A 53,695-nucleotide genomic window follows, 5' to 3' on the forward strand; every position below is an offset into this window, starting at 1 on the left:
ACCCGGCCTCGGTGTTGGGAAGCAGCGTGATGCGCTGTCCCACGTCCAGCAGGCGCGCGGCGGTTTCGGCACGTTCCAGATGGCGGCCCATCCAGAACAGGTTCGAGGCGGTGCGGCTGAGCATCGTGTTACGTCCCCTCATTCCGACAACACCCAGGTGTCCTTGACACCCCCGCCCTGGGACGAGTTCACCACCAGCGACCCTTCGCGCAGTGCGACACGCGTCAGCCCGCCCGGTACCAGCTCGATCCGGTCGCCGCACAGGCAATAGGGGCGCAGGTCCACGTGGCGCGGCGCGATGCCCTCGTCCACGAAGGTCGGGCAGGTCGACAGTGCCAGCGTGGGCTGGGCGATGTAGTTCGACGGATTGGCCTGGATCTTGGCACGGAACGCCTCGATCTCCTCCCTGGTCGACTTGGGGCCGACCAGCATGCCGTAGCCGCCCGATCCGTGGACCTCCTTGACGACCAGTTCGGGCAGATGCTCCATCACATAGCGGTAGTCGTCGTCCTTCCACAGCGTCCAGGTCTGGACGTTGTTCAGGATCGGCTCCTCTCCCAGATAAAAGCGCACCATCTCGGGGACGAAGGTGTAGATCGCCTTGTCATCGGCCACGCCCGCGCCGGGTGCCGAACAGATCGACACGCCGCCAGACCGGTACACATCCATCAGTCCCGGAATGCCCAGCATCGAATCGGGGCGGAAGCACAGCGGGTCCAGATAGGGGTCATCAATCCGGCGATAGATCACGTCCACGCGCTTGGGCCCGGTGGTCGTGCGCATATAGCAGAATTCGCCATCCACGAACAGATCCTGCCCCTCGACCAGCTCGACCCCCATCAGGTTGGCGAGGAAGCTGTGTTCGTAATAGGCGCTGTTGTAATGGCCCGGCGTCAGGATCACGCAGGTCGGCCGGTCGCTGCATTTCGCGGGCGCCACCGATTCCAGCGTGCGGCGCAGAAGGTCGGGATACTGGTCGACGGGTTCGATGCGGTTGCCGCGGAACAGGGCCGGGAACATGCGCATCATGATCTCGCGGTTCTCCAGCATGTAGCTGACACCCGACGGCGTGCGGCAGTTGTCCTCCAGGACATAGAACTCGTCCTTGGCGGTGCGGACCAGGTCAATGCCGATGATGTGGGAATAGACGCCGCGCGGGGGCACGAACCCCACCACCGACTTCTCGAACGCCTCGTTCTGATAGACCAGGCGGGCGGGGATGCGTCCGGCGCGGATGATCTCTCCGCGGCCATAGACGTCGCGCAGGAAAGCGTTCAGCGCACGGGCGCGCTGCTTGATGCCGCGTTCCAGGCGGCGCCACTCAGCCTGCTCGAACACGCGGGGCATCATGTCGAAGGGGATCAGCCGGTCCGGGTCGCCCCCCTCGCCATAGACGGCGAAGGTGATGCCGATGCGGCGGAACAGCGCCTCCGCCTCGGCCTGCTTCATCTGGCGGAAATCGTCGGGCATGGTCTCGACCCATTCCCGCAGGCGGGCATAGGGGTCGCGGACGCTGTCGCCCTCGTACATCTCGTTATAGTAACTCATCACTCCCCCACTGGCTGACGCAACGCTTCCGGGTCTTTCCTTGGATCGATGATCCGCGCCCGGTTCCGGTAAGTCCACAGCAGAACCGCCGGATTTGCCCATTGGTTCCGCAGCTTGGCGCCGTGGCGGGGGCGCCGCTGCCGGCGCCCGGGGCAGCCTGCCGGTTTGGCAGGCAGATCAGCACAGTTCGACCGCCAGCGCGGTTCCCTCGCCGCCGCCGATGCAGATCGCGGCCACGCCCCGGCGCAGCCCTCGCGCCTGCAGCGCATGGATCAGCGTGACAATGATCCGCGCCCCCGACGCGCCGATCGGATGGCCCAGGGCGCATGCTCCGCCATGCACGTTCACGCGGTCATGGGACAGGCCCATCCGCGCCATGAAGGCCATCGGCACGACGGCAAAGGCCTCGTTCACCTCCCACAGAGCGACGCTGTCGCTGTCCCATCCGATCCGCGCCAGCAGCTTTTCGGCGGCGGGCACGGGCGCGGTGGGGAACTGGCCGGGGGCTTGGGCGTGGCTGGCATGGCCGACGATGCGCGCGACGGCGCCCTCCGCCCGACCGCCCAGCACCAGCGCCGCCGCCCCGTCCGAGATGGACGAGCTGTTGGCCGCCGTCACGGTGCCCCCGTCGCGGAACGCGGGTTTCAGCAGCGGGATCTTGTCGGGGCGGGCCTGGCCGGGCTGTTCGTCGGTGTCGACCACGGTGACCTTGCCGCGACCCGGCACGGTGACGGGTGCGATCTCGGTCGCGAACGCGCCGCCGGCGATGGCATCCTGTGCGCGCGTCAGGCTGGCCAGGGCGTAGTCGTCCTGCGCCTGGCGGGAAAAGGCGAACTCCGCGGCGCAATCCTCGGCAAACGTGCCCATCAGGCGGCCCTTGTCATAGGCATCCTCCAGCCCGTCCAGGAACATGTGGTCCAACGCCTGTGCATGCCCCAGGCGCGCCCCGGCGCGCATTTTGGGCAGCAGGTAGGGGGCGTTCGACATGCTCTCCATGCCGCCCGCGACGACGATGCCGGCGCTGCCGGCGCGGATGGCATCGGACGCCATCATCACGGCCTGCATCCCCGATCCGCACATCTTGTTCAGCGTCGTTGCCGGCACCTCCTGTCCCAGCCCCCCGGCAAAGCCCGCCTGCCGCGCCGGGGCCTGGCCCTGGCCCGCGGGCAGGACGCAGCCCATGAACAGCGCATCGACCGCGGGCCCGCCCGCGCGCGCCAGTGCCGCGGCGATGGCCGCCCCACCCAGATCGGCCGCGGACACCCCCGACAGCGCGCCCATCAGCCCGCCCATCGGCGTGCGCGCCGCCCCCAGCACGTAGATGTCCTGAATTGTCATGATCTTTCCCCCCGATCTGTCCTCGCGCTTACCGGATCGTAACCTTTGGGGTCTAGTCAAGGATGCAGATGCGCAAGGAAGGCCCGGAATCATGCAGTTCATCGTCGAAGACGCCGAATCCCATCTGAACATCACGGTGACGGAACCCCGTATCGACGCGGCGATTGCGACCCTGTTCAAGGACAAGCTGCGCGAGATCGTGGTCAAGAACCGCAAGCCGGTGCACATGGACATGGCGGCGGTGGACTTCATGGACAGCTCTGGCCTGGGGGCGATGATCGCCGTCCGCAAGAGCCTGCCCGAGAACCTGGCGCTGGTGCTGTTCGCGCTGACGCCCAATGTCGAACGCGTGTTCCGCCTGACGCGGATGGACAGCGTGTTCGACATCCAGCCCCGCACCGCTCAGCCCCGCACCGCTCAGAAGGAGCAACGAGAATGACACCCAGTGAACGCTCCAATCCGGGCATCGGAAACCGTGCATCCGCACTGACGCAGCCGATGTTCCACCGCGTCCTGAACGCCCATCCGATGATCGTGCGCGACACCCTGCAGGACGTCCGCCAGCGTTTCCGCGGAGAGGTGGGCGACGACACTCTGGGCCGGCTGGAACTGGTCCTGGCCGAGGTGATGAACAACGTCGCCGAACACGCCCCGCTGGGCCAGGCGGAACAGGCGCGGCTGCCGGTGATCCACCTGTGCATCGTGCGCCACAGTTCGGGCCTGGCCTGCGCGCTGACCGATGACGGGATCTCGCTGCCTGACGACTGCCTGCTGCCGCGCAGCCTGCCGCCGATGGTCGCGGACGATCTGCCCGAAGGCGGCTTCGGCTGGTTCCTGATCCAGGACCTGACGCAGGCCCTGTGCTATTACCGCGAGGAAAGCCGGAACTATCTGGCCTTCAGCATCCCCTTTGCCCAGATGGAGGTCGACGCCTAGTTGACCGGTCCCGCCAGGAAATAGCGGCCGTCCTGAAAGGCGCTGAACATGTCCCCGACCTCGGGGTGGTCCAGCGGTTCGCCCGACACGTCCAGTTCAAGGTTCTGTTCGGATACATAGGCCACGTAATAGGTCGCCTCGGTCTCGGCGAACAGGTGATAGAACGGCTGGTCACGGTCGGGGCGCGAATCCTCGGGGATGGATTCGTACCATTCCTCGGTATTGGCGAATTCGGGATCGACGTCGAAGATCACGCCCCGGAACGGCCGCGAACGGTGCCGGACGACCTGTCCCAGGCTGTATTTCGCGTGGCGGCTTTGGGCCTGCATCCGGGCGGTATCCATCGTTCGTGTCAGGGATCAACAAAAGTCAGCGCGCCTTCTAGCGCGCCGCGACGGTCCTGTCCACCGGCAGGCGATCAGGGGGCGATGTCGTCCGCCGTCAGGGGCACGGTCGCCATCGACATCTTGGCCGACCCTTCGCTGACCTGGTTGGCATGGGCCAGATAGACCAGCACGCGGTTGTCGGCGTCGTAGATGCGCTGCACACGCAGCGACTTGAACACCAGCGAACGCCCCTCGCTGAACACGTTTTCTCCCTCGCCGGGGGTCAGGGCGCTGACGTCGATGGGCCCGGTGCGGGTGCACTGGATCGCGCTGTTGGACGGATCCTCGAACCAGTTGCCCTGGCTCAGCCGGTCCAGGACCGAGCGGCTGAAATAGGCCAGGTGGCAGGTCACGCCCGGCACCTCGGGGTCCTTGATCGCCTCGATGACGACATCGTTGCCGACCCAGTCCACGCCGACGCGGCCGACCTCCTCGGCCTGCAACGACAGGGGGGCAAGGGTCAGGGCAAGGGTCAGGGCAAGGCGCATGGTCTACTCCGGCAACAGGGGCTGGCGGCCCGATTCGGTCAGCAGGTGCACGGCACCCGGTTCGATGACGGCGGCGGACAGCGGCCGGCCATAGGCGGCGCCCCCGTCCAGGTTCAGGCGGTTTGCGTACAGGGCAGGGGCCTCCAGCGCGGTGTGCCCGTGCACGACCAGCGGCCCGAAATCAACGTCGCTGTCCAGGAACCCCTGGCGGATCCAGACCAGGTCGCCCTCTGCCTGGTCCTGCAGGTCGATGCCCGGGCGGATGCCCGCATGCACGACCAGCGCCAGCGGATGAAGATACCACAGCGGCAGTGCCGCAAGGAACCGCGCGTGATCCGCAGGAACCGCCGCCCGCGCATCGCGCAGCAGCGCCTCGCGCGGCTGATCCGGGTCCACGCCATAGGACCGCAGCGTCGCGGCCGCGCCCAGACCCGGATGGTCCACCCAATGCTGTCCGGACGACAGGCCCGGGTCGATCCAGTCAGGCTGGTTCAGAAACGCGGGCAGAAAGCGGTCGTGATTGCCGCGGGTGACGATCCAGGGCCGCCCCGCCTGCTGGCCGCGCAACAGGTGGTCCACCACGCCACGCGAATCGGGGCCGCGGTCGATCAGGTCGCCCACATGGGCGATGACCGCATCAGGCCCGCCGTCGTCGAAGATCCGCTGATGCGCGGCCTTCAGCAGGTCCAGCTGTCCGTGAATGTCGCCAATCGCATAAAGTCGCATCTGTCACCTGGCCGTGGCGCGCGGCAGGGAGGGTCCGCACGCCCCTTGGGTAAGGGCGTGCGGGGCCGAGGTCAAACCTCGAACTGCAGCCGGCGGGCCTGCAGGAACTTGCCGGTGTTCTGCAGCGTGGCCAGGGCCTCGTCGCTGATCGCCTCGTCCAGGTACAGGATCGCGATGGCATCCGCCCCGTTGGCGGCCCGCCCCAGGGTAAAGTTCGCGATGTTCACGCCCAGATCGCCCAGGGTCATCCCAAGCGCGCCGATGACGCCGGGAACGTCCTTGTTGCGGGTGTACAGCATGTGGCTTCCCACCTCGGCGTCCACGTTGATCCCGCGGATCTGGATGAAGCGCGGCTTGCCATCGCTGAACACCGTGCCCGCGATGGACCGCTCGCGCGTCTCGGTCACGCAGGTGACCTTGACATAACCCTCATAGGCGCCGGCCTTGTCCTGCTTGGTGGTGGACACCTGCACGCCGCGATCCTTGGCCATGACCGGGGCCGACACCATGTTCACGTCCGGGTTCGACGCCTTCATCACGCCCGCGATCACCGCCGCGTTCAGCGCGTTCAGGTTCATCTCGGACACGACGCCGTCATACAGCACGTTGATCGCCTTGATCGGCTCGTCGGTCATCTGGCCCACGAAGGCGCCCAGATGCGCGGCCAGCTTGATCCAGGGGCCCATCACCGCGGCCTCCTCGGCGGTGACCGAGGGCATGTTCAGCGCGTTCTGCACCGCGCCCGTCAGCAGATAGTCCGACATCTGCTCGGCGACCTGCAGGGCGACGTTCTCCTGCGCCTCGGTCGTGGCGGCGCCCAGATGGGGCGTGACGACGACGTTGGGCAGGTTGAACAGCGGGCTTTCCGTCGCGGGCTCGACGGCAAAGACGTCGAATGCGGCACCCGCCACGCGCCCGTCCTTCAACGCCTCGGCCAGCGCCTCCTCGTCGACCAGGCCGCCGCGGGCGCAGTTGATGATGCGCACGCCCTTCTTCAGCTTGGCGATGGCCTCGCGCGACAGGATGTTGCGGGTCTTGTCGGTCAGCGGCACGTGGAAGGTGATGAAGTCGGACTTGCCCAGCAGGTCGTCCAGCTCGACCTTGGTCACGCCCAGTTCCTTGGCGCGATCCTCGGACAGGAAGGGGTCATAGGCCAGCACCTTCATGTGCAGCCCCAGGGCGCGGTCGATCACGATGCCGCCGATATTGCCCGCCCCGATCACGCCAAGGGTCTTGTTGAACAGCTCGACCCCCATGAAGCGGTTCTTCTCCCACTTGCCGGCATGGGTGCTGACGCTGGCCTCGGGCAGCTGGCGCGCGACCGCGAACATCATCGCGATGGCATGCTCGGCAGTGGTCACGCTGTTGCCGAAAGGCGTGTTCATCACGATCACGCCCTTCTTGCTGGCGGCCGGGATGTCGACATTGTCGACCCCGATGCCGGCGCGGCCGATGACCTTCAGGTTGGTCGCGCCTTCCAGCAGCTTGTCGGTGACCTTTGTCGCCGACCGGATGGCCAGCCCGTCATACTGCCCGATCACCTCGGCCAGCTTTTCCTTGTCCTTGCCCAGATCGGGCAGGTAATCCACCTCGACGCCGCGATCGCGAAAGATCTGGACGGCGGTTTCCGACAGCTTGTCCGAGACGAGAACCTTCGGCATGTCATTCATCCTTGCAGGGGCATCGGGGCCAGGCCTCGCCGACGCCATGTTTCTTCGTTGGAGAAATACCAGGGTGGGTCCGGGGGACTGGCCCCCGGTCCGCTTGGCTTATTGCGCGGCCAGTTCGGCGCGGTACGCCCATTCGATCCACGGCATCAGTGCCGCGACATCGGCGGTCTCGACCGTCGATCCGCACCAGATGCGCAGGCCCGCAGGCGCGTCGCGATAGGCGCCGGCGTCCAGCGCCACGCCATCCTTCTCCAGGCGCTTGGCCACGGCCTTGGCAAAGGCCGCGCCGTCCTTGATCGTCGGATCGGTGAACTTCAGGCAGACGCTGGTCGTCGATGCGGTGGCCGGATCCTCGGCCAGATCGGCGATCCAGTCCTTGTCCGCGATGAAATCGCGCACCGCGCCCGCATTGGCATCCGCCCGCGCGATCAGCGCCGTGAGGCCGCCCAGGGATTGCGCCCATTTCAGCGCGACCAGGTAATCTTCGACCGCCAGCATCGAGGGCGTGTTGATCGTCTCTCCCTTGAAGATGCCCTCGATCAGCTTGCCGCCCTTGGTCATGCGAAAGATCTTGGGCAGCGGCCAGGCAGGGGTATAGGTCTCCAGCCGTTCGACGGCGCGCGGCGACAGGATCAGGACGCCATGCGCGCCCTCTCCGCCCAGCACCTTCTGCCAGCTGAAGGTCACCACATCCAGCTTGTCCCAGGGCAGGTCCATGGCGAAGGCCGCGCTGGTCGCGTCGCAGATGGTCAGGCCCGCGCGGTCGGCGGGGATCGCATCGCCGTTCGGCACGCGCACGCCGCTGGTGGTGCCGTTCCAGGTGAAGACGACGTCCTTGTCGAAATCGACCTCTGCCAGATCGACGATCTTGCCGTAATCGGCCTTGCGGACCGTGGCGTCCAGCTTCAGCTGCTTCACGGCATCCGTGACCCAGCCTTCGCCAAAGCTTTCCCAGGCCAGCATCTCGACGGGGCGGGCGCCCAGCAGGGTCCACATCGCCATCTCGACCGCGCCGGTGTCGGAACCGGGGACGATGCCGATGCGGTAATCGGCCGGCACGCCCAGGACCGCACGGGTCAGCTCGATGGCCTCGGCCAGCTTGGACTTGCCGACGGCGGCGCGATGCGACCGGCCCAGGGGCGCGTCCGACAGCATGTCCAGCGAATAATGGGGGATCTTGGCGCAGGGGCCCGAAGAAAAGCGCGGGTTTTCCGGCCGCGCAGCCGGGATCGCATGATCGGTCATGTGGCTAGCCTTCCAGCTAAAAAGCCCCTCGTTGGGGAGGGGTGTCCCACCGACCGACCTAAGGCCCCTCCCGCTCTGGCGCAAGAAAAAACTTTGTCCTACACCCGCAGGCAACCGCACAAGGACCGCGCCCATGTTCACCGTCTCGCTGATCGCAGCCCCTGCCGCAGCCAATCTGGATGATGCCCTGCCCGGCGGTCTGGCCGACCGGTGGGGCGGCGACGTGACGCGCTGGCTGTCGCCGGGCGTGGCCGCCGAATTCGACATCGCGGTGCTTCCGGGCGATTCGGATCAGGTCTGGTCCGACCTGCAGGCCATCGGCATCGACCTGGCGATCCAGCCCGCGGGCGGGCGGCGCAAGCGCATCCTGATCGCCGACATGGATTCGACCATGATCGATCAGGAATGCATCGACGAACTGGCCGACATGGCGGGCTTTGGCCCCCGCGTGGCCCAGATCACCGCCCGCGCCATGAACGGAGAGCTGGACTTCAACGCTGCGCTGACCGAACGCGTGGCCTTGCTGGCGAACCTGCCGGAGGCGGTCATCACCCAGGTCCTGGCCGAACGCATCACCTATGCCGCGGGCGGGGCCGTGCTGGTCGCGACCATGCGCGCGCACGGGGCCTATACCGCGCTGGTCTCGGGGGGCTTCACCAGCTTCACCCGGGCCGTGGCCCAGACCCTGGGCTTTGACGAACATCGCGCCAACACGCTGCTGGCGCAGGACGGCGTGCTGACCGGACAGGTCGCCCTGCCCATCCTGGGCCGCGAGGCCAAGGTCGATGCCCTGACCCAGATCGCCGCCCGCCTCGGCACCACGCCCCAGAACGCGATCGCGGTGGGCGACGGCGCCAACGACCTTGGCATGATCCAACTGGCCGGTGCCGGCGTGGCGCTGCACGCGAAACCCGCGGTCGCCGCCCAGGCCCAGATCCGCATCAACCACGGCGACCTGACCGCGCTCTTGTACCTGCAGGGCTTCGCGGAGGAGGATTTCGTCACCCCCTGATTTCTCCTTTGTCCAAATACCCCTGCGACGATTGCCCCACCGAAAGTCCCGATGATGTTCGAACTGACCGCCGACCTGGTGATGCTGCTGATGATGGCGGCCTTTGCCGCAGGCTTCGTCGATGCCATCGCCGGCGGGGGCGGGCTGATCACGCTGCCCATCCTGATGCTGGCGGGACTGTCGCCCGCGCAGGCGCTGGCCACGAACAAGGTGCAGGGCGTCTTCGGCGCGGGGACGGCCGCGCTCAGCTATGCGGCGCGGGGTCTGGTCGATCTGCGCAGCCAGTGGAAATCCGCGCTGATCGCGGGGGCGGCGGGGGCCGCGGGGGCGGTGCTGGTCAGCGCGATCCCCACCGACGGGTTGCGGCTGATCCTGCCGGTCATCCTGATCGGCATCGCGTTGTTCTTTGCGCTGAAACCCGGACTGAACGACCTGGACCGCACGCGCCGCCTGACGCCCCTGGTCTTTGCGGCGACGGTGGTGCCGTTCGTGGGCTTCTATGACGGGCTGATCGGGCCGGGGGCGGGGGCGTTCTACATGATCGGGTTTGTCACGCTGGCCGGATACGGGGTTCTGAAGGCTACGGCCCATACCAAGCTGCTGAACTTCGCCTCGAACCTGGGCGGGCTGGGGGCCTTCGCGCTGGTCGGCCAGCCGCTGTGGCTTTTGGGCATGGCGATGGGGGCGGCGCAGATCGCGGGGGCGATGCTGGGCGCGCGGCTGGCCTCGCGCATCGGCGCGCGGCTGATCAAGCCGCTGCTGGTCGTGACCTCGACCCTGTTGGCGGGTCGGCTGATCTGGCAGATGATCTGAGACCGCGCATCCGGCGCCCGCTCTGCCAAGGGGCGTCTAGAGTCGATATATCATATAATACAATTGGTTAGGTGCACCGTACCACCTACATATACCACCTACCCTTACCCTATTTTTTTCCGTATGTTTTCGCTGCTGCTCGACGTTCTTTCCTGTTGCATGGCAGCCTAGTAGGGCGAACTTCGATATTATTAGTAAAAGAAAAGTCTTCAACATTATCCATATCAGCTATTTGTTCGCACTCTAAAAATGAGCTTCCGTTAACATGTAATTGCTGGGCGCTGCCGTTGAACACGGTATCAAAACCTTGGAATGAGACATAACTAATCTCTACGTTGGAGTTGGGTCCAAATGTGATGCGCGGCCTTATTCGTTTAATTATCATCAGCTTGACCTATTTCGCTGCACATCAACGTCTTTGGCTTCATCGCCCTCGTAAATAACTTGGCCGGGAAGATAGTTATCATGTATTTTTATATTTCCAGCCTTTCTAATCTTAATAGCAGGCGAAAAATGATGATCTTGCTGCTGCCCTGAAAGAGTGTGTTCGCCACCGGGGGAAGGTTCAAGGTTTTGGACTTCATTGAGTTTGGGTGTTGTATGCCATGCCGAATACACGGCCAACAGTATGCCAAGCACCATGAGCGCTATACCGGCAAAGAAAATAATCTCGTGAGAGTCTCTGAAAATTTCAGGCGCGACTTGTGATGCGAACGTGCCACCTAAACCAATGAGAGCGAGAGAAATTCCTATTATAAGCTGCCGTCTTTCCACTTAAGGCCTCCAATTCAAAAAATTGTTCTTATCCGTTACGCTAAGTCATTGCAAAACCACTGTATAGTCGCATCTGTTTCGCCTACAGATTTTTTTGTATTTATGGGATCACTGGCCAGGGGTAATTTCACTACAGCAGGCAAAGTCTCAGTTTATGTTGGCAATAAGTGGCGTTACCCACAACGAATCGGGGTGCCTAGGTTGAACGGATGGGGGACCCTAGCGAATCAGTAAGCAGAGTCTCCACTAAGGGAATCCCCACCTACGAAATTACAGGGTAGTCAAAGCTAAATCATTCAAGAAAGCGATAAACTGAGGCGCGACTAATCCCGACAGTCTCAGCTATCGTGTTGGGTTTCATTCCTTCACTGTGTAGCTGCCTCACCTTGTCAGCCTGACGCATGGCAGTAGGGGCGCGACCCTTGTACTTGCCCTCAGCCTTGGCCTTGGCAATGCCTTCTCTCTGACGCTCTAGCATGATGCTTCTTTCGAACTCAGCTACACCACCCATGATGTTCAGCATCAGCTTGCCAGTTGGGGTAGAGGTATCAATACCCATATCCAGTATCTTGAGTGCAGCACCCTTAGCTTGGATCATGGACAGCAGTTCGTGCAGGTGGGCTACAGAGCGGGCCAGACGATCAAGCTTAGTGACTATCAGCGTGTCACCTTCCCTGATGAACTCTAGTGCCTCATTAAGCTTCTGACGGGCTGTCACATCTACAGACGATACTTGCTCTACGAACAGCTTCTCACAACCTGCTTGGTGTAGGTCACGCTCTTGAGCGGCAAGTCCTGCGGTCTGGTCCAGGGTAGAGGTCCGGGCATATCCAACGAGCATGGTCTTAGTCTCCAATTGGGGAATCAGTCTCACTAGATTCTAAGATGTTATGTCCTGACCGTCTCAAAAAGTAAACACCATTTCAGTGAGACAGGATTCATGAGGCTATCGTCTCACAGGGGCTATCTCACACCAGCTTGCTTCATTGAGACCGGATGGGAGTAGGCCGGAGAAGCAGAAACATAGTTCACGTACGCCCTAGCTAATTTGGCCTTGTGCGGCTTCTACTGAGCGTAAGCAGAATGGGAGCAAACACGTGCAAGCGGACTCAACCAAAGCAGCAAGTGATGATCTGAACGCCTCCACCAACGCAGAGCGGGCGTATGACGTTGGGTCCTTCATGGTCAAGGCAACTGCGGGTGTCCTTGCACCTGTAGGCGGGGGCGTACTGGCGGCGGCATTTGATCTGATCGTGACAGACCCTGCGATAAGGCGACGAGACAAGTTCCTAACGGATGTGAATGAGCGTCTGACTGAGATGGAACAGTCCGGGGTAATTAGAGCAAAAGACTTGGAGGACAGTGAGGAAATATCGTCCTTACTCCTGAAAGCGGTACAGACTGCTACACGGTCATCAGGTAAGCAAAAGCTTGAAGCCCTCAAAGAGATCGTAGTTAAAGGTATTACTGCAAAGGAAGCTGCCAGCGCTTCGCAGGCCCAGGTGATGCTCGCGCTTGTGGACCGTATAACTGAGTATCATATCATCGCCTTGAACTGGCGATCTGCGCCTCGCCGTCAATATTCACTAGGTCAGATAAGAGACAATATTCCAGAAGGCGCTAGGCAAAGCCTGCATTATGGGCAACCAGTCTTCACAGACAAACAATCCTTACAAGAACCAGTAATAGTGTATCAGTACGGAGTCTCTGATTTTGTTTTGTATGTGGAGAAAGCAAGTAAGACGGCATTTGACGTAGCGGAAGCTGATCTCATAGCTCTCGGTCTCACAAAACCTATTTATCAGATGGAGGAGTACCTAGAAGGTAGGAAGAGAGAGAAAAGACAAACAAACACTATTATCGGGGCCGAAATATCCGAACTTGGTAAACACCTTTTACGATATATAGGACTTATGCAAAAAGAACAGAAAACCATCCGTCATGTAGTCGGCACGATGCCGGTGAAATAACAAATAATTATCTAATAACAGCGCTTTTCCCAATGATGCTTTCTATAAGTTTCTGTGAGTGTGAGGCTATTGCATGACTGTTTCTTAACGAGTGCAAGTTAAACTTTCTAACCATGGCCGAATCTACCTCGCATAGTTTCGGGACCCTACCAAACGCATCACGTACCAGCACCATGCAGTACTTCGGTGAAATAGGCATCCATAACTCAACATTCTCGTTTGCAAGACCGCTAGGTCCCCCGTTACCTATCATGTAGCAATATCTACTAGATAAAACGAATGAGTGCTTGCCTTTGCATATCCCCCATCTCACTGAAAATTCCTCGAGTGTTTTGTTTACATTCTTTAACGGCCTAATTCGGCCGCGGGCAAAGACCTCACGCTTAAATTTCTCAATGTAGGCCGGATTCTCTAGATCACGCCTAAATGCCTGTAGAACGTCTTCTGGAAAGTCCTGGGCAGGGGGTTCATTCAGTACCCTTTGTACCACACTATCCAATTCCAGCCCCTCGAATGCGTTTGGAGTTCGCTTCATCATCTCCACGACAACCAACCGCATACTACGCTCGGATTCATCAGAAAACACGGGCAACGCACCATCATCTAAGGCGGAAATTATTTGAGGGATAATTAAGCCAAGATGATTGTCCAAAGGACCATAGAACGCCCTCTCAATAACATCGCTCGGGGTGCTGTCATAGTTCACGGTGTAAAGGTTCTTCTCCTGAAACGTAGAGTCAATATTTCTAATCTCCGGCGCCATAAATAAACCTGTTCTAGAGCATCTCTCCGAATACCATATCCTGTCCTTCTCCCCTTCAATCACGAATGCGCGTTGAACGGTCTTTGGAATATAATGATGCCTGGTGCTACGTCGAGATTTTGCCATATTCTAAACCTAACGATAAATAATGGTTTGTAGAAGTCCATACATCTAGCATGCGCGTTATCAAGCGATATTTCACTGCTGCCGGAGAGCGACACGGTAAGCATTTTCCACCAAGTACGAACAATATACATATTAGAACTAAAGTAGAGCATAGTACTGAAATAGCGGAATAATCTCAACGATACATCACTACTTTTGCGGCATGTAAGCTATTGTTATCTAACTACCGTATTACAGCTTTAGATAAGGGAAATATGACGAGCGCCAGCGGATCAGCTATAACACTTACAGTGTTCTATCTGTCACTCTTTGCAGAGTGAAAATCCTTGGACTCCTGTCGGGACAATCTACAAAGATTAGCTACAAAATAAAACAGGTAACAAGTAGTCTAATTCGTATCTTCTATTTGATCATAGCCTATCAAGGCTGACCGATAGGTTTAGTAATTACCATATAGTGCCTAGCTACTGTAGTTCTTTAGCTTATGTCTTGATGACTGGACTTGTCAGTCTCAGCCTGTAGGCTAATTAATTAATAGGAGATAAGTACGTAACTACAGTTATACCCTTCTTACCTTATATTGTAGGGATTAATCATAGAAGGATGAAGCAACACGAGTCCAAGGAGTTCGCTACGTAGTAGTGACTGATAGGGCAGCGTAAGCTGTCATATCTGATCCGCTGGTGCTCGTTACTGCGATAGTTTTTAACACGTCTGTCTTACTAGTTTTATTCTAAGGGTCAGGCTAAATTTCCCTTTATTTTCCAAGGGTTAAGACCCCCAGTTGGGCACATTCCGCCCAACCCTGTAATAATTGACTGGCCAATCAATAATAAATCAGCCTCAATAGGCCACTGAAATAGCGCCATTCCCCCAACTTTATTTTCGCGAGTGACATGGTTTACACTGCAAAAATCAGTCAGGGTGCTTATATTACTAGTACGAGAAAAGCATCAAACTATTAGCAAGAATTATGCCGATAATTGATTAATAAATGTTTACTGCTACTTGAAATTTCGACCAATCGTACCTATATTAGATAGGTGAAAAGATTAGCACGTCTGCTGTCTACGTGTTGAGCAACCTACCGTCATTCGTTGCTAATAGACAGTTTCCTGGTTGTAAAGCCGAACTTAGCCCTATGGCAGACCTGTTGAGTGGGTCTAGCTGTAGGGCACCTCTTTTAATTTGAACCATCCAACATCATAATTGTGCAGTAACTCTTGGCGGAGAAACAAGAGCACAAGTCATACTCTGGTTACGACAGGGTATAAGCCGTAGATTCCCTCGCCGCCACGAGGTAGAGTCTGCGGTTTTTTCTATTCTTAGGCTAATTCCATGAAAACAATTCAAGTACTCGATGCCTTGCCTGGCACAGGTAAGTCTACTGCTATCTTCAACATGATGAAGAAGAACCAAGACAGTAAGTATATCTACGTATCACCACTACTTAGCGAAGTAGAAGAACGTATCCAAGCCGAACTACCAGAAATGCAGTTCAAGGCTCCAAGTGGCGACAGCGATACCAAGACAACAGATGCCTTAAAGCTACTCTTAGACGGTGAGAACATCGCCACCACTCACTCACTCTTTGCACTAATGAACCAGCGCCACTGGCAGGTTATCCGATCTCAGGGATACACACTGATCCTAGACGAAGAGATTAACGTAGTAGAAGAGTTTGCTTGTAAGTCCCGTGACGTCTCAATGATGGTAGAACAGGACAGTGCAGAGATTACTTGTCCCTACAATCAGGTCATTCTGAAAAAGCCTGTTTCCTATTTTGTAGGTGGCTCATTCGAGAACATCGCCAAGGAAGCAAGTAAGGGAAATCTCTATACCACCAAGACAAACACATTCCTAGTTACACAAATCCCCATCGAACTATTCAAAGCTGCTGAACAGACAATCATCATCACCTACATGTTTGAGGGTTGCGTACTCGAAAGGTTTCTCAGGCTTCATGGCATTGAATGGAAGTACCTGGAAATCCCTCTCTATAGATCAAATGACGATGTAATCAAAACACTACGGAACAACATCAAGTTTGTTCATATTCCAACTATGGACCCTGTGAAACGTATTAGCCTTTCATCAACTTGGTATAAGAGAACTGCTACACCTACACAGCTACAGCTAATCGGGAAGATTGTACGAGGGGTTAGGACCCATGCAGATAATGACGACAATAGGATCATGGCAGCACTGCCTAAGCTAAACGCCAGCAGAGGTCATAAGTATGTAGGTCGCCCAAAAGATCGGCCAGTGTCCAATGTCTATCTATCAGCCATGTCTAGAGCCACCAATGACCACTCGCATAAAGACGTGGTTCTACATTGCTATGATCGTTATCCCCATGTTTCCGTAAGCGCTTATTTCCAGTCACACGGTCTACCAATTGACAGTGACCAGTTTGCATTAAGTGAAATGATTCAATTTGTCTTTCGTAGTGCAGTACGTAACGGAAAGCCTATCTCGCTATTTGTAGCATCTACCAGAATGAAGAAACTCCTAGAAGATTGGCTCAACCAGCAAGAAGAAGAACTACTAGACTTAGCTATTTGAAAGAAAAATTATGATTACCTTATTTTACAAAATACGCGCCTTTGAGACATTGCCAGAAGATGAACTTGACAAGAAATCTAAGTTTGCAATCTACCTAAACGATAAATTTATAGGCTTGGTAAACAGCCCCTCATATGATGGCGCTAGGCTATTGCTCAAGATGGGGTTCGATCATGATACCCCTATGACTACTCAAGCACAGGATAGTGCACATCCTTCTTGGAGGCCTCAACCCTTATGGAAGTGGGCTAAGTGGACAACCGAAGAACAGTATGACCGTGCAGTACGTGTTAAATCGTTCTGGGAGTGGGAACGGGTAGGTGTTTTAGAGGGCGTAAAGCCTAACCAGGTCCCGACCTACCAGAACAGTACTAATACCGTTCCCCGCTACACTCGTCCCGACTGTGAGGCAGTAGCATGAACGTCAATCAAATCTCACAGAACAGACAAGAAACCAGTCATCACCCTTGGCATGTTCCATACTCACCAGAATGTATCTGTGTTGGCTGTAAGACCAAACCCTACTTTGACGGTGAAATCTATTTCAGTTGCTGTCTGAAATGCCTTGAGAAAAAGTCTCTAGGTCCATTTAGGAAAAGGCACTTCAAGGAAAATAGTTACTCAACACTATTCTGGTTGACCGACTATGAACGCGATAATTCAGGGAAAAAATTGAATGATTAAATTAAAGACAAACTGGTCTATCCTATCTCAAGATCAAGCTACAACCAAGAAGGTACAGGAACTTAAATATTACCTAGATAACCGATTATCTGTAGTCAAAGAGGCTGCACAGGATGATCTAGACCGTGTTCTCGTAAGCTTCCTAGCCTACGGCTCCAACGAGTACCAAATCAGTATGGACTCCATTCCAGATCAGGACAAAGAAGTCGTCTCGGTATGCAGGGATACACTCACAGGGAAGCTGCTACAGCGCACAAAAGGCCGGAATGGGTACAGGGTCAGGGAAGTTCAATTAGGGCCGTACAGCGTCACCACAACAGGTACAGAGAGCAAATTTAGGGTACTCACCAAGTACGGTTCTGTGATCCTGGACGATAGTTACCATGATATTACCCTAGATCAGCTTAAGACACTAAATTACTACCCTGTCTCGTCTATTACCGTAATTAAGCCCCATCTACAGACAAGTTGGTGTGTCACTAGTGAAGGTCCAGCGCTACGGTGGCAAGGTGTAGAATGTGATGAACTACCCGAAACAGGTCTATTCGCACAGATCAGGGACAGGGCAGTAGCTGACAACTGGATGACACTAGCCCCTTACGGAGAAGATACCATTCTCTGTGTCGATGCCAATCAGGCTTGTGTTGCCTTGAGAGCCGCTACAGCAAGAGTAACTGGACAACTTTTCAACTACTCTGTCTCATTCAAAGATCAGTTTGGACGGAAAGGTGTGACTTGGGGTAGCAAAGGCTAAGTTCCGCAATCATCAAATAAATATATCCCTACGGCATTAAATAGCTGTAGGGACTTTTTCTATCTTAAAGGAATGAATCAATGATCTTTAGTTTTCTTTACATAGCATCAGCACTAGCAGTAACCGTATCAGCTATGAATAATTCCTACACATTCGATAACTATAGTTAGTGACTACAGCAATCTTTTTTATTCATGACTGAATGATGATTAATCTAATCTGTAGCGTGATTACTATGGTATTGCGATCCTCTGCGGAAATATAGGACTTAACCCTACCCGTTCAAGGGTCTATCATGTCACTACATCAAATAAAGTTTGGAGCGTACAGCGGCGATAGTACTGTCAGCTGGGGTAGTTTACCTAGATGGTGTTCCGCCGCTTTACGGTGCCTTCTAGGGCTTCTGTGGCACTACTCAGGTGCTATTCCAGCAACCTCTGCCAAGATCATCTCCTTGACCTCATTGGGCATAGGGCCTTTTTTCTTGAAATTGTAGGTGCCGCCATTACTTAGCGGAAATTCCTTTTTAGGGTTCTTCGTCTTGTATTCTTTGATAATCTTTTCATCCCCTGAAAGAACCTTATTATTTTGTTTATTGTCTGCCCGTTGTCTTATCTTAAAATGTCTAATTACTTCTTCTTTCGTTATCCCAAGAAGATCAAACTTAGAGATGCCTGACAGAGACGATATGCTGTTAATTTTTTCTTTTATAGACTCGGCTTCACCTACAGCACTTGCCTTGATTTTCTCTCTAATCTTAGCTTGTTGTTCATCGTGTTCTTTGAGTTGTGCAAGCAGATCATCAATGTTTTCTTCTTTTGCCATTTCTAATTCCAATCTAGTGTGTTGATTGCTTCTTGTAGCTTAGGGAAAGGGGTATTGCCGCTTGAGTACCTGCCATATGACATAGTGGTGATCTTGTGTCCAAGCAATCTTGCAGCGATCAATTCATCTATGCCAGCAGCTTCAAGTTGGCTAGCTACGGATTTTCTGAAAGAGTGGAATACTAGGTCAGGACCGTACCCGCAGTTAGTTTTGATCCTACCAAACCGTTTTCCAATAGCGTTTGACCTGTCCCCGTACTTGTTTTCAGTCAGACCGGACAGAACGTACCCATCTACAGAACCCTTCACCAGTGAGGCTACAAGGCTCGCAATGTCTTTGTGTATGGGGATGGTTCTCAGGCCAGATTTAGTCTTTGCGTCTTGAATGACTAGTCTATCTTTCTTTACGTCACTAGTCTTGAGTGAGCAAATTTCCTCTAATCTACAGCCTGTGTATGCTGCAAGTTGGATCAAAGCGATCATTTGAGGGTCTTTCGTGGCTGCTATCAGCTTCTTGTAGTCGTCTACCTCAAAGTGTTTGCGGCTTTCTGCATTGATCTTCTTTTGAGTAGTCAACCTAGCAGGCACTACATCATCAAAGGGGTCAGGTAGGTTCAGGTCTTTCTTGTCCTGTAGGTACTTCCAGTACTGACGTGCATTGGAAACAATCTTCCTACAACTAAGCAGAGACAAGCCTTGTTCAGCAATCAGGTTAATCTCTACCCAATCCTTAACAGCCTTCTTTGTGGCATCCTTGGCGTACTTGAACTGTTTAGCGAAGCGTTTGACGTCAGATATGCGAATATCCTTAGTCTTTTCTTCTATGTAGGTCAGTGATTTATCGTAATCAGCAATGAACTGCTTGAGAAGGACAGTCTTACCCTTAGCAATCTCGTCTATCTCTGTCTTTTCCGTATCTGACAGTGCTGACGCAGGACCTACAACATTCATGATGTGCTGAATCATTTCAGTGGTCAGCTTGGGGGGGTCATCCTTCTTACGGGAATCCTTCTGCACCTTCACCAGAAAGGCCAAATCAGTCTCTGAAAGGTTGTTCCGCGCTGCTTCAATCTCTGCTTTCCAGCGTAAGACGAGAGCGTGTTTTCGTACCTCAGCTACCTTGAGCGAGTCAGTCTGCAATGACTGCTTGAACCGGACCTTGCCTAGCTTCGCACGTAGGCTCTTGGGCACCTCTAGTGTGGCGTAGTACCCGTTACGTTGCTTGACCAGATATTGTGCCATATTGACAACTACCACCTACGATTCCCACCTACACCAACCACAACAACCTGTTGTAGATCAATATATTTTCAGGAGTCCATAGGCTTAAGACGCATCCGGCGCCCGCTCTGCCAAGGGGCGCCGGTTCGGGGCACGGGAACGGGACGGGGGCATCCCGTGCCGCACAGTAAAGCACGGCTCCATGTCGGGGCTGTGACGGCCCTCAGGCGGGAAAGCCCGGCGCGCGGCGCAGGTTGCCCGTGACCATGCCGCGACAGTTCAGGATCGGTCCGTCCAGAAGCGCCTGCGCCGCCGGATGGGCCGCATCCAGCACGCCTAGGTGGATCAGCAGCGCGGTGATCGCGGCCTCGCTGGCGCGGGTGCCGCCATCGGTGATCTTCAGCGCGACGCCCAGGCCCTGGTCGGGCAGGATCGCCACGAACACCGCCTCGGCCCCGGTCTTGATCGCCGCGACGCCCCCCATCGCGCGCATCAGCTCGGTGCAGGACCGACCCTCGCCCGCGACCATCTCGGGGTGGCTGCGCATCGCGTCCACCAGCCGCCGCATGGCCTGGCCGCGCCGGTCGGTGCCGGGATTGGCGAACCGCGCCATTGCGCGGGCCAGCCCCTCGACCGTGCAGGCCCAGTTCGGGGCCGAACAGCCGTCGATGCCGAAACCGGGGCTCTCCTCGTCGGTGACTGCCTCGAAGGCCTCCTTGACGGCGCGCTGGACCGGGTGGTCGGGCTCGACATAATCCGGCCCGCCCTTCAGGTGGCGGTTCAGCGTCAGAAAGCCCGCATGCTTGCCCGAACAGTTGTTGTGCAGCTGGCAGGGCGCGGTGTCCGAACAGGTCAGGCGGCGGTTCTCCTCCGGGTCGCGGGGCATGTGACTGCCGCAGCGCAGGTCGGACTCGCCCAGGCCCAGCCCGGTCAGCCAGCCGTCCACGGCCGCGACATGCATCGCCGCCCCCGAATGGCTGGCGCAGGCCAGGGCCAGCTGGCGGTCGGTCAGACCCGCCGCATCGGCGGCACCGCTTTCCATCAGCGGCAGCGCCTGGATCATCTTGCACGACGACCGCGGATAGATCACCTGCCCGGGTCGCCCCCAGGCCTCGACCACGCCATGAGCGTCGCAGATCACGGCATGGCCGGCATGCAGGCTTTCGCGCATGTCGCCGCGCCACAGTTCGATCATTTCTGCGGACCGCATGTTTTCTCCCTGACAATTGCGCGATTGTGCTTGCGCAGCCTTTAACGGGCGGCGATTTTCGCTATCCTGACGACAGATGGTTGAAAAGACCACAGCAATCAGGAAGAACGCCGGGCGAAGCGGCGAATTGAATTGGCAGGAGGCCAGAGCATGATTACCACCACCCTGCGCGGCATGGGCGCCAGCCTTGTCCTGATCGCCGGACTGGGCACGGCGGTTGCGCAAGAATCCAGCAACGTCGTGGCGACCGAAGGGGACTGGACAGTCTTCGCGGCCGACAACCCGCGCGAATGCTGGGCAGTCTCGCCCCCGAAATCCACGCTGAACACCCGCGACGGTCAGCCGACCGAGGTGACGCGCGGCGACATCCGCCTGTACGTCGCCTACCGTCCCGGCCAGAACGGAGAGGTCAGCTTCAGCGGCGGCTATCCCTTCGCCCCGGATTCGACGGTCGAGGTCGATGTGGGCGGCCGCACGTTCAACCTGTTCACCGAGGGCGAGAGCGCCTGGACCGGCAGCCCGTCCGACGACGAGGCGATGATCGCGGCCCTGCGCGGCGGCTCGTCGGCGGTCGTGACCGGCCGTTCGGCACGCGGCACCACGACCAAGGACACGTTCAGCCTGTCGGGCATCACCGCCGCGACCAACAGCGCACGCGAGCGCTGCCAGTAACCGCAAGGTTGCAGTCCTGACGGAACCAAGGGGGCGGGCCGGTTGATTTCGGGCCCGCTTTCGCATATGTGGCTGTCTTTCGCCCCTTGGGCCGTTCCAACACCGGTGATCTTCATGACCGATCAGACCCCGTCTGCGCCGATCACGCAGGACGTGATGACGCTTCCGCGCAAGCTGCCCCAGGGCGGGCTGACGAACATCGTCGGCCTGACGCGTGCGCAGCTGCTGGACGCCCTGGTCGCGGCGGGCACGCCCGAGCGTCAGGCCAAGATGCGCGTGGGCCAGGTCTGGCAGTGGGTCTATCACTGGGGCGTGCGCGATTTCGCGCAGATGACCAACCTGGCCAAGGATTACCGCGCCCTGCTGGCGGCCAATTTCGAGATCACCCTGCCCGAGATGGTGACCCGTCAGGTCAGCAGCGACGGCACGCGCAAGTACCTAGTCCGCATCGCCGGCGGCCACGAGGTCGAGGTCGTCTACATCCCCGAGGAGGGCCGCGGCACGCTCTGCGTCAGCAGCCAGGTGGGCTGCACGCTGACCTGTTCGTTCTGCCATACCGGCACGCAGAAGCTGGTGCGCAACCTGACGCCCGGGGAAATCGTCGGTCAGCTGATGCTGGCGCGCGACGATTTGGGCGAATGGCCCGTCCAGGGCGCCCCCAAGGACGAGACGCGGCTGATCAGCAACATCGTCCTGATGGGCATGGGCGAGCCGCTGTACAATTTCGAGAACGTCCGCGACGCGATGAAGGTCGTGATGGACAACGAGGGCCTGTCCCTGTCGCGCCGCCGCATCACCCTGTCGACCAGCGGCGTCGTCCCCGAGATCGCGCGCACCGCGCAGGAGATCGGCTGCCTGCTGGCGGTCAGCTTCCACGCGACGACGGACGAGGTCCGCGACCGGCTGGTGCCAATCAACAAGCGCTGGAACATCGAGACGCTGCTGGCCGCGCTGCGGGACTATCCCCGCCTGACCAACAGCGAGCGGATCACCTTTGAATACGTGATGCTGGCGGGCGTCAACGACAGCGACGAGGACGCGCACCGCCTGGTCAAGCTGATCGAGGGCATCCCGGCCAAGATCAACCTGATCCCGTTCAACGAATGGCCCGGCGCCCCCTACAAGCGGTCCAGCAACAACCGCATCCATGCCTTCGCGAACATCATCCACAATGCGGGCTATGCCAGCCCGATCCGCACCCCGCGCGGAGAGGACATCATGGCCGCCTGCGGCCAGCTGAAATCCGCGACAGAACGCGGCCGCAAGTCCCGCGCCCAGATCGCGGCGGAAACCGCCTAGAACAGCCCGTCTGAACCTGCCGCGGGCCCGGTCACGGCACCTGCCACCGGCAGGCTGCTCGACGGCACCCTCCTGTGCGGATGGCACGCTCTACAGTGCGTTTGACGGTGATCGCCGCCGCGGCGTCACGGGAGTTTTTGCCTGTCGTCCGGTCCAAAGGCCTGTCTGCGATGCGTTTGGCCTCGCCGCGCACAAACAGTTTTGGCGCGTGACCCTTGGCCCTGTTCGTCGCATTTTCAGTGTGGCTTCATTGGCGACCTGTACCATCGTGATGCAGGTTGCGGCCTATGTGCTTGGCTGTTCGACGACGTTTGCAGCAGCAGGGGATACCCAAACCGGGAAACGTCCGCCAAGGGACGACCCTCCCACAACTCGTTTGGCACAATTGCGGGAGCAATGACCGTCAGCGCCGCCTGCCGCCGCGGGGCAGGGTGGTCCGGTTGCCGCGGGGCCCGGTCTGGACGGGGGTGTTGTCGCGGTTCTCGTCGTGCAGCTTGCGCCAGCGTTCCAGGCGGTTCGCGTCCAGCGTGCCGGCGCGCACGGCCGCCTGCACCGCGCAGCCCGGTTCATGCGCATGGGTGCAGTCGCGGAACCGGCAATGGGGGGCCAGTTCGGTGATCTCGGCGAACAGCATCTCGATGCCCACGGCGACATCGGCCACGTGCAGCGTGCGCATGCCGGGCGTGTCGATGACCCAGCCCCCGCCCGCCACCGGATGCAGCGACCGCGCGGTGGTGGTGTGCCGCCCCTTGGCGTCCGATTCGCGGATCTCGCCTGTCGCCTGGGCATCGCGGCCCGACAGCGTGTTCAGCAGCGTCGATTTGCCCACCCCGGACGAACCCACCAGCGCGACCGTCCGCCCCGGTCCGCACCAGGGCGCCAGCACCGCGGCCGCATCGGGCGACTTGGCGTTCAGCGCCACGACCTGCAACCCGCGCTGCAGGGTGCGGGCGCGGTCGATCCAGTCCGACGGGTCGTCGACCTTGTCGATCTTGGTCAGCACGATCACCGGGTCCGTCCCGGCTTCGTTCGCCAGGGCCAGATAGCGTTCCAGCCGCGCCGGGTTGAAATCATCGTTGCACGACGTGACCACGAACAGCGTGTCCACGTTGGCGGCGATCAGCTGGCGGGCATCCGCCCCCTCGGTCCGGCGGCGCAGCAGGGCGCGGCGGTCCAGCAGGCGGGCCACCACGCGCGTGTCGCCCTTGGCCAGCACCCAGTCGCCCACCGCATAGTCTGCGGTCGTGGCATGCAGCGGCAGGTCCAGCCGGACCTGGCCCGCCCCGGTTTCGGCCATCAGCCGCGACCGGTGCACCGCGGCGATGCGCATGGGCACCAGCCCCGCATCGTCATCGGTGACCTGATCGGCAAAGAAGGGCCCCCAGCCCAGATCGTCCAGCGCGCGTGTCATGCGATCTGCATGATCGGGCCACGGGCGCGATGCAAGCGTTTCATTCCGGCGACCAGGCGTCGATGATCGCCACGGCCTCGTCCGCGGTCTCGACATAGCGGATCAGGTCCAGGTCGGATGCGCTGATCGTGCCGGCGCGGGCCAGGGCCTGCCAGTTGATGATGCCGTCCCAGAACTCGGCCCCGAACAGCACGACCGGGATGCGGGCCATGCGGCCGGTCTGGATCAGGGTCAGCGCCTCGAACAGCTCGTCCAGGGTGCCGAAGCCGCCGGGGAAGACCGTGATCGCGCGGGCGCGCATCAGGAAATGCATCTTGCGGATCGCGAAATAGTGGAAGTTGAAGCACAGGTCCGGCGTGACATAGGGGTTGGGCGCCTGCTCGTGCGGCAGCACGATGCCCAGGCCGATCGACTGGCCGCCGACCTCCTGCGCGCCCAGGTTGCCCGCCTCCATGACGCCGGGGCCGCCGCCGGTGCAGATGACCAGTTCCTTGCCGCCCTGCGCCAGGCTGCGTTCGGTCATCAGGCGGGCGAACAGGCGCGCCTCGGTATAGTATTTCGACAGTTCGGCCAAGGCCGGGCTGCGGGCGTCGCGGGCCGCGCCGTCGGGCGCCGGGATGCGCGCGCCGCCGAACATCACCACGGTGGATTCGATGCCGTGTTCGTCCATGATCATCTGGGGCTTCAGCAGCTCCAGCTGCAGGCGGACGGGGCGCAGCTCCTCGCGCAGCAGAAAGTCGCGGTCGCTGAAGGCCAGCTGATAGGACGGCGCACGGGTCTGGGGCGTGTCGGGCACGTGCCGGGCGCGGGCCGCGTCGCGGCTGCTGGCGGGCAGGGTGTGGGCGCGGTCCTGTTCGGTCGTATCGGTCATCAAGGCCTCGGGGTGGGGGATGCGCGGATTGCGCGGGCATTGGTTGATGCTTATAGCCCACAGGCAACAGTTTCCACCCGGACGCGACAGCAGCAAGAGGCCAAGATGACCCAAGACCTGGAACAAGCCATCGAAACCGCGTGGGAGGCCCGCGCCGAGATCACCCCCGACACGCAGGGCGCCGCCCGCGAGGCCGTGCGCGAGACCCTGCACCAGCTGGACAGCGGTGCCCTGCGCGTGGCCGAAAAGCGCGGCGCCGACTGGCACGTGAACCAGTGGGCGAAAAAGGCGGTGCTGCTGTCCTTCCGCCTGAACGACATGGAGGAGATGGCCGGCGGTCCGCAGGGCACCTCGTGGTGGGACAAGGTTCCGTCCAAGTTCCACGGCTGGACCCAGGACGACTGGCGCCGCGCGGGGTTCCGCGCCGTGCCGGGCGCGATCGTGCGGCGATCGGCGTTCGTCGGCAAGGGCGCGGTTCTGATGCCGTCCTTCGTCAACCTGGGCGCCCATGTGGGCGAGGGCGCGATGATCGACACCTGGGCCACCGTCGGGTCCTGCGCGCAGATCGGCCGTAACGTCCACCTGTCGGGCGGCGTGGGCATCGGCGGCGTGCTGGAGCCGCTGCAGGCGGGGCCGACGATCATCGAGGACGACTGCTTCATCGGCGCGCGTTCGGAGGTGGTCGAGGGCTGCATCGTGCGCGAGGGATCGGTCCTGGGGATGGGCGTCTATATCGGCCAGTCGACCAAGATCGTCGACCGCGAGACCGGCAGCGTGACCTATGGCGAGGTTCCGGCGGGGTCTGTCGTGGTGTCTGGCACGATGCCGTCCAAGAACGGTGTGAACCTGTACTGTGCGGTGATCGTCAAGCGGGTCGACGCGCAGACGCGGTCCAAGACCTCGATCAACGAGCTGCTGCGCGACTGATGACCACGCTGTTCATCGATGCGGATGCCTGCCCGGTCAAGGCCGAGGCCGAGCGGGTGACCGTCCGCATGGGTGTGCCCATGGTGCTGGTCTGCAACGGGGGCCTCAGGATGCCCACGCATCCGCTGGTCCGGCTGCAGATCGTGTCCGCGGGCCCCGACGAGGCCGACAAGTGGATCGCCGACAGCTGCGGTCCCGGCGACGTGGTGGTGACGGGTGACCTGCCGCTGGCGGATCGCTGCATCAAGGGGGGGGCGGCGGTGCTGACACATGCCGGAGAGGTGCTGGACGTGCGCAACATCGGCCCACGGCTGGCCACGCGCGACCTGATGGCCGACATCCGCGCGGCGGACCCGTTCCACAAGGGCGGCGGGGCGGGGTTCGGCAAGGCCGACCGGGCACGGTTCCTGCAGTCGCTGGACCGGTTGCTGACCGCCGCACGCCGCGCGGGCTGAGCGCGGACCCCGCGACGCGTCCATGCGTTGCACCCCCGACAAGCAGGAGAATGCGATGAGCGATGACACCGTCATCACCGATCTGGTCGGCCGCGTGCGCAAGGGGGCCGAGGGCGACAAGGTCAGCGTCGGACAGATCGCCGAGGCCCTGGGCCAGGATTCGCTGCCCCCCAACCTGATGATCCCGGCCTTTGCGGTGGCGTCGCCCCTGTCGGGCGTGCCGCTGTTCTCCAGCATCTGCGGCCTGCTGATCGCGCTGGTGTCGGCGCAGATGCTGATCGGTCGCGATCACGTCTGGCTGCCGGGCTTCCTGATGCGGCGGCAGGTGTCCGGCGACCGGTTGCGCAAGGCGCTTGACTGGATGGAGAAGCCCGCGCGGTTCCTGGACCGGGTCAGCCACGAGCGGCTGACCCCGCTGGTGCGCCGGCCCATGCGCTGGATCGTGCAGGGAATCTGCCTGTGCTGCGGGCTGGTGATGCCGCTGCTGGAATTCATTCCGTTCACCTCGTCGCTGATGGGCGTGGTGGTCAGCCTGCTGGCGTTCGGCCTGCTGGCGCGGGACGGTGTCTTCGTGCTGCTGGGGTTCCTGGCGATCGGCGGGGTGGTCACGCTGGTCCTGACCCTGATGCCCTGAGCGAGGAGCGGTTGGCCGGGGCATCGAGCCCCGACCGACCGCTGCCGCGGCACGGGCCCAAGGCACGCGACGCGACATGGCGCCCCCGTCAGGCGGGCTTGATCTTGTCCGCGGTGCCGCCGGCGAAGGCCGCCAGCCTGTCGCGGGCCGCAGCCTGGGTGTTCACGACGCCGGCCACGGCGGCCTCAGCATAGGCTGCGTCCAGCGCGCTCATGTTCTGCATGTGGCTGATGGCCGAGCAGATGGCAAAGTTCGACAGCGGCGGGTTCTGTGCCGCCTTGCGCGCGATCTGCAGCGCATGGGCGGCCGGGTCGGCGACCATGTATTGGCACAGCCCCACCGACACGGCCTCGTCCCCGCGATAGAGGCGCCCGGACAGCATCATGTCGATCATCCGCGCCTTGCCGATTAGGTCGGCCACGCGGATCGTGGCGCCGCCGCCCGTGAACAGGCCGCGCTGCCCCTCGGGCAGGCCGAAATAGGTGCCGGGCCCCGCCACGCGGATATGCGCGGCGCTGGCCAGTTCCAGCCCGCCGCCCACGACCGCCCCCTGCAGGACGGCGATGACCGGCACGCCGCCATATTCCATGCGGTTGAACGCGTCGTGCCAGCGCAGGCAGACCTGCATGAAATCGGCGGCGCTGCGATCCTCGCGGTGGTGTTCCACCAGGTCCAGCCCGGCGCAGAAATGATCGCCCGCCGCGTCCAGGATCGCGGCGCGCACGCCCGCCCGCGGCAGGGTGGTGAAGATGTCGATCAGCTCCTCGATGGTGGCCAGGTCCAGCGCGTTGCGCTTGGCCGGGCGGTTCAGGGTGACGCGGGCGATGCCCTCGTCGTCCACCGCCAGCAGGATGTTCGACAGCCTCAGATCCGCGATGTCGCGCATGTCCGGTTCCCTCCCTTGAACGTGCGCGTCCGGGGATAGCCCGCCCCGCCGCCTGCGTCGAGGCGAAGTTCGCCGTTGGCAAACGCGTGCGAAAGGATCACCCTTGGACCATCCATCCAGGGAGGGATGCACCATGAAGGACCTGACCGACGCCGCGACCAACGCGGCAACCGCCGCCCGCCGCCGCGCCGCCATGGCCCGCGGCGTGGGCGTGATGACCGACCATTTCGCGGCCCATGCCGAAAACGCCACCGTCACCGACATCGAGGGCAACCGCCTGATCGATTTCGCCGCCGGCATCGCGGTGGTGAACACCGGCCACCGCCACCCCCGCGTGATCGAGGCCGTGCGCGCGCAGCTGGACGCCTTCACCCATACCTGCCACCAGGTCCTGCCCTATGAGAACTATGTCCGCCTGGCCGAGCGTCTGAACGACGCCACCCCCGGCGATTTCGCCAAGAAGACGATCTTTGTCACCACCGGGGCTGAGGCCTGCGAGAACGCGGTCAAGATCGCCCGCGCGGCCACGAAACGCGATGCGGTCATCGCCTTCACCGGCGCGTTTCACGGGCGGACCTTCATGGGGATGACGCTGACCGGCAAGGTGGTGCCCTACAAGAAGGGCTTCGGCGGCATGATGCCCGACGTCTTTCACGCGCCCTTCCCCTGCCCGCTGCACGGGGTCACGACCGAGGACAGCCTGGCCGCCATCGACAAGCTGTTCAAGGCCGACCTGGACCCCGCCCGCGTCGCCGCCATCGTGTTCGAGCCGGTGCAGGGCGAGGGGGGCTTCTATCCCGCGCCCACCGATTTCGTCGTGGCGATCCGCGCGCTGTGCGACCGGCATGGCATCGTGATGATCGCCGACGAGGTGCAGACCGGGTTCGCCCGCACCGGCCGCCTGTTCGCGATGGAGCATCACGGCGTCGCCGCCGATCTGGTGACTATGGCCAAGGGTCTGGGCGGCGGGCTGCCCATCGCCGCGGTCACGGGCCGGGCGGAGATCATGGACGCGGCCGAGCCGGGGGGCTTGGGCGGCACCTATGGCGGCAACCCACTGGGAATCGCGGCGGGCCTGGCGGTGCTGGACGTGATCGAGGAGGAGGGCCTGTGCGAACGCGCCGACAGTCTGGGCGCGGCGCTGAAGGCGCGGCTGGAGGCGATCCAGCCCCGCATGCCGGAACTGGCCGACATCCGCGGCCCGGGCTTCATGGTCGCGGCCGAGTTCATCGGGCCGGACGGGCCCGATGCAGGCCTGACCGCGCGGGTGCGCGAACAGGCGCTGGCGCGGGGGCTACTGCTGCTGACCTGCGGGGTGCATGGCAACGTGATCCGCTTCCTGGCGCCGCTGACCATCCCGGACGACCAGTTCGCGCAGGCGCTGGACATCCTGGAGGAGGCGATGCTGGCCGCGCGCGCCTAGGCGCCGATCAGCACCATCAGCGCGGGGATGGTCAGGATGCTGGCCGCGGTCGAGATCAGGATCGCGGTCGACACCCGCTGCTGCGCCAGCCCGAAATGCTGGGCCAGGATATAGACGTTGCCCGCGACCGGCAGGCCCGCCGCGACCACCATGACTCCCGCCGACACGGGATCGACCCCGAAGGCCCAGGCCGCCAGACCCACCGCGGCCGGGTGCAGGACCAGCTTGGCCCCCGACAGCCAGGCCGACGGGGCCAGCCGCGCCAGGCTGCGCCCCGCCAGGCTGGCGCCGATGGCGAACAGCGCGCCCGGCGTGGCGGCTGCCCCCAGGATCGACAGGAATTCGTCCAGGGGGGCAGGCATGGGCAGGCCCAGCCCGCCCCAGGACAGGCCCGCGACCATCGCCAGGATCATCGGGTTGGCCGCGATCCCCCGCAGCACCGGCACAATCGCGGCGACGCCGACCCCGCCATTGCGCGAGGCATGCACGATCAGCGTGATCAGCGTGGAAAAGACCAGCATGTCGATGATCAGCACCATCAGCACCGGCCCGATCGCCGCCGGGCCCAGCAGCACGACCAGCATCGGCACGCCCAGAAAGCCGGTGTTGCCGATCATGCAGCACTGCGCCTCCATCGCGGCCTCGGCCAGGCCCAGGCCGCGGGCGCGCGCGACCCACAGGCCCACCGCCCAGACCGCCGTGGAGCCTGCCAGATAGCCCAGCACGAAGCGCAGATCGAACAGCCGACCCAGATCGACCCCCGCGGCAAAGCGGAACAGCATCGCCGACAGCGCGAAATAGAACACGAACTTCGTCAGCCAGGCCGCGCCCTGGGCAGGAAAGAACCGCGTGGCGGCGGCGACCCAACCCAGCCCGATCAGGGCGAAGAAGGGCAGGGTCTTGAGCAGGATCTCGGTCATCTGGCCCCCGGGGCGGGGGCCGTCAGCCCGATCCGATCAGCACCCCCACGGCCAGCACCAGACCACCGCCCACGACGACTTGCAAGACGGCCCGCCAGAAGGGCGTCTGCATCCAGCGGTTCTGGATCCAGGCGATGGCCCACAGCTCGACAAAGACCACCAGGATGGCGATGGTGGTCGCAGTCCAGAAATCCGGGATCAGATAGGGCAGGGCGTGCCCCATCCCGCCCACGGTGGTCATCACCCCCGACGACAGCCCGCGCTTCAGTGGTGATCCGCGCCCCGACACCACGCCGTCATCGGACGCGGCCTCGGTAAAGCCCATGCTGATGCCCGCGCCGATGCTGGCGGCGGCGCCCACCAGGAAGGTCGTCCAGGGGTCCTGCGTGGCGAAGGCCACCGCAAAGATCGGCGCCAGGGTCGAGACGCTGCCATCCATCAGCCCCGCCAGGCCCGGCTGCACCCAGGTCAGGACGAAGTCGCGATGGGCGACGGCATCCTCCTCGGCGCGGGCATCGGCGGACAGCAGCGCCTCGGACAGCTCGTGGGCGCGGTTCTCATGGCCGCGTTCGGCGGCGGCCAGATCACCCAGCAGCTTGCGCGTGCCGGCGTCCTGGCTGACCTGGGCGGCATGGGCATAGAACTCCGCCGCGTCGCGTTCCATGCCCGCGGCCTCGGCGCGGATGCGGTCCAGCGACAGGTTCTCGATCATCCAGGCGGGGCGGCGGGTGACATAGCCCGCGACATGTTCGCGGCGGATCACGGCGATGGCGTCACCCCACCGGCGCTGGTGCATGTCCAGCAGCAGGCGGCGGTGGCCGTCCTCCTCGGCGCTCATGGCGTCGAACACGGCGGCACTGGCGGGATAGTCCTTGCGCAGGAACGCCGCCCAGTTGCGATAGATGCGCGCGTCATCCTCCTCGGAGGCGATGGCCAGGGCCACGATCTCTTGCTCCGTCAACTCCGACAGGCGCTTGCGGGAGGGCAGGAAGGGCATGGTCATCGTCGGTGCTCAACTCTCTTCGGGGGCAGGATCGGCTGCCTGTCCGGTCGCGGGGCCGCGCCTGACCGTGAATTCCATGACGCCGTCGCCCAGATCGCGCATCCCGATCATGGCATGCCCGGCCTGCCCGCAGAAATGCGGCACATCGACCATCGCCATGCCGTCCGTCGCGATCAGCCGTATGGTCGCCCCCGCAGGCATCGCCAGCAGCGCCTTGCGCAGGCGCAGCACCGGCAGGGGACACAGCAGCCCCCGCGCGTCCAGGTCCGTCACGACGCCGCCGCGAATCGGTCCAGGCACCAGGACCGCAGCTGGTCGGGCCGGATTTGCACCGCCAGATCGCCCGCGAAATCCAGGAACGCCGCCTGCTGCTGGCGCGGCACATAGAGGATCACCGGCTGCCCGTCGGCCACCGCCTGGCCGATCAGGTCACGAAAGCCGCGGCCCATCGCCTCCTGCCGGCCGAACTTGGGGATCACCACCAGGCCCGCGCCGGCCAGGTGGGGCGCGGTGCGCGCCACCGCCTCCTCCAGCGCGCCGGTATCCAGCCTGCAGCCCTGCGCTCCCGGCCCAAGCGACTGAGAGATGCGGACCGGATCGCCGGGATCGCCCAGCACGATCATCTCCATGTCGCAGGCGCAGTCGGGGCCCAGGTCCAGGTTGCGCTGCACCGCCCCCGCCACGGGCAGTCCGCGCGCGCGCAGGTCCGCCGCCAGCGCCTCCAGCGCCAGGTCGGCCGCGCCGGGCGTCGTGTCGGTGTCGTTCGTGAACCAAGCCAGCATGCCGACCCCCTATACGCCGCTGTCCAGCGCGAATTTCATCAAGCCGTTGATCCCGTCCACGCCCAGCTTCTTCTTGAGCGCCGACGAGGTGTTGGCCGCGGTCTTGTAGCTGACGCCCAGCTGATCCGCGATGGCCTGCAGCGCATGCCCCTGTCCAATCAGGGCCAGGACCTGGCGTTCGCGGTCCGACAGCGCGCCCAGGGGGTCGCCCGCGGCGCCCGCGCGCAGCGTGGCCAGCGCCATCGCCTGCTTGGGGGCCAGATAGAACTCTCCGGCCTCCAGCGTGCGCACGGCGTCGCGGAAATCGGACGGCGGGGCGTTCTTGGACAGGAACCCCTGCGCGCCCGCCTGCAGGGCACGGGCGGCAAAGCCTGTCTGGTCGTTCATCGAAAAGACCAGGATGCGCGCGTCGGGTGCGGCGGCCAGCAGCGGGGCGACCAGGTCCAGGCCACCCGCGCCGGGCAGGCTGATGTCCAGGACGATCAGGTCGGGGGCGGGGTCGCGGGTCAGCTGGTCCAGCGCCTCCTCTCCGGACATGGCCTGGCCCACCGGGTCATAGCCCAGATCGCGCAGCAGGCGGCTGGCGCCCAGATGGGTGATCGGGTGGTCGTCGATGACCAAGGCGCGTTTCGTCACGGGGTTGTCCTGTCCTCAGTGCTGGCGGTCGTCAGGGCTGTCCGGCCTGCCGGGGCAGGTCCGCGATCAGGCGCGTGCCGGGCGACCCGGCCTCAAGGCGCAGGGTGCCGCCCAGCAGGGTGATGCGTTCGCGCATGCCCGTCAGGCCGGTCCCCTCGCGCCGGTCGGGGGCCATGCCCACGCCGTCATCGGCCAGCACCATGCGCCAATGCGCCGGATCGGTCCAGAGCCGGATGTCCACCCGGTCCGCCCGGGCATGGCGCAGGGCGTTCGTTGTGCCCTCCTGCAGGATGCGGAACAGGGTCAGGGCGGTGGCCTCGTCGGGCTCGGGCAGGCCCGCGGCCATGTCCAGGGCAAAGCGGGTGCCCGGAAAGCGGCGGTTCAGATCGGCCACGTAATCCGCCAGCACCGTGGCCAAAGGCAGCTGTCCCACCGCCATCGGGCGCAGATCGTCCAGCAGGGTGCGGTTCACGCGGGCGATCTGTTCCGCGATCGCCGCGATCTGGTCGGCCGACGCGGCGGTCGCGGGGTCGGGCGCCGCCTCGCGCAGCGCATCGGCCTCGACTCGCAGGCCGAACAGGCACGGGCCCATCTCGTCGTGCAGGTCGCGGGCGATGGCCTTTCGTTCGGCGTCCGCGCGGGCGATCACCTGGTGCTGCAGGCGGGTGCGGTCGGTGCGGGCCTGTTCCAGCGCTTGCGCCAGCCGGTCGGCATGGGTGGCCAGCGCCGCCAGGTCGGGATGGGGCAGCGGGCCGATGCGGCTGTCCAGGTCGCCCCGCGTCATGTCGGACAGGCGCGCGGCGATGGTGGCGACCGGGCGCAGCCCCTGCGCCAATGCCCCGGCGATCAGCGCCGCCTGCAGGACGGCTGCCGCCGCCGCCAGCGCCATCAGGTCGCGGATGTCGCGCCAGGCGCGGGCGATCTCCTCGGCCGGGTCGCCGGTGATCAGCACATAGCCGCGCGGGCGGCCGTCGATCACCACCGGCAGGCGGGTCTCCTGCGGGTCGGGGGCGACCAGGGCCGCGAACCAGCCGGGCGCGCGCAGCGCCGGGTCGGGCGGACCCGCGGGCTGGCGCAGCGTGCCGTCCAGCGCGTTCAGGATGCCGATGCGGGCGTGGCGGGGTTCGGTCAGCCGTTCGGGCAGCCGCGCCATGATGCGGTCGGGCGGCACGGCCCCCTGCATCGTGCCGATCGTGGCCAGCACCAGGTTGCGCGCCGTCTCGGCGCCCATGCGCGTTTCCGTGGCGATGTCGCGACGCAGCCGGTCCAGGCTGCCCAGGGCCAGCAGCGCGATCAGGCCCAGCTGGACGATCAGGATCAGCGTCAGGATGCGGGTGCGCAGCGTCATGGCGCGACAGTGCCGCCAAGCGGTTGCCGGGGCAATGGTCCGCGTCCCCGCCGCAATCGTCGCGGCGGTGAACGGGCGGGCTTTCCTGTCCCGACGGCCCCGCGTAAGGATATGCGGATGAGTGATTATGACGATCTGTCGGCCCGCATCCGGGCCCTGTGTGCGGGCGAGACCGACGAGGTCGCGCTGATGGCGACCGTCGCCTGCGAACTGCATCATTCCGACGACCGGTTCGACTGGACCGGCTTCTATCGCGTGGTGGGCCCCGAGCTGCTGAAGATCGGGCCCTATCAAGGCGGGCACGGCTGCCTGGTCATCCCGTTTTCGCGCGGGGTCTGCGGGGCGGCGGCGCGCACGCGCACGGTCCAGATCGTGCCCGATGTCGAGGCCTTCCCGGGCCACATCGCCTGTTCCAGCAGCACCCGGTCCGAGATCGTGCTGCCTGTCCTGGGCGCGGGCGGGCGGCTGATCGGGGTGCTGGACATCGACAGCGACCGCCCGGATGCCTTTGGTCAGGCCGACGCGGATGCGTTGACGGCGATTCTGGCGGACGCCTTCGGGCATCTGTGATCACGATGGGGACGGCAGCAGGATGATCTGGGACACCTTGGCAAACATTCCCGCGGGACAGCTGACCGCGTTCATCGCGGGCGGGCTGGTCCTGAACTTTGCGCCCGGTCAGGACGTGTTCTTCGCCAGCGCCTGCGGCATCCAGGGCGGGCCGCGCGCCGGGGCCTGGGCCGGGTTCGGCGTGGGCCTGGGCGTGCTGATGCACGTGGCGCTGGCGACCGTGGGCCTGGGCGCGATCGTCGCCGCCCATCCCGAGGCGCTGCGCGCCATCAAATACGCGGGCGCGGCCTATCTGCTGTGGCTGGCGTGGAAAAGCTGGCGGTCGGGGGACATCGACCCGTCGGCCCGGGGCAGCGTCAGGGTCTGGAACATCATTCGCCGCGGGTTCCTGTCCAACGCGCTGAACCCCAAGCCGGTCCTGTTCCTGCTGGCCTTCCTGCCGCAGTTCACCAACCCCGCCTGGGGCCCGGTCTGGCAGCAGATCCTGGGCCTGGGGCTGATCTTCGCATTCACGGGGACGCTGGTGACCATGGGATACGGCATCGTCGGCGGGATCGCAGGCGGGGTGATCGGCAAGCGGCTGGGGATGGTCAACAAGATCGCCGCCGTCATGTTCGCGGGGCTGGCGCTGCGCCTCGTCTGGAAATGACCGAATTCGTCTATGCCCCGCCGCCGGACATCCCGGTGGTCCTGCATGCCGACGACCACGTGCTGGTGGTGGACAAGCAGGCGGGGTTGCTGTCGGTGCCGGGGCGCGGAGAGGATCGGGCCGACTGCCTGATCGCCCGCCTGCGCGAGGCGTTTCCGACCGTGCTGCTGGTGCATCGGCTGGACCTGGACACGTCGGGGGTGATGGTCTTTGCCCTGACCCCGCAGGCGCAGCGCGACCTGTCCAAGCAGTTCGAGGATCGGCTGACCAAGAAGGTCTATGTCGCGCGGCTTTCGGGCCGCCTGCAGCCGGAGACCGGTCGGGTCGACCTGCCGCTGATCGTGGACTGGCCGAACCGGCCCCGCCAGAAGGTCGACTATGCCGAGGGTCGGCCCGCCCAGACCGATTGGCGCGTCGTCCGCGCGACCGATGCGGAAACACGGGTGCGCCTGATGCCCGTCACAGGGCGCAGCCACCAGCTGCGGGTGCACATGTCGTCCCTGGGCCACCCGATCCTGGGCGATCCGCTTTATGCGACGGGGACGGCCGCCGACCATCCCCGCCTGATGCTGCATGCCGAAAGCCTGCGGTTCCGCCACCCCGACACCGGGGTGCAGACCGGGTTTTCGGCCAAGGTGCCGTTCTAGGCGTCCGCTTCGGCGTACCACGGTGCCACGACGACCTGCGTGCCCGACCCGCCCTCGGCCACCAAGGCCGTGAACGCGTCCAGGTCGCTGCCCCGGTGGTGGTACGGATAGACCACGTCGGGGGCAAAGGCGGTGACTGCCGCCGCCGCCTGATCCACCGACATCGTATAGGGCAGGTTCATCGGCAGGAACGCCACATGGATGTCGGTCAGGGCGCGCAGTTCGGGCGTATCCTCGGTATCGCCGGCGATCAGGAAGCGCTGGCCACCGATGGTCAGGATATAGCCGTTGTCGCGGCCCTGCGGATGGTTCTGCAGCCGGTCCTCGGTGATGTTGTAGGCGGGGATGGCCTCGATCGGCAGGCCCAGAGCCTCTCCGCTGTCGCCATTGGCCATCGTCGTGGTGCGTTCGGCCATGGCGGCAGGCAGCATCCCGGCCACGGCGGGGTTGGCGATCATCGGCRCCTCGGGCAGGGCGTCCAACGTCGGCTGGTCGTAATGGTCGCCGTGTTCGTGGGTGATCAGGATCACGTCGGGCGCAGGCAGGTCGGCATAGGCCTCGGCCCCGCCGACCGGATCGACATAGATCACCCCCGCGGGCGTCTCCAGGACCATGCTGGCGTGATCGACGGGGTGGATCACGACCTCTCCACCCTCGACCGCATGGCGAAAGCCGCCGTCCTGCGCGCGGGCGGCGCGGGGCAGGACCAGGGCGGGCAGGACGGCAGTGCCCATCAGGGCTGCGGCCAGTTTCAGTCCGGTGCGACGGGTCAGGTGCATGCTGTCTCCTGCGAAACGGGGGAAAGAAAGGCCAACCCCGGCAGCGTGCCGGGGGTTCCGGCCCGTGCTTGCGGCGCATTGCCGCGTGACCTACAGCTTGGGGCGCAAGCCATGGCAGGGGATCGGGATGACACATCTGTGGGTCAGGGCGGAAAGCCGCCCGAACGAGGATCGCGTGGGCATCACCCCGGACGGGGTCGCCGCGCTGATCGGGCAGGGCATGCGCGTCACGGTCGAGGACAGCCCCCGCCGCATCATCCCGACCGAAGCCTATGCCAAGGCCGGCGCGACCATCGCCCCCGAGGGCAGCTGGCCCACCGCGCCCGACAACGCCATCGTATTCGGCCTCAAGGAGCTGCCCGAGGGCGGCACTCCCCTGCGCCATCGCCACGTGATGTTCGGCCACGCCTTCAAGGGCCAGCCCGCGGGTCGGGTGCTGCTGGACCGGTTCCGGGCCGGGGGCGGGGCGCTGTATGACCTGGAATATCTGACCGACGACACGGGGCGCAGGCTGGCGGCCTTCGGGTACTGGGCGGGCTATGCGGGGGCGGCGGTGTCGCTGATGGCCTGGGCCGCGCAGCAGTCGGGCGGCATCTGCGGCCCGGTGGCCGCCTATCCCGACCGGCACCGCCTGCTGGACGACCTGCGGGCGCGGCTGGACGCCACCGGCCGCCCGCGTCCGCGGGCCATCGTCATCGGCGCCAAGGGCCGCGTGGGCAGTGGCGCGGCCGACCTGCTGACCGCGATGGGCGTCACCGTGACCGGGTGGGACATGGCCGAGACCGCCCATGGCGGCCCCTTCCCCGAGGTGCTGATGCACGATGTCTTCGTCAACGCGATCCTGGCCCATCCCGGCGCCCCGGTCTTCGTGTCCGCCGATGCCGTGGCGCCGGGTCGTACGCTGAGCGTCATCGGTGACGTGGCCTGCGACCCGACCAGCGATTTTTCCCCGATCAAGGTCTATGACCGCACCACCACCTGGGACGCGCCGGTCCTGCGGGTGGCGGATGCGCCGGTGCTGGACGTGATGGCGATCGACAACCTGCCCTCGATGCTGCCGCGCGAAAGCAGCGAGGATTACGCGGCCCAACTGCTGCCCGTGCTGCGGGGGCTGGACGACCTTGACGCGGGCGCCTGGGGCCGGGCGGGTGCGTTGTTTCGCGACCATCGCGACGCGCGCTGACATGGGCGCCGTCACGGCCGCCTGACAGGGACGTGTTGCCGCAGGGGGGAACGCCGGGCCGTGTCACGAATTGGGCAGGGTATTCACCGGATCGGAGGACCCCATGACGCGCCGTACGACGACAAGCCTGACCACCCTTGCCGCCACAGGATTCCTGGCCTCGATGGCCGCGGCGCAGGGTTTCAACGACGCCGCCCCCAACGGGGCCGCCTATGACCAAAAGCCCGCCTTCGAAGGCCAGACCCGCGCGCCCATGCTGGACAGCACCGGCCTGCAGCAGCAGGTTCTGGTCGAGGGGCTGGAGCATCCCTGGGGCCTGCAGGAATTGCCCGACGGGAACTGGCTGATCACCGAACGCCCCGGCCGGATGCGCATCTATACCACCGACGGTACCCTGTCCGAACCCATTCAGGGCTTGCCCGAGGTCGATGCCCGCGACCAGGGCGGCCTGCACGACGTGTCCGTGGCGGACGATTTCGCGGACACCCGCCGCGTCTGGTGGACCTATGCCGAACCTCGCGGCGACGGCACGAACGCCACCGCCGTCGCGACCGGTATCCTGTCCGAGGACGGCACCACGATGGACGATGTCCAGCGCATCTGGCAGCAGCAGCCGGCATGGGCCTCGACCAAGCATTTCGGCGCACGGATCGTGCATGACGGCAAAGGCCACATCTTTGTCGGCCTGGGCGAACGCAGCGACCCCGAACCCCGCCAATACGCCCAGGACCCGCAGGCGACATTGGGCAAGATCATCCGCATCAACGCCACCGACGGCACGCCGGCCGGGGCCGGAATCGAGGGCGCGCTGCCCGAGATCTGGTCCATCGGCCATCGCAACATCCAGGGCGCCGCGATGGGCCCTGACGGCCAGCTGTGGATGAACGAGCACGGCCCCAAGGGCGGTGACGAGCTGAACGCCGTCGAGGGCGGCCTGAACTATGGCTGGCCCCTGGCCACCTACGGCACCGATTATAGCGGGGCCCAGATGGGAGCGACCCAGGTCGAGGGCACCGAACAGCCGGTCTATTACTGGGACCCGTCGCCCGCGATCAGCGGCATGGCCTTCTATGATGGCGACATGTTCCCCGACTGGCAGGGCGACGCGCTGGTCGGCGGGTTGCGGTCGGGTGACATCATCCGGCTGGAACTGGACGGCACCACCGTGACCGGAGAGGCGCGCCTGGCCCAGGGCATCGGCCGCGTCCGCGAGGTCGAGGTCGCCCAGGACGGCGCCCTGGTCGTCATCATCGACGAGGAGAACGGCCGTCTGGTTCGCCTGACCCCGGAAGGGTGATCCGGCCACGATCGGTCTTGGTCTTGGGGCGGTCCTGCGGGGCCGCCCTTCGTCATACCGGACGCTGCAGGTCGTCTTCGATGTCGCCGGGAGAGATGCCCAGCCCCTCCAGCCCGGCCTCCAGCAGGTCGGCCAGTCGGGGTTCGCCCATCAGGTAATCCTCGGTCGGGATGGTCCGTTCGATCCGGGCGGTGCGGATCGCCTCCTCCAGTTCGGACGGCTCAAAGCTGTCGCGCCCGATCCACATCACGGCGACCAGGCTGGCCTGCTCATCCTCGTTCAGGCCCGCGATGAAATCGTGCAGCTCGGACCGGGTGCCATGCTGGCGTCCACCGCCCTGATGGGCCCAGGGATTCACGCCGCTTTCGTAATCGCGGGCGCGGATGATCACATGGGCGATCTTGTCGACGGCAACCTGCAGCATCGCGGCACCTCCTGTCTGGGCACAGGATCGATCCGCGCGCGCCCTGCGTCAATCCCTGCGACCGAACAGGCGTTCGATGTCGGACAGTTGCAGCTTGACCCAAGTCGGACGGCCATGGTTGCACTGGCCCGATTTCGGCGTGCGCTCCATCTCGCGCAGCAGGGCGTTCATCTCGTCCGCGCCCATCCGGCGACCGGACCGGACCGACCCGTGGCAGGCCATCGACGACAGCACCGCATCGATGCGCGCCTGCAGCCGGTCCGACGCGCCCTGATCGGCCAGATCGTCCAGGATGTCGCGGATCAGCGCGCGCCCGTCCAGCCGCGCCAGCATCGCGGGCACCTCGCGCAGCGCGACCGCGCCCGGGCCGAACGGCTCGACCACCAGACCAAGCGCGGCAAGATCGGCGGCGATGGACAGGATGCGATCGGCATCGGCCGGGGACAGCTCGACGATCTCGGGGATGAGCAGGGCCTGGGCCGGGATGCCCGCGGACTGCGCCTGCGCCTTCAGCCGCTCATAGACCAGCCTTTCATGGGCGGCATGCTGATCGACGATCACCAGCCCGTCGGGCGTCTGCGCGATGATGTAGTTTTCGTGGATCTGCGCGCGCGCGGCCCCCAGGGGCGCGTCCTCCATCGGCGCGTCGGCCACGACCGGGTCGAACCGCGCCGACGGCGTCTCGGCAAAGCCCGGCATCTGCAGGTCCAGCGCCGCCCGCACGGCCGCCGCTGACGGCCTGTCGGCCTGCCATGCGGGCCGCGGGTCTGACCGGTTTTCGGCCAAAGGTTCGGGCCCCGGTTCGACCTGCACCGCCTGCCGTCCACCATCTGCGGATCGCATTCCAGAAACAGTACCGCCGCCGGATGCCGGCCCGCCGCCAGCACGTCCATGTAGCCCGCCCTGAGCGCCCCGGTCAGCAGCTTGTCGCGCACCGGCCGCCCGTTCACGTACAGATGCTGCGCCACCGCCGCCCCACGCGAATAAGTCGGCAGGGCGGCATAGCCCGTCAGGGTGATCCCGTCGCGTTCGGCATCCATGGGCAGGGCGTTGTCGATGAAATCCGTCCCCATCAGCCGGGTCAGCCGCGTGGTCAGCGCCCCGAACAGCTCTCCCTGCTCGGCATCGGCGCGAAAGATCTCGCGCCCGTCGGCGGTCAGCGAAAAGCCCACATAGGGTTCGGCCATCGCCAGGCGGCGCACCGTGTCGGCCACCGCCTGCGTCTCGGCCCGGTCGGTGCGCAGGAATTTCAGCCGCGCGGGCGTGGCAAAGAACAGGTCGCGCAACTCGACCACGGTGCCGCAATTGGCGGCCGCCGGGCGCAGCGGGTCCAGCCGCCCTCCGGTGACCGCGATGGACGCCCCCTCGCCCCCCCGCGTGCGCGAGGTGATGGTCAGCCGCCCGACCGCGCCAAGCGACGGCAGCGCCTCGCCGCGAAAGCCGAAGCTGGTGATGGCCAGCAGGTCGGTCCCGTCGATCTTGCTTGTGGCATGGCGCGACAGGGCCAGCGGCAGGTCGTCCGGCACCATGCCGCAGCCGTCGTCGGTGACGCGGATCAGCCGCTTGCCGCCATCCTGGATAGCGATCTCGATCCGGGTGGCGCCGGCGTCCAGCGCGTTCTCGACCAGTTCCTTGACCGCCGAGGCCGGGCGCTCGACCACCTCGCCCGCCGCGATGCGGTTGGCGGTGGCCTCGTCCAGCTGGCGGATCACGGGGCGGCCGTCGGGGCGTATCTTGGGGGTATGGCTGTTCATCGCCCCAAATCTAGCAGGACTGCCCCGCCGCTGCCAGAGATTCGCGGGACATCAGCCCCCCGGAACGACCGCGCCGCGCCCCTTGAGGCGCGGCGCCACCGCTGTTGTCGGTTCAGTTGGTGACAGGGTCCGATTCGATCCCCTCGGGGCGGCCGACCAGCACGAAGCGCAGCCGTTCGGGGTCCAGCAGGCGCTGCGCCACGCGGGACACGTCCTCGGACGTCACCGCCTCGACCTTGGCATTGCGGGTATCGATATAGTCGATCGGGAATCCGATCAGCTGCATGCCTGCCAGGATCGATGCGATGCGTCCGTTCCCGTCGAACCGCAGGGGATATTCCCCGGTCAGATAGGTCTTGGCATCGGTCAGTTCCTGGTCCGTCACACCCTCGGCCATGCGGGCCCATTCGGCGCGGATCAGCTCCACCGCCTCGGCCGTGGTGGCGTTCGATCCCGACATGCCGCCCTGCCAGGTCTGGCCGTACAGCCCCGTGGCCAGCGCCGTTCCCACGCCATAGGTCAGCCCGCGCTTCTCGCGGATCTCCTCCATCAGGCGGGAACTGAAGCCCCCGCCGCCCAGGATGTGGTTGGCGACGAAAGCCGCGAAATAATCGGGGTCGTCGATCGGGATGCCCGGCCCGGCAAAGGCCACCACGGTCTGCGGGCTGTCCCAGTCGATGACCGTCGTGCCGCCGGTCACCTGCAGCTCCGCCTGCTCGGGCAGGGGGGCGGTCGCCTGTTCCGGCAACCCGCCCAGGATGCGGTCCAGCAGCAGCCCCAGCTCCTCGGCCGAGATGTCGCCCGCCGCGCCCACGACCACCCGGTCGCGCGCCAGCACGCGGTTCTTGGCCGCCACCAGGTCCTGCCTGGTCAGGGCCGCGACGCTCTCCGCCGTCCCGTTGATCGAGGTCGCATAGGGATGCTCGCCCCAGGCCTGCGCCGCCATCTCCTTGGCGGCGATGCTGTTCGGATCGGTCGCCTCGGACCGGATCACTGCCTGCACCTGTCCGCGCACGCGGGTCAGCGCATCTTCGTCGAACCGCGGCTGCGCCAGCGCCTGAGCCAGCAGGTCGGCGGCGGCGTCGCGGTTCTCGGTCAGGGACTGGAAGCCCACGGACACCGTGTCGTCGCTGGCCGAAAAGGACAGCCGCGCGCCCAGGTCCTCGACCGCCTGGGCGAACTGCGTGGCGCTGTTCGACCCGGCGCCCTCCTCCAGCAGCGCGGTCATCATGTTGACGGCGCCGCGCTTGCCCTCGGCGTCCATGCTGGCACCGCCGCGGAACTGGATGTCCAGCGCCACAAAGGGGATGCTGTCGTCTTGGACCAGCCAGGCCTTGATCCCACCCGGAGAGGTGACGTCCTGGATCTCGATCGCCTGCGCCGGCACGGCCAGCAGGGCAAGAACGGTGGCGATTGCGGCACGGATCATCCTTGCACCTCGGTCTGTTCGTCGGGGGTGGCCGGGGCCGGTTCCTGGGTCGCGGCGGCCTCCGCCTCCGCGGGGGCGGGCAGCAGCCAGCCGGTCACGGCGGGCGCCTGCAGCACGTCGCGGGCGGCGGCCATCACGTCCTCGGCGGTGACCGCGTTCAGGATGTCGGGCCAGTCGTTCACGTCCTGCACGGTCAGGCTGGTCGACAGCCCCTGGCCATAGTCATAGGCCCGGCCATGCGCCGAATCGCGCGAATAGATCTCCTCGGCCCGGATGCGGGTCTTGACGCGCTCCAGGTCGGCCTCGTCCGGACCGTCGGCCAGAAACTGCGCCAGCGCCTCGTCCAATGCCGCTTCGGCCTCCTCGGGCGGGGTGCCCTCGGCCGGAACCAGCGACAGCATGAATTCGGTCCGGTCCAGCGACAGCCCGTCATAGCTGGCCCCCGCCCACAGCGCCGTTCCCGGCAGCGTCAGCTGCTGCGCCAGATACGAGGTCTGCGATGACCCGCCCAGCAGCGCCGCCAGCACGGTCAGCGCCGCCGCATCCTCCTGCGCGCCCGGATCGCGTTCCGCGGCCAGCACGGTGCGGATCATCCGGGGCTGCGCGACGCGCGGGTCCGACATCTCCAGCCGCCGCGCGGTCCGCTTGGGCGGCTCTTGCGGGCGGATGCGCGGTTCGGCCTCGCCCTTGGCGGGGATGGCACCGTAATGCTCCTCGGCCAAGGCACGCGCCTCCTCCGGGGTGACGTCGCCGGCGATGACCAGCACGGCCTCGTTCGGCGAATAATGCGTGTCGTACCAGGCGACCGCGTCGTCGCGGGTCAGCGCCTCGATCTCGTCGCGCCAGCCGATGATCGGCCGGCCATAGGGGTGGTTGTCATAGACGACCGCGTTCAGCTCCTCGGCGAACAGGGCGGCGGGGTCGCTGTCGACGCGCTGCGCGCGCTCCTCCAGCACGACCTGGCGTTCGGCCTGCCAGTCCTCATCGCGGATGTTCAGGTTGGCCATGCGGTCGGCCTCCATCCCCATCACCAGGGGCAGGCGGTCGCTGGCGATGCGCTGGAAATAGGCCGTGAAATCCCACGAAGTGAAGGCGTTGTCGCTGCCCCCGTTCGCCGTCACCGTCTTGGACAACTCTCCAGGCTCCAGCGTATCGGTGCCCTTGAACATCAGGTGTTCCAGATAGTGCGCGATGCCGGACTTGCCCGGCACCTCGTCCGCCGCGCCGATCTTGTACCAGACCATCTGCACCACGACGGGCGCGCGCTCGTCCTGGATGACCACCGTCTCCAGGCCGTTGGGAAGGGTGAAATGGGTGACGCCGTCGGGCATCGGGGCGGCGGCGTCCTGCGCCAGGGCGGGCAGGCCGGTCAGCGACGTGCCAAGCGCCAGGGCCACTGCCAGGGCGGAACGGGATGCGGGGTAACGCATGGATGGAGCAACCTCCTCTTGCTGAGGGGCAACTTGGACTTCAGGGGCAGGCCGCGCAAGCCACGCTCGCGCGAATGTGCAGCGCCGGCGGCAGGGTCGCGGCGCCAGCCGCACGCCCGGACGGCCCCCTCGATGGGGGCGGGCCGGGCGACCCGTTCCGACCCGCGCGCCGGTCAGGCGGTCAGACGCACCGGCAGGGACAGCGGCCCATGCGCCTGCAGCCCCTGTTTCCACCGCACCGGCCCATCCGCCGCCATCCCCGGCGCGCGGGCCAGCAGGGCCGTGAACAGCGTCTCCATGTTCAGTCGCGCTAGATTATTGCCCAGACAGACATGCACGCCTGCGCCAAAGGCCAGATGCACGTTCGGACGGCGGGTGACGTCAAAGCGGTCGGCATCGGCAAAGGCCTCGGGGTCGCGGTTGGCCGACGCGTAAAGCAGCCCGAACAGCGTGCCCTTGGGCCAGTCCCGCCCGCAGATCGTCAGGTCCTCCGACGCATAGCGGTGAAAGAACGGCAGCGGCGCGGAAAAGCGGAACATCTCCTGCACCGCCTGCGGCATCAGGTCCGGCTGCGCGCGCAGCAGGGCCGCCTGGTCCGGGTGATCCAGCAGCGCCACCATCCCCGACCCCAACACGTCGATGGTCGATCCATGCCCTGCATGCAGGATCTGCATGATCGTGGCGATCAGTTCGTCATGGGTCATCAGGCCCGCGCGCTCGGCCTCGATCATCGCGGACATCAGGTCGTCGCGCGGGCAGGCGGCGCGTTCGGCGTGCAGGTCCTCCAGCAGCGCCGCGAACAGGCGCGTGGCCTCCTCGGCGCGGGCCTTCTTGGCGGGCGTCCGGTCGATGTCGAAATAGCTGACCACGTGATCGGACCATTCGGTCATCTGCGGGGCCAGCGCCGGGTCCGTGCCGATGAGGTGGCCGATCACCTGCCCCGGCAGGTGCGCCGCCAGATCGGCGATGAAATCGATCCGCCCCTGCGGGACCAGGCGATCCAGCGCAGCATCGACCCATGCCGTGACGAAACCGCGCATCCCTTCCAGCCGGGTCCGGGTAAAGAACGGGAACACCGCGCGGCGCAGCCGGTCGTGATCCGGCCCGTCCGTGTCCAGCATCGAGGTCTGCACGAAGCGTTCGTGAAACGGCATGTCATGGAAGTTGCCCGCGACCTGCATCGCGCGTACCTGTTCGGGCGGGGCAAAGGCCGCTGGCGCGCGTACCATGCGCCGGTCCAGCGCGATGGCGCGCACATCCGCCATGCGCGATGCCAGATGGCCACCGAAGCCCGGCCAAAGGGGCAGGCCCGGCTGCGCCCTGAGCGCCGCATAGGCGGGCCAGGGATCGGCCCCGAAACCGGGGTCCGTCGGGTCGAAGACGGCGGTGCTCACTCTGCTGCGGGCGCCGGCGCGGTCGAGGTGATGGCCCCGGCGCGCTGCCAGCGCCGCTGTTCGCTGACGGGGTCCAGCGCCATCGGCGCATAGGCGCGCTGATAGACCGGCGTGCCCATGATGCGCTCCAGCGGGCGGCGGCCGTTGCGGGCCCGCCATTCGGCGTCCGATTGTGCCAGGCGTTCGCGGATCTGCGGGTCGGTGCCCGCGCGGCCGGCCTGCGCGACCAGCGCCTGGTCCGCGGCCCCGATGCCCTGGTTCGCCAGGTGTTCCGGGTTACCGCCCAGGGCGGCGACCGCGTCGCCGCGGGGGTTCGGATCGGTGATGTTCGCGCCGCCCGGCGTGGGTGCGGGCAGCACCGCCAGATCGGGCGGCATCGACAGCGACCGCGTGGGCAGGATCGCGAATTCGTCCGGCCCCACCTGGCCCGCGCCGATATTGTTCAGCGTCCCGCCGCCACAGGCGGAAAGCCCCATCGCGGCCGCAAATCCGATCACCAGCGCGCTTGTCCGCATGTCCTGCCCCCTTTGGTCCGTTGCGCCCTTCTAGCCCGGTTTTCCGTCGCCGTCACGACCCTGTTGGTCGGCGGGCGCGAACAGGTCGGGCTGGCGCGGACCGGCGGGCGGCGGCGAAGGCACCTTGGGTGCCGGACGCGCAGGCGGCTTGGGCGCTGTGCGCTGTGTGCGGGGCTTTGCCGGGGCGGGGGTTTCGGTCGTCTTGGGCTGCGGCATCAGCACCAGCCCCAACGCGCCCGCAAAGATCGAGATGTCGGCCACGTTGAAGCTGTAGGGGTTCTGCCAGCCCGGCAGCGACATGTTCAGGAAATCGGCCACCGCACCATAAAGAACGCGGTCCACCACGTTGCCCAGCGCGCCGCCGATCAGCAGCCCGGCCGAGATGCGGGCGAACCGCCCCAGGCCCGCGCGCCAGACCCAGATCCATACCCAGGTGCAGATGACCAGCGCCACCCCGATCAGCACCCAGCGCATGATGTCCGTATCCGACGCCATCAGGCCAAAGTTCACGCCCTGGTTCCAGGCCATGCGCAGGTTCAGCCAGGGGGGGAACACGTCGATCGACCGCACGCGGTCCAGGTCCAGCATGTGGACGACGACGTATTTCAGCGCCTGGTCGGCCAGAAAGATCGCCAGCGCGACCCAGATCACCGGCCGCATGTCGCTGCGCGCGGGCTGGGGTGCCGGGCGCGCCTTGCGGGCGGCGGGTTTCGCGGGCGCGGCCATCAGTGGCGGAAGTGACGCTGGCCGGTCAGGACCATCGCCAGCCCAAGGCGGTTGGCCGCCGCGATCACCTCGTCGTCGCGCATCGACCCGCCGGGCTGGATGACCGCGCGGGCGCCGGCCTCGGCCAGGGCCTCGATGCCGTCGGCAAAGGGGAAGAACGCGTCGGACGCCACCGCCGCGCCATCGGTCAGCGGTTCCGACAGGCCCAGGACCTGGGCCATGTCCTCGGACTTGCGCCGCCCGATGCGGGTGCTGTCCACGCGGCTCATCTGGCCCGCGCCGATGCCGACGGTGGCCAGGTCCTTGGCATAGACGATGGCGTTGGATTTCACGTGCTTGGCGACCGTCCAGGCGAACATCAGGTCGGCCAGCTCCTGCTCCGACGGCTGGCGGTCGGACACGATGCGCAGGTCGGCGCGGGCCACATGGCCGTTGTCGCGGCCCTGGATCAGCATGCCGCCCGACACCTGCCGGAAGGTCAGCCCCCCGGCGCGCGGATCGGGCAGCCCGCCCGTGGTCAGCAGGCGCAGGTTCTTCTTGGCGGCAAAGATGCGGCGCGCGTCGGCGTCGGCATCGGGGGCGATGACGACCTCGGTGAAGATCTTGACGATCTCCTCGGCGGTGGCCCCGTCCAGCGGCTGGTTCAGCGCGATGATGCCGCCGAAGGCGGAGGTGCGGTCGCAGTCGAAGGCCCGCCTGTAGGCCTCCAGCGCGGTCGCGCCCTGGGCCACGCCGCAGGGATTGGCATGCTTGATGATCGCGCAGGCGGGGCCGTCCGCCGGGTCGAACTCGGACACCAGCTCGAAGGCGGCATCGGTGTCGTTGATGTTGTTGTAGGACAGCTCCTTGCCCTGGTGCTGCTGCGCCGTGGCCACGCCGGGACGCGCCTCGCCCGTGACATAGAAGGCCGCCAGCTGATGCGGGTTTTCGCCATAGCGCAGCCCTTGGGCCAAGGTGCCCGCGAAGGCGCGGCGGCGGGGCGTCGCCTCGCCGATGGCATCGGCCATCCAGGTGCTGACGGCCGCGTCATAAGCGGCGGTGCGGGCATAGGCCGTCTGCGCCATCCGCTGGCGGAAGGGCAGGGTCGTGCCGCCATTCGCGTCCAGCTCGGCCAGGACCGCGTCGTAATCCTGCACGTCCACCACCACGGTGACGAAGCCGTGGTTCTTGGCGGCGGCGCGGATCATGGCCGGGCCGCCGATGTCGATGTTCTCGATGCAGTCGTCATGGGCCGCGCCCTTGGCGACGGTCTCCTCGAAGGGATAGAGGTTCACGACCAGCAGGTCGATCGCGCCGATGCCGTGCTGCTCCATCGCCGCAACGTGGTCGGCATTGTCGCGCAGGGCCAGCAGACCGCCATGCACTGCCGGGTGCAGCGTCTTGACGCGGCCGTCCATCATCTCCGGGAAACCCGTCACGTCTGCCACGTCGGTCACGGACAGGCCCGCGTCGCGCAGGGCCTTGGCGCTGCCGCCGGTGGACAGGATCTGGACGCCCCGCGCATCCAGGGCGCGGGCGAAATCGATCAGGCCGGTCTTGTCGGAAACGGAGAGAAGCGCGCGTCGGATGGCGACGGGGTCGGACATGGGGGCCTCGTGTCTCTGGGTGACGCCCAGTTACCGAAACCCCCGCCGAAGGTCCAGCGCCTCAGCGCTTGCGGGACGAGAACAGCTGCTGCGCCAGCTGCACCGCCGCCACGACCATCACGGCCGTGCCGATCCCCGAGGCAAGGCCGCCCGCACCCTTGGCCGCCGTGCTGGCGCCGCGCGTGCGCAGGACGGCCTGCGCCAGTTTCAGTCCCATCGCGACAGTGGTCAGCCTCATCTGGTCATCCTTTCATCCGCATTCGCGGATGGAAGGCGCAAGGCGGCCCGACGGTTCCGTTCAGCCGGGCTTGCGCAGGCAAGCCATGTAGAACCCGTCCATCCCGCCCCGGTCGGCCCAGTAATCCGGGCGCAGGCGCAGGCCGCCCTCCTCGGTGACCCAGGCGGGGTCGATGCCGGGCAGGTCGATCCGCGCCAGATCCGGGCGTTCCACGATCAGGCCGGGATGGCGGACCAGCACCTCGTCGATCTGGACCTCGCCCTCGTCGGGGATCAGCGAACAGGTGGCATAGACCAGCCGCCCACCGGGCCGCAACACCGACAGCGCGTGATCCAGCAGGGTCGCCTGCAGCTCGATCAGCTCGGCGATGCCGTGGCCGTCGCGGATGAAGGGCAGGTCGGGATGGCGGCGGATGGTGCCCGTGGCGCTGCAGGGCGCGTCCAGCAGGATCGCGTCGGGTGCCACGTCGGGGCGCCAGTCCAGCACGTCGGCCGCGACCAGATCGGCGGTCAGCCCGCAGCGGGCCAGGTTCTCGGTCACGCGGCGCAGGCGCTGTTCGCTGATGTCCACGGCGGTGACATGGACACCGGCCGCCGCCAGCTGCAGCGTCTTGCCGCCGGGCGCCGCGCACAGGTCTGCGATGCGTTCGCCGGGCCGCGGGGCCAGCAGGCGCGCGGGCAGGGCCGCGGCGGCATCCTGGACCCACCACTGGCCCTCATCGAACCCCGGCAGGGCAGTCACCTGCGCCGGACCCTGCAGGCGCCACGACCCGGTGGGCAGCGCATCGGCGCCCGGCACCGGGTCCGCGCCGGGCTTCATCGTCAGGTCCAGGGGCGCGCCGCGCTGATGGGCGGCCTCGATGGCGGTCATCACCGCGTCGCCGTAAGCCTCGACCAGCGGGCCGCGCAGCCATTCGGGCAAGGGTTGCGGGGCTAGGTCGGCCCAGCCCTGATACGCGCCCACCTTGCGCAGGACCGCGTTGACCATGCCCGCCGCCGCCTGGCCGCGCGCGCCCAGCGTCCGGGTCAGGTCGACCGCCGCACCCACGACGCCGTGGGCAGGGGCGCCCAGCTCCAGCATCTCGACCACGGCCAGGCGCAGCACGTCGGCGATCTGGGGGGCGGGCCTGCGGTTCACGAAGGCGTCGATCACCACGTCTCCGCGACCCTGATGGCGCAGCGTCTCGGCCGCCAGCCGGGCCGCCCGGGCCTGTTCGGCCACCGGCAGCGCGCGCAGGCTGCCGGACTGGTCCGACAGGGACCGCCCGTCGCGCACGCCCTGGATCAATCGCAATGCGCCCTTGCGCGCCATATCGCCGCCCGGCTTTGCCAAAACGCTTTCCTTTGCCTAAGTGATGTTCAACACTGTTCCGCGACCCCTTACGCCCATTCGGAGGATCTTTCCATGAGCGATGACACCCCCGCCCTGCCCGCCGCCGCACAGCGCGCCCTGGCCGAGGCCGAGGCCCGCAGGAAACAGCAGGCCGGGCAGATCCTGCCGGTCGAATACGGCGGGCGCGACGGGCCGGAGCCGGTCCGCTATGGCGACTGGGAAAAGGGCGGAATCGCGGTGGATTTCTGAATGGACTGGTTGCGGGCATCGGCCACCCAGCAGGGCCGCGCCATCATGGCGGGGGTCCTGGACCCCATCGACCAGACCGAGGCCTATCTGGCCGCCGCGAAGGATCACCCCGATTGCGCGCGCATCTATGCCCGCCTGACCGCCGCCCGCGCCCGGTCCGAGGCCGTGGCCGCCCATGACCGCGCGAAACAGGAACGCCGCCACAGCCTGCTGGACGGCGTGGCCATCAGCTGGAAGGACAACATCGACAGCGGCGGCACCGTGACCGAGGCCGGATCGCGCCTGCTGGAGGGGCGCGTGCCGCGCAAGGACGCCAACATCCTGGCGCGCGCGGCCCGTCGCGGCATGGTCTGCCTGGGCAAGACCCACATGACCGAACTGGCGTTTTCCGGGCTGGGGCTGAACCCGCGCACGGCGACGCCGCCCAATGCGCTGGACCCGGACCTGGCGCCGGGGGGCTCGTCATCCGGGGCGGCGGTGTCGGTGGCGCTGGGGCTGGCGGCGGCGGCGGTTGGCACCGACACGGGCGGGTCCGTCCGCGTGCCCGCGGCGTGGAACGGGCTGGTGGGGTTCAAGCCCACGCATGGCGCGCTGCCCGAAAAGGGCGTGGTGCCCTTGGCGCGCAGGTTCGACATCGCGGGCCCCATCGCCCGCAGCGTCGAGGACTGTGCCCAGATTTTTGCGATCATGGCCGACCAGCGGGCCCCCGACCTGGACGGCGCCAACGTGCAGGGCCTGCGCCTGATGGTGCTGGAGGGGCTGCCCTTCGACGACGCCGAATCCGGGCCGGTGACGGCGTTCCAGGACGCGGTGGATAGGCTGGGTCGGGCCGGTGCGCAGATCGCGCACGTCTCGACCGACTGGCTGGACAAGGCCATGGCCCTGTCGCCGCAGCTGTTCGCCCCCGAGGCCTATGGCATCTGGCGCGCCCAGATCGAGGATGCGCCGGAACTGATGTGGCAGCCCATCCTGGAGCGGTTCCGTGGCGGGGCAGGGGTCAGCGCGCCCGACTATGTCGCGGCATGGGAAAGCCTGGCCCGCGTGCGCCGCAAGTGGATCAAGGAGGTCGTCGGCGGATACGACGCCGTGCTGCTGCCGACGGTGCCGATCCTGCCGCCCGCTACCGCACGGCTGATGACCGACGGGTCGGAATTCGTGCGCGCCAACCTGCTGACCCTGCGCAACACCCGGATCGCGAACCTGCTGGGCCTGCCCGCGATCACCCTGCCCACCGGGCACCCGGCCTGCGGGATCAGCCTGCTGGGCCATGCCGGTCAGGACCGGCATCTGCTGCGCGTGGCGGCGGGGGCCGAGGCCGCACTGGCGTGACCGGGTCTTTGCTGGACGCAAGGCCCGGATCACGCTAATGTTTCCGCCAAGGAACGGGGCGCAGACCCCGAAAAGCGAGGCAGAGATGGCATTCCCCGAGCGGTTCTCGAACCTGCCGGACTACGCGTTCCCGCGTTTGCGGGCGCTGTTGTCGGATATCGAGCCGGGGCTGGCCCCCGGCGAATCCCCCATGATCCTGACCATCGGAGAGCCCCGCCACCCGATGCCCGGTTTCGTGGCGCAGGTGATGGCCGACAGCCTGCCCGAACTGGCGAAATACCCCCCGAACGAGGGCGCGCCCGAACTGCTGTCGGCGATCGGCGGCTGGCTGGACCGCCGCTATGGCCTGGACGTTTCACCTGACCGGCTGATGGTGCTGAACGGCACGCGCGAGGGGCTGTTCAACGCGGCCCTGGCGCTCTGCCCCGAGACCAAGGCCGGCCAGCAGCCGATCGTGCTGGTGCCGAACCCGTTCTATCAGGTCTATGCGGTCGCCGCCGCCGCGGTGCAGGCGCAGGCGCTGTTCGTGCCGGCCACGCCCGCCACGGGCAACCTGCCCGATTACGCGGGGCTGGACCCGGCGCTGCTGGACCGGGTGGCGCTGGCCTATCTGTGTTCGCCCGCCAACCCGCAGGGGGCGGTGGCCGACCGCGAATACCTGGAAACGCTGGTGACCCTGGCGGAGAGGCACGATTTCCTGATCCTGGCCGACGAATGCTATTCCGAGATCTGGCGCGATGCGCCACCGGCGGGTGCCCTGCAGGTCGCGACCGCGATGGGCCTGCCCGACCGGGTGGTGATGTTCAATTCGCTGTCCAAGCGGTCGAACCTGCCCGGCCTGCGGTCTGGCTTCGCCGCGGGCGGCCGCGCCCAGGGGCGATATCCCAAGTTATCTGCCGCCGGAGGGCGGGTTCTTTCTGTGGCTGCCGGTCGCCGACGGCGAACAGGCCGCGCGGACGCTGTGGGCGCAGGCGGGCATCCAGGTGCTGCCCGGCGCCTATCTGTCGCGCGACGTGGACGGGATCAATCCCGGCGCGGGCTTCATCCGGGTGGCGCTGGTGGCCGATGCCGACCAGACGCGCGCCGCGCTGACCCGCCTGCGGGCGGTCCTATATGACGAAACGGGGGGCTGAGATCATGGCAAGCTGGCAGGCGAAACACCGCGACCCGCTGTTCGACCAGTCGACCCAGGCCGCCCTGGAACGACGCGGCAAGGAGGCCATCGGCGCGGGGCTGATCGTGCTGGGCATCCTGATCGCGATGATGCTGGGCAGCTGGTCGCCCGACGATCCCAGCTTCGGGTCGGCCACCGACGCGCCGGCGCAGAACATGCTGGGCGGGATCGGGGCGATGATCGCCTCGGCGCTGATCATGATCGCGGGCATGGGGGCCTGGATGCTGGTCGTCGCGGCCTGGGTCTGGGGCCTGCGCATGATGCTGCACAAGGGCGAGGAGCGCCTGATGCGCGGCATCTTCACCCCGATCGCCGTGGCCCTGGTGTCGATCTATGCCAGCACGCTGATCCCCGGCCCCGAATGGCAGCAGAATTACGGCCTGGGCGGCCATTTCGGCGACATGGTGATGGGCGCGATGCTGAACCTGCTGCCGATGAAGGCACAGCTGGGCATCCGCCTGGCGGCGTTGCTGGTCGCGGTGGCCGTGGTCGCGGCGGCGGCCTTCGTCCTGGGTTTCGACCGGACAGAGGTCGCGGCCCTGTGGCTGCGGTTCCGGCAGGGGCTGGCGACGGCGCTGCACGGGACGGTTCTGGCGGGATCGGCCGCCGCCGGCGCGGCGCAGCGCCTGCGCCAGCCGCGCGCCGAGGGTGCCACCCCCCGCAAGGCCGC

At 65.0% G+C, this 53,695-nt stretch carries 54 protein-coding genes and 2 pseudogenes (1 of these 56 running past the window's edge); 22 read left to right on the forward strand and 34 right to left on the reverse strand.

The annotated features are described in order from the left end of the window. The 3 genes from GBO37_RS04260 to GBO37_RS04270 all read right to left on the reverse strand — a co-directional run. A protein-coding gene (locus GBO37_RS04260; RefSeq protein WP_045982658.1) for an alpha-E domain-containing protein crosses the window boundary here: on the reverse strand, positions 1-124 show its 5' portion. 833 nt of this gene lie to the left of the window's left edge; the window shows 124 of its 957 coding nt (coding positions 1-124); it begins with the start codon at positions 122-124; the stop codon falls past the left edge of the window. Between the two features lie 14 nt (positions 125-138). Next, on the reverse strand, positions 139-1,548 hold the full coding sequence (locus tag GBO37_RS04265; protein WP_046000427.1) for a circularly permuted type 2 ATP-grasp protein: 1,410 nt from the start codon (positions 1,546-1,548) through the stop codon (positions 139-141). A gap of 177 nt (positions 1,549-1,725) precedes the next feature. Next, positions 1,726-2,886 (reverse strand): acetyl-CoA C-acyltransferase, encoded by a 1,161-nt coding sequence (locus GBO37_RS04270; RefSeq protein WP_256479756.1) that lies wholly within the window; start codon positions 2,884-2,886, stop codon positions 1,726-1,728. Positions 2,887-2,977: 91 nt separating this feature from the next. Between GBO37_RS04270 and GBO37_RS04275 the strand changes: the two genes are divergently transcribed. Both GBO37_RS04275 and GBO37_RS04280 read left to right on the forward strand, forming a co-directional pair. After that, a complete protein-coding gene (locus tag GBO37_RS04275; RefSeq protein WP_045983052.1) occupies positions 2,978-3,325 on the forward strand; it encodes an STAS domain-containing protein in 348 nt (115 codons plus the stop codon). Further along, positions 3,322-3,822: an ATP-binding protein gene (locus GBO37_RS04280; protein WP_252927427.1), complete on the forward strand. Its 501-nt coding sequence runs from the start codon at positions 3,322-3,324 to the stop codon at positions 3,820-3,822. Before GBO37_RS04275 ends, GBO37_RS04280 begins: the two co-directional genes overlap by 4 nt. On the opposite strand, the gene hspQ is transcribed toward GBO37_RS04280, so the two are convergent. The 5 genes from hspQ to GBO37_RS04305 all read right to left on the reverse strand — a co-directional run bounded on the left by hspQ (position 3,819) and on the right by GBO37_RS04305 (position 8,337). Next, a complete protein-coding gene (hspQ, locus tag GBO37_RS04285; protein ID WP_369799424.1) occupies positions 3,819-4,166 on the reverse strand; it encodes a heat shock protein HspQ in 348 nt (115 codons plus the stop codon). The genes GBO37_RS04280 and hspQ overlap by 4 nt on opposite strands. A 74-nt stretch (positions 4,167-4,240) precedes the next feature. Continuing rightward, a complete protein-coding gene (locus GBO37_RS04290) occupies positions 4,241-4,696 on the reverse strand; it encodes a CreA family protein (RefSeq protein WP_139598662.1) in 456 nt (151 codons plus the stop codon). A 3-nt stretch (positions 4,697-4,699) separates the two neighbouring features. Further along, on the reverse strand, positions 4,700-5,422 hold the full coding sequence (locus GBO37_RS04295; protein WP_139598661.1) for a metallophosphoesterase: 723 nt from the start codon (positions 5,420-5,422) through the stop codon (positions 4,700-4,702). A 71-nt stretch (positions 5,423-5,493) separates the two neighbouring features. Further along, positions 5,494-7,083, reverse strand: coding sequence for a phosphoglycerate dehydrogenase (gene serA, locus GBO37_RS04300; RefSeq protein ID WP_045983056.1), 1,590 nt, complete (start codon positions 7,081-7,083; stop codon positions 5,494-5,496). 108 nt (positions 7,084-7,191) lie between these two features. Further along, positions 7,192-8,337 (reverse strand): phosphoserine transaminase, encoded by a 1,146-nt coding sequence (locus tag GBO37_RS04305; protein ID WP_252927429.1) that lies wholly within the window; start codon positions 8,335-8,337, stop codon positions 7,192-7,194. Between the two features lie 133 nt (positions 8,338-8,470). Between GBO37_RS04305 and serB the strand changes: the two genes are divergently transcribed. Next, positions 8,471-9,349 carry a phosphoserine phosphatase SerB gene (gene serB / locus GBO37_RS04310; protein ID WP_252927431.1) on the forward strand — a complete coding sequence of 293 codons (879 nt, stop codon included), beginning with the start codon at positions 8,471-8,473 and terminating at the stop codon, positions 9,347-9,349. A 54-nt stretch (positions 9,350-9,403) separates the two neighbouring features. Next, entirely contained in the window at positions 9,404-10,162 is a 759-nt protein-coding gene (locus GBO37_RS04315; protein WP_045983076.1) for a TSUP family transporter, read from the forward strand. A 384-nt stretch (positions 10,163-10,546) separates the two neighbouring features. Here the strand turns inward: GBO37_RS04315 and GBO37_RS04320 are convergent, their stop codons facing one another. After that, entirely contained in the window at positions 10,547-10,936 is a 390-nt protein-coding gene (locus GBO37_RS04320; RefSeq protein ID WP_252927433.1) for a Ycf66 family protein, read from the reverse strand. 292 nt (positions 10,937-11,228) lie between these two features. Next, positions 11,229-11,777, reverse strand: a complete 549-nt coding sequence (locus GBO37_RS04325; RefSeq protein WP_252927487.1) for a recombinase family protein — start codon at positions 11,775-11,777, stop codon at positions 11,229-11,231. Between the two features lie 256 nt (positions 11,778-12,033). Here GBO37_RS04325 and GBO37_RS04330 point away from each other — a divergent pair, with 256 nt between their 5' ends. After that, complete coding sequence (locus tag GBO37_RS04330; protein WP_252927434.1) at positions 12,034-12,906, forward strand: hypothetical protein; 873 nt, start codon at positions 12,034-12,036, stop codon at positions 12,904-12,906. A 7-nt stretch (positions 12,907-12,913) separates the two neighbouring features. On the opposite strand, the gene GBO37_RS04335 is transcribed toward GBO37_RS04330, so the two are convergent. Then, positions 12,914-13,795: a DUF4238 domain-containing protein gene (locus tag GBO37_RS04335; protein WP_252927437.1), complete on the reverse strand. Its 882-nt coding sequence runs from the start codon at positions 13,793-13,795 to the stop codon at positions 12,914-12,916. 1,338 nt (positions 13,796-15,133) lie between these two features. Here GBO37_RS04335 and GBO37_RS04340 point away from each other — a divergent pair. Both GBO37_RS04340 and GBO37_RS04345 read left to right on the forward strand, forming a co-directional pair. Next, positions 15,134-16,360: a hypothetical protein gene (locus GBO37_RS04340; protein WP_252927440.1), complete on the forward strand. Its 1,227-nt coding sequence runs from the start codon at positions 15,134-15,136 to the stop codon at positions 16,358-16,360. Positions 16,361-17,036: 676 nt separating this feature from the next. Beyond that, the gene (locus GBO37_RS04345; protein ID WP_252927443.1) at positions 17,037-17,798 is read left to right on the forward strand and encodes a hypothetical protein; all 762 of its coding nucleotides are present in this window, start codon (positions 17,037-17,039) and stop codon (positions 17,796-17,798) included. Positions 17,799-18,209: 411 nt separating this feature from the next. Here the strand turns inward: GBO37_RS04345 and GBO37_RS04350 are convergent, their stop codons facing one another. From GBO37_RS04350 to GBO37_RS04360, 3 genes are all read right to left on the reverse strand, one after another. Next, on the reverse strand, positions 18,210-18,623 hold the full coding sequence (locus tag GBO37_RS04350) for a hypothetical protein (protein ID WP_252927446.1): 414 nt from the start codon (positions 18,621-18,623) through the stop codon (positions 18,210-18,212). Between the two features lie 2 nt (positions 18,624-18,625). Beyond that, on the reverse strand, positions 18,626-19,864 hold the full coding sequence (locus tag GBO37_RS04355; protein WP_252927448.1) for a tyrosine-type recombinase/integrase: 1,239 nt from the start codon (positions 19,862-19,864) through the stop codon (positions 18,626-18,628). Between the two features lie 202 nt (positions 19,865-20,066). Next, positions 20,067-21,053 (reverse strand): asparaginase, encoded by a 987-nt coding sequence (locus GBO37_RS04360; protein WP_252927451.1) that lies wholly within the window; start codon positions 21,051-21,053, stop codon positions 20,067-20,069. A 150-nt stretch (positions 21,054-21,203) separates the two neighbouring features. Between GBO37_RS04360 and GBO37_RS04365 the strand changes: the two genes are divergently transcribed. After that, complete coding sequence (locus GBO37_RS04365; RefSeq protein ID WP_046000420.1) at positions 21,204-21,725, forward strand: invasion associated locus B family protein; 522 nt, start codon at positions 21,204-21,206, stop codon at positions 21,723-21,725. A 114-nt stretch (positions 21,726-21,839) separates the two neighbouring features. Beyond that, the gene (gene rlmN, locus GBO37_RS04370) at positions 21,840-23,024 is read left to right on the forward strand and encodes a 23S rRNA (adenine(2503)-C(2))-methyltransferase RlmN (RefSeq protein ID WP_045983077.1); all 1,185 of its coding nucleotides are present in this window, start codon (positions 21,840-21,842) and stop codon (positions 23,022-23,024) included. Between the two features lie 403 nt (positions 23,025-23,427). On the opposite strand, the gene rsgA is transcribed toward rlmN, so the two are convergent. Both rsgA and GBO37_RS04380 read right to left on the reverse strand, forming a co-directional pair. After that, the gene (gene rsgA, locus GBO37_RS04375) at positions 23,428-24,435 is read right to left on the reverse strand and encodes a ribosome small subunit-dependent GTPase A (protein WP_252927453.1); all 1,008 of its coding nucleotides are present in this window, start codon (positions 24,433-24,435) and stop codon (positions 23,428-23,430) included. 40 nt (positions 24,436-24,475) lie between these two features. Beyond that, on the reverse strand, positions 24,476-25,306 hold the full coding sequence (locus GBO37_RS04380; protein WP_252927455.1) for an LOG family protein: 831 nt from the start codon (positions 25,304-25,306) through the stop codon (positions 24,476-24,478). Between the two features lie 105 nt (positions 25,307-25,411). Between GBO37_RS04380 and dapD the strand changes: the two genes are divergently transcribed. Genes dapD through GBO37_RS04395 form a run of 3 tightly spaced genes read left to right on the forward strand, consistent with a single transcriptional unit; the run spans position 25,412 to position 27,322 of the window. Further along, complete coding sequence (gene dapD / locus GBO37_RS04385; protein WP_127897455.1) at positions 25,412-26,233, forward strand: 2,3,4,5-tetrahydropyridine-2,6-dicarboxylate N-succinyltransferase; 822 nt, start codon at positions 25,412-25,414, stop codon at positions 26,231-26,233. After that, a complete protein-coding gene (locus GBO37_RS04390) occupies positions 26,233-26,688 on the forward strand; it encodes a YaiI/YqxD family protein (RefSeq protein WP_252927457.1) in 456 nt (151 codons plus the stop codon). Before dapD ends, GBO37_RS04390 begins: the two co-directional genes overlap by 1 nt. Before the next feature lie 55 nt (positions 26,689-26,743). Then, positions 26,744-27,322 (forward strand): exopolysaccharide biosynthesis protein, encoded by a 579-nt coding sequence (locus GBO37_RS04395; RefSeq protein WP_046000416.1) that lies wholly within the window; start codon positions 26,744-26,746, stop codon positions 27,320-27,322. 88 nt (positions 27,323-27,410) lie between these two features. Here the strand turns inward: GBO37_RS04395 and GBO37_RS04400 are convergent, their stop codons facing one another. Further along, positions 27,411-28,208 (reverse strand): crotonase/enoyl-CoA hydratase family protein, encoded by a 798-nt coding sequence (locus GBO37_RS04400; RefSeq protein ID WP_252927460.1) that lies wholly within the window; start codon positions 28,206-28,208, stop codon positions 27,411-27,413. Positions 28,209-28,341: 133 nt separating this feature from the next. On the opposite strand from GBO37_RS04400, the gene GBO37_RS04405 reads away from it, so the two are divergent. Continuing rightward, on the forward strand, positions 28,342-29,631 hold the full coding sequence (locus GBO37_RS04405) for a 4-aminobutyrate--2-oxoglutarate transaminase (protein WP_252927462.1): 1,290 nt from the start codon (positions 28,342-28,344) through the stop codon (positions 29,629-29,631). Here GBO37_RS04405 and GBO37_RS04410 read toward each other — a convergent pair. Genes GBO37_RS04410 through GBO37_RS04435 form a run of 6 tightly spaced genes read right to left on the reverse strand, consistent with a single transcriptional unit; the run spans position 29,628 to position 34,320 of the window. Next, positions 29,628-30,551: an AEC family transporter gene (locus GBO37_RS04410; protein ID WP_252927464.1), complete on the reverse strand. Its 924-nt coding sequence runs from the start codon at positions 30,549-30,551 to the stop codon at positions 29,628-29,630. The genes GBO37_RS04405 and GBO37_RS04410 overlap by 4 nt on opposite strands. Before the next feature lie 22 nt (positions 30,552-30,573). Beyond that, on the reverse strand, positions 30,574-31,548 hold the full coding sequence (gene mbfA, locus GBO37_RS04415; protein ID WP_252927489.1) for an iron exporter MbfA: 975 nt from the start codon (positions 31,546-31,548) through the stop codon (positions 30,574-30,576). A 15-nt stretch (positions 31,549-31,563) separates the two neighbouring features. Next, positions 31,564-31,827, reverse strand: coding sequence for a sulfurtransferase TusA family protein (locus GBO37_RS04420; RefSeq protein ID WP_338045326.1), 264 nt, complete (start codon positions 31,825-31,827; stop codon positions 31,564-31,566). After that, positions 31,824-32,336 (reverse strand): DUF2478 domain-containing protein, encoded by a 513-nt coding sequence (locus GBO37_RS04425; protein ID WP_148910578.1) that lies wholly within the window; start codon positions 32,334-32,336, stop codon positions 31,824-31,826. Before GBO37_RS04425 ends, GBO37_RS04420 begins: the two co-directional genes overlap by 4 nt. A 9-nt stretch (positions 32,337-32,345) precedes the next feature. Beyond that, positions 32,346-32,972, reverse strand: a complete 627-nt coding sequence (locus tag GBO37_RS04430; RefSeq protein WP_046000410.1) for a response regulator transcription factor — start codon at positions 32,970-32,972, stop codon at positions 32,346-32,348. Positions 32,973-33,003: 31 nt separating this feature from the next. After that, a complete protein-coding gene (locus GBO37_RS04435) occupies positions 33,004-34,320 on the reverse strand; it encodes a histidine kinase (protein WP_127897449.1) in 1,317 nt (438 codons plus the stop codon). A 117-nt stretch (positions 34,321-34,437) separates the two neighbouring features. On the opposite strand from GBO37_RS04435, the gene GBO37_RS04440 reads away from it, so the two are divergent. Genes GBO37_RS04440 through GBO37_RS04450 form a run of 3 tightly spaced genes read left to right on the forward strand, consistent with a single transcriptional unit; the run spans position 34,438 to position 36,186 of the window. After that, positions 34,438-34,890: a GAF domain-containing protein gene (locus tag GBO37_RS04440; RefSeq protein WP_045982463.1), complete on the forward strand. Its 453-nt coding sequence runs from the start codon at positions 34,438-34,440 to the stop codon at positions 34,888-34,890. 22 nt (positions 34,891-34,912) lie between these two features. Next, positions 34,913-35,539, forward strand: coding sequence for a LysE family translocator (locus GBO37_RS04445; protein WP_046000408.1), 627 nt, complete (start codon positions 34,913-34,915; stop codon positions 35,537-35,539). Continuing rightward, the gene (locus tag GBO37_RS04450) at positions 35,536-36,186 is read left to right on the forward strand and encodes a pseudouridine synthase (protein ID WP_252927467.1); all 651 of its coding nucleotides are present in this window, start codon (positions 35,536-35,538) and stop codon (positions 36,184-36,186) included. Before GBO37_RS04445 ends, GBO37_RS04450 begins: the two co-directional genes overlap by 4 nt. On the opposite strand, the gene GBO37_RS04455 is transcribed toward GBO37_RS04450, so the two are convergent. Then, a complete protein-coding gene (locus GBO37_RS04455; RefSeq protein WP_252927468.1) occupies positions 36,183-36,965 on the reverse strand; it encodes an MBL fold metallo-hydrolase in 783 nt (260 codons plus the stop codon). The genes GBO37_RS04450 and GBO37_RS04455 overlap by 4 nt on opposite strands. Before the next feature lie 127 nt (positions 36,966-37,092). Between GBO37_RS04455 and GBO37_RS04460 the strand changes: the two genes are divergently transcribed. Next, positions 37,093-38,148 (forward strand): saccharopine dehydrogenase, encoded by a 1,056-nt coding sequence (locus GBO37_RS04460; RefSeq protein WP_252927469.1) that lies wholly within the window; start codon positions 37,093-37,095, stop codon positions 38,146-38,148. A gap of 103 nt (positions 38,149-38,251) precedes the next feature. After that, entirely contained in the window at positions 38,252-39,445 is a 1,194-nt protein-coding gene (locus tag GBO37_RS04465; protein WP_252927470.1) for a PQQ-dependent sugar dehydrogenase, read from the forward strand. A gap of 52 nt (positions 39,446-39,497) precedes the next feature. On the opposite strand, the gene GBO37_RS04470 is transcribed toward GBO37_RS04465, so the two are convergent. The 10 genes and pseudogenes from GBO37_RS04470 to GBO37_RS04515 all read right to left on the reverse strand — a co-directional run bounded on the left by GBO37_RS04470 (position 39,498) and on the right by GBO37_RS04515 (position 50,252). After that, entirely contained in the window at positions 39,498-39,869 is a 372-nt protein-coding gene (locus GBO37_RS04470; RefSeq protein WP_252927471.1) for a DUF3775 domain-containing protein, read from the reverse strand. 48 nt (positions 39,870-39,917) lie between these two features. Further along, a pseudogene (gene mutL, locus GBO37_RS04475) lies at positions 39,918-41,623 on the reverse strand (DNA mismatch repair endonuclease MutL). Between the two features lie 112 nt (positions 41,624-41,735). After that, entirely contained in the window at positions 41,736-43,052 is a 1,317-nt protein-coding gene (locus tag GBO37_RS04480) for a pitrilysin family protein (RefSeq protein WP_252927472.1), read from the reverse strand. After that, the gene (locus GBO37_RS04485) at positions 43,049-44,482 is read right to left on the reverse strand and encodes a pitrilysin family protein (protein ID WP_252927473.1); all 1,434 of its coding nucleotides are present in this window, start codon (positions 44,480-44,482) and stop codon (positions 43,049-43,051) included. The genes GBO37_RS04480 and GBO37_RS04485 overlap by 4 nt, the downstream gene beginning before the upstream one ends. Positions 44,483-44,655: 173 nt before the next feature. Beyond that, positions 44,656-45,876, reverse strand: a complete 1,221-nt coding sequence (locus GBO37_RS21580; protein ID WP_148910569.1) for a cytochrome P450 — start codon at positions 45,874-45,876, stop codon at positions 44,656-44,658. Continuing rightward, on the reverse strand, positions 45,873-46,391 hold the full coding sequence (locus GBO37_RS04495) for a DUF3035 domain-containing protein (protein ID WP_252927474.1): 519 nt from the start codon (positions 46,389-46,391) through the stop codon (positions 45,873-45,875). The genes GBO37_RS21580 and GBO37_RS04495 overlap by 4 nt, the downstream gene beginning before the upstream one ends. Positions 46,392-46,421: 30 nt before the next feature. Continuing rightward, entirely contained in the window at positions 46,422-47,117 is a 696-nt protein-coding gene (gene lspA, locus GBO37_RS04500; protein WP_064503553.1) for a signal peptidase II, read from the reverse strand. Continuing rightward, positions 47,117-48,703 carry a bifunctional phosphoribosylaminoimidazolecarboxamide formyltransferase/IMP cyclohydrolase gene (gene purH / locus GBO37_RS04505; protein ID WP_252927475.1) on the reverse strand — a complete coding sequence of 529 codons (1,587 nt, stop codon included), beginning with the start codon at positions 48,701-48,703 and terminating at the stop codon, positions 47,117-47,119. Before purH ends, lspA begins: the two co-directional genes overlap by 1 nt. Before the next feature lie 61 nt (positions 48,704-48,764). Further along, positions 48,765-48,941 carry a hypothetical protein gene (locus GBO37_RS04510; RefSeq protein ID WP_157001474.1) on the reverse strand — a complete coding sequence of 59 codons (177 nt, stop codon included), beginning with the start codon at positions 48,939-48,941 and terminating at the stop codon, positions 48,765-48,767. A gap of 60 nt (positions 48,942-49,001) precedes the next feature. After that, a complete protein-coding gene (locus GBO37_RS04515) occupies positions 49,002-50,252 on the reverse strand; it encodes an RsmB/NOP family class I SAM-dependent RNA methyltransferase (RefSeq protein ID WP_252927491.1) in 1,251 nt (416 codons plus the stop codon). 93 nt (positions 50,253-50,345) lie between these two features. Between GBO37_RS04515 and GBO37_RS04520 the strand changes: the two genes are divergently transcribed. From GBO37_RS04520 to GBO37_RS04535, 4 genes and pseudogenes are all read left to right on the forward strand, one after another. Further along, positions 50,346-50,522 (forward strand): DUF1674 domain-containing protein, encoded by a 177-nt coding sequence (locus GBO37_RS04520; RefSeq protein WP_042251299.1) that lies wholly within the window; start codon positions 50,346-50,348, stop codon positions 50,520-50,522. Next, positions 50,523-51,851: an amidase gene (locus GBO37_RS04525; RefSeq protein WP_252927476.1), complete on the forward strand. Its 1,329-nt coding sequence runs from the start codon at positions 50,523-50,525 to the stop codon at positions 51,849-51,851. A gap of 85 nt (positions 51,852-51,936) precedes the next feature. Next, positions 51,937-52,984, forward strand: a pseudogene (locus GBO37_RS04530) (aminotransferase class I/II-fold pyridoxal phosphate-dependent enzyme). Positions 52,985-52,988: 4 nt separating this feature from the next. Then, a partial coding sequence (locus tag GBO37_RS04535) for a DNA translocase FtsK 4TM domain-containing protein (protein ID WP_252927478.1) occupies positions 52,989-53,695 on the forward strand: 707 nt, incomplete at its 3' end.

Origin of the sequence: Paracoccus sp. 08 (genome assembly GCF_024105395.1) — a bacterium.
GTDB lineage: Bacteria > Pseudomonadota > Alphaproteobacteria > Rhodobacterales > Rhodobacteraceae > Paracoccus > Paracoccus marcusii.

Bases quoted from the DNA above. Each gene is read 5' to 3' on its own strand.
- GBO37_RS04265 (WP_046000427.1), bottom strand. From the start codon at position 1,548: ATGAGTTACTATAACGAGATGTACGAGGGCGACAGCGTCCGCGACCCC.
- GBO37_RS04270 (WP_256479756.1), bottom strand. From the start codon at position 2,886: ATGACAATTCAGGACATCTACGTGCTGGGGGCGGCGCGCACGCCGATG.
- GBO37_RS04275 (WP_045983052.1), top strand. From the start codon at position 2,978: ATGCAGTTCATCGTCGAAGACGCCGAATCCCATCTGAACATCACGGTG.
- GBO37_RS04280 (WP_252927427.1), top strand. From the start codon at position 3,322: ATGACACCCAGTGAACGCTCCAATCCGGGCATCGGAAACCGTGCATCC.
- hspQ (WP_369799424.1), bottom strand. From the start codon at position 4,166: ATGGATACCGCCCGGATGCAGGCCCAAAGCCGCCACGCGAAATACAGC.
- GBO37_RS04290 (WP_139598662.1), bottom strand. From the start codon at position 4,696: ATGCGCCTTGCCCTGACCCTTGCCCTGACCCTTGCCCCCCTGTCGTTG.
- GBO37_RS04295 (WP_139598661.1), bottom strand. From the start codon at position 5,422: ATGCGACTTTATGCGATTGGCGACATTCACGGACAGCTGGACCTGCTG.
- serA (WP_045983056.1), bottom strand. From the start codon at position 7,083: ATGCCGAAGGTTCTCGTCTCGGACAAGCTGTCGGAAACCGCCGTCCAG.
- GBO37_RS04305 (WP_252927429.1), bottom strand. From the start codon at position 8,337: ATGACCGATCATGCGATCCCGGCTGCGCGGCCGGAAAACCCGCGCTTT.
- serB (WP_252927431.1), top strand. From the start codon at position 8,471: ATGTTCACCGTCTCGCTGATCGCAGCCCCTGCCGCAGCCAATCTGGAT.
- GBO37_RS04315 (WP_045983076.1), top strand. From the start codon at position 9,404: ATGTTCGAACTGACCGCCGACCTGGTGATGCTGCTGATGATGGCGGCC.
- GBO37_RS04325 (WP_252927487.1), bottom strand. From the start codon at position 11,777: ATGCTCGTTGGATATGCCCGGACCTCTACCCTGGACCAGACCGCAGGA.
- GBO37_RS04335 (WP_252927437.1), bottom strand. From the start codon at position 13,795: ATGGCAAAATCTCGACGTAGCACCAGGCATCATTATATTCCAAAGACC.
- GBO37_RS04340 (WP_252927440.1), top strand. From the start codon at position 15,134: ATGAAAACAATTCAAGTACTCGATGCCTTGCCTGGCACAGGTAAGTCT.
- GBO37_RS04345 (WP_252927443.1), top strand. From the start codon at position 17,037: ATGATTAAATTAAAGACAAACTGGTCTATCCTATCTCAAGATCAAGCT.
- GBO37_RS04350 (WP_252927446.1), bottom strand. From the start codon at position 18,623: ATGGCAAAAGAAGAAAACATTGATGATCTGCTTGCACAACTCAAAGAA.
- GBO37_RS04355 (WP_252927448.1), bottom strand. From the start codon at position 19,864: ATGGCACAATATCTGGTCAAGCAACGTAACGGGTACTACGCCACACTA.
- GBO37_RS04360 (WP_252927451.1), bottom strand. From the start codon at position 21,053: ATGCGGTCCGCAGAAATGATCGAACTGTGGCGCGGCGACATGCGCGAA.
- GBO37_RS04365 (WP_046000420.1), top strand. From the start codon at position 21,204: ATGATTACCACCACCCTGCGCGGCATGGGCGCCAGCCTTGTCCTGATC.
- rlmN (WP_045983077.1), top strand. From the start codon at position 21,840: ATGACCGATCAGACCCCGTCTGCGCCGATCACGCAGGACGTGATGACG.
- rsgA (WP_252927453.1), bottom strand. From the start codon at position 24,435: ATGACACGCGCGCTGGACGATCTGGGCTGGGGGCCCTTCTTTGCCGAT.
- GBO37_RS04380 (WP_252927455.1), bottom strand. From the start codon at position 25,306: ATGACCGATACGACCGAACAGGACCGCGCCCACACCCTGCCCGCCAGC.
- dapD (WP_127897455.1), top strand. From the start codon at position 25,412: ATGACCCAAGACCTGGAACAAGCCATCGAAACCGCGTGGGAGGCCCGC.
- GBO37_RS04390 (WP_252927457.1), top strand. From the start codon at position 26,233: ATGACCACGCTGTTCATCGATGCGGATGCCTGCCCGGTCAAGGCCGAG.
- GBO37_RS04395 (WP_046000416.1), top strand. From the start codon at position 26,744: ATGAGCGATGACACCGTCATCACCGATCTGGTCGGCCGCGTGCGCAAG.
- GBO37_RS04400 (WP_252927460.1), bottom strand. From the start codon at position 28,208: ATGCGCGACATCGCGGATCTGAGGCTGTCGAACATCCTGCTGGCGGTG.
- GBO37_RS04405 (WP_252927462.1), top strand. From the start codon at position 28,342: ATGAAGGACCTGACCGACGCCGCGACCAACGCGGCAACCGCCGCCCGC.
- GBO37_RS04410 (WP_252927464.1), bottom strand. From the start codon at position 30,551: ATGACCGAGATCCTGCTCAAGACCCTGCCCTTCTTCGCCCTGATCGGG.
- mbfA (WP_252927489.1), bottom strand. From the start codon at position 31,548: ATGCCCTTCCTGCCCTCCCGCAAGCGCCTGTCGGAGTTGACGGAGCAA.
- GBO37_RS04425 (WP_148910578.1), bottom strand. From the start codon at position 32,336: ATGCTGGCTTGGTTCACGAACGACACCGACACGACGCCCGGCGCGGCC.
- GBO37_RS04435 (WP_127897449.1), bottom strand. From the start codon at position 34,320: ATGACGCTGCGCACCCGCATCCTGACGCTGATCCTGATCGTCCAGCTG.
- GBO37_RS04440 (WP_045982463.1), top strand. From the start codon at position 34,438: ATGAGTGATTATGACGATCTGTCGGCCCGCATCCGGGCCCTGTGTGCG.
- GBO37_RS04445 (WP_046000408.1), top strand. From the start codon at position 34,913: ATGATCTGGGACACCTTGGCAAACATTCCCGCGGGACAGCTGACCGCG.
- GBO37_RS04450 (WP_252927467.1), top strand. From the start codon at position 35,536: ATGACCGAATTCGTCTATGCCCCGCCGCCGGACATCCCGGTGGTCCTG.
- GBO37_RS04460 (WP_252927469.1), top strand. From the start codon at position 37,093: ATGACACATCTGTGGGTCAGGGCGGAAAGCCGCCCGAACGAGGATCGC.
- GBO37_RS04465 (WP_252927470.1), top strand. From the start codon at position 38,252: ATGACGCGCCGTACGACGACAAGCCTGACCACCCTTGCCGCCACAGGA.
- GBO37_RS04470 (WP_252927471.1), bottom strand. From the start codon at position 39,869: ATGCTGCAGGTTGCCGTCGACAAGATCGCCCATGTGATCATCCGCGCC.
- GBO37_RS04480 (WP_252927472.1), bottom strand. From the start codon at position 43,052: ATGATCCGTGCCGCAATCGCCACCGTTCTTGCCCTGCTGGCCGTGCCG.
- GBO37_RS04485 (WP_252927473.1), bottom strand. From the start codon at position 44,482: ATGCGTTACCCCGCATCCCGTTCCGCCCTGGCAGTGGCCCTGGCGCTT.
- GBO37_RS04495 (WP_252927474.1), bottom strand. From the start codon at position 46,391: ATGCGGACAAGCGCGCTGGTGATCGGATTTGCGGCCGCGATGGGGCTT.
- lspA (WP_064503553.1), bottom strand. From the start codon at position 47,117: ATGGCCGCGCCCGCGAAACCCGCCGCCCGCAAGGCGCGCCCGGCACCC.
- purH (WP_252927475.1), bottom strand. From the start codon at position 48,703: ATGTCCGACCCCGTCGCCATCCGACGCGCGCTTCTCTCCGTTTCCGAC.
- GBO37_RS04510 (WP_157001474.1), bottom strand. From the start codon at position 48,941: ATGAGGCTGACCACTGTCGCGATGGGACTGAAACTGGCGCAGGCCGTC.
- GBO37_RS04515 (WP_252927491.1), bottom strand. From the start codon at position 50,252: ATGGCGCGCAAGGGCGCATTGCGATTGATCCAGGGCGTGCGCGACGGG.
- GBO37_RS04520 (WP_042251299.1), top strand. From the start codon at position 50,346: ATGAGCGATGACACCCCCGCCCTGCCCGCCGCCGCACAGCGCGCCCTG.
- GBO37_RS04525 (WP_252927476.1), top strand. From the start codon at position 50,523: ATGGACTGGTTGCGGGCATCGGCCACCCAGCAGGGCCGCGCCATCATG.